Raw genomic sequence first — 55,861 nt, 5'->3', positions numbered from 1 at the left:
ACTGCCCATGAATATACATTTTTCGCTTGTACCAATCGTTTCCCTGATCGCCGGCATCCTGATCCTGGTCACGCCTAAACTCTTGAACTATATCGTGGCTTTTTATCTGATAGCTATCGGCCTGATCGGTTTGTTCGGCGCCGGTCATTTCCGTATTCACTAAGACAACGCCGGTTTAATCCCAGCGCGCCGTACCATACCAGGCTACGGCAAAGTCGACAAAAGCCCTTACCTTCGGCGACAGATGTCGGTTTTGCGGATAGATGGCGTACAGGTCGCGCGGCTTCAATTCGAAATCCGGCAGCACCCGCAGCAGATCGCCGCGCCGCAAATCTTCATGCACGATGAAGGAACTGGTGGTGGCGATACCCAGTCCGGCCAGCGCCGCCGAGCGCAAGGCAATGCCGGTGTTGGCTTGCAGGTTGCCGCGCACGGTCACCGGATGTTCGCTGCCGTCGGCGGCGTAGAACTCGTATTCGCTGGGTTTCTGCGCCAGTGTGTAAGTCAGGCAGTTATGCCGCGCCAGATCGGCCGGCTGTTGCGGTGTGCCGTGTCGTTGCAGATACGCCGGCGCAGCGACCAGGAATATTTCGCAGGTCGCCAGCCGCTTGGCGATCAGGGTCGAATCTTGCAGGCCGCGGGTCAGGCGCAAGGCGACGTCGAAGCCTTCTTCGATAATATCGACCAAGCGGTCGTTGCAGACCAGGTCGATTTTCAGCTGCGGGTTGGCGCTGATGAATTGCGGCAGCCACTGCGCCAGTTCCAGCGTGCCGAAGGCCATCGGGGCGTTGATGCGCAAGGTGCCGGCAGGCTTGGACTGATGGGCTGATACCGCCTGGCTGGCATCGTCTATCTGATCCAGTATATGGCGGCTACGCTCATAGTATTCCTGGCCAGCCTCGGTCAAGGCAAAGCGGCGCGTAGTGCGGTTCAGCAGCTGCGCGCCCAGCTCCAGTTCCAGCTGCCGCACCTGGCGCGAAACGATGGTGTGCGACTGGTTGAGTTCGGCGGCGGCAGCGGTGAAGCTGCCGTTTTCCACCACGCGCCGGAAAGCGCGCATCGCTGCCAGTTGATCCATGCGCCATGCTCCAGGATAAATAAAAGCACAACGCTATCAGAATCGATCAATGGCCGCTATTTAATCCACATTCAATCTATTTTCAGCTTGCCGCTGATGATTGCGTTGCTGGCTTCGCGCAGCTTTTGCAACAGCGGACGCTGGTGCAGGATATCGCATTCCGAGTAGGCGGCGTCCAGGCCAAGCGCGGTCAGCGCTACCGCGCCTTCCTTCAGGCCGAAATCGAAACGCGGCGCCGTCGAGCCGTTGGCCAGCAAGCCGACCGCCAGGATAATGGCGCTATCCGCATGTACTTCGACGTTGTCGAGCACCTTGCCCGGCGCCTGTATGCACTGGTTGACGCCGCTGCCGATGGCTTTGGCGCGGTTTTGCGGCGTGAGCGCCTTGAATACGCCCGGATTGCTGCCCGCGGCGGCAGCCCAGATCACATCCACGCCATCACCCAGCATGGTCTTGGTCAACGCTTCGGCGCGCGGCGGATCGTTGAAGGGTTGCGCGCCTTCCACCCACAGCGGCTCATGTATGGAAATTGCCGCTTTGGCGGCGCGTGCGCCATTGCTGAAGGCCTCGCTGTTCTTCTGGCGCAAGGCGGTGTTGCTGGCGCCGATCAGGCCGATCTTGCCGCTGGTGGAGGCCAGCGCGGCCTGCATGCCAGCCAGGTAGCTGGCTTCGGATTCGCGGAAAGTGATGCAGGTGACATTGCTGGCGGCATTGTCGATGCAATGTTCGAGGATCACAAAACGGGTTTGCGGCGCCTGGCGCGCCACGCTGTCCAGCAAGTCCTTGAATTCGACCCCCATCACCACCACGATCCTGGCGCCTTGCTTGACCGCGTTGTCCAGCTGCTGCAGGCGGCCGGCGCGGGTGGCCTGGCTTTCCAGGGTGCTGGCTTGCATCTTGTACAGCTTGGCGGCGTTATTGACGCCGCTTGTGCCTTGCTGCAGCAGCACGTCGTCATTGTTGGGCACCGGCCGCACGTAGATGATCTTGGGCAGGTCGGCGGCGCCGGCGGTGCTTGCCAGTCCGAGCAGCAGTGTTAGCGGCAGCAGCAGGCGCAGCATCGTGCCGGATATATCGGGGCGTGCACCGGCAGACAGCGTACGGGGGGCTAGTGTCATCATTGTCTCTTCCTCTTTATAAGGCGCCGGATCTGATGCCGGCACGCATTTGTTCCCACATATTGCTGGTAAAGCAGACGCGCCCCATTTGGCGCAGGATATACAAGGTATTGCCGCCAACTGATGTGCGGCAGCGTGGCGCCAGGCCGGCTGAGCGTGGCGGCAGCAGGCACCTACACCATATTTAACTTTTTATTCAGGCGGCAGCGTGATACCGTTATCAAATTGAATAGTGCATGCCTCGTGTTGCACGCAGCAGTCAGTTACGTCTATCTCACCTGGTTCGGAAATATGTGTCAGTTACTTGGAATGAATTGCAATGTGCCAACCGACATTGTGTTCAGCTTTACCGGCTTCGCCACACGCGGCGGCCAGACCGGCCATCATAGCGACGGCTGGGGCATTGCCTTTTTCGAGGGTAGCGGCGTGCGCCATTTTGTCGACTACCAGGCGGCGATCGCCTCGCCGGTAGCCGAGCTGATCCGGCGTTGCCCGATCAAGTCGAAGAATGTCATCGCGCATATCCGCAAGGCCACCCAGGGCCAGGTAGCGCTGCAAAACTGCCATCCGTTCGTGCGCGAGCTGTGGGGCCGTTACTGGGTATTCGCCCATAACGGCGACCTGAAGGAATTCGCGCCGCGCCTCAGCGGATCGTACCGGCCGGTCGGCAATACCGACAGCGAACTGGCGTTCTGCTACATGTTGCAGCAATTGCGCCAGCGCTTTGGCGATGCGCCGCCGTCGCAGGTCGAACTGACCCTGGCGCTGCGCGAACTGACCAGCGAAATCGCCGCCCATGGCACCTTCAACATGATGCTGTCGGACGGTTCAGCCTTGTTCACCCATTGCTCGACTAATCTGTATTACATCGTGCGGCAGTTTCCGTTTGCCGAAGCGCATCTGTCGGACGAGGATGTCAGCGTCGATTTCTCGCAGGTGACGACGCCGCAGGACCGGGTGGCGGTGATTGTCACCGAGCCGCTCACCACCAATGAAGTGTGGACCAAATTTGGCGAGGGCGAGCTGATCGTGTTCGTCGACGGCCAGCCGGTTTAAGGCCGTCGACACAGCCGGCAAGGATCAGGCGTAGTCGATCGTCAGCGGTGCGTGGTCCGAAAAGCGCTCGTCTTTGTAGATCGCCACGGCATGCGCGTTAGCCGCGATGCCCGGGGTGGAGATGTGGTAATCGATGCGCCATCCTACGTTCTTGGCCCAGGCCTGGCCGCGATTGCTCCACCAGGTGTATTGCTCTTCGCGCTGGTCGACCTTGCGGAAGACGTCGACCAGGCCGACTTCGTCGAACAGATGGGTAAGCCAGGCGCGTTCTTCCGGCAGGAAGCCGGAATTTTTCTTGTTGCCCTTCCAGTTTTTCAGGTCGCGCTCCTGGTGCGCGATATTCCAGTCGCCGCAGATCACCACCTCGCGGCCGCTGGCCTTGAGTTCCTGCAGATGCGGCAGGAACGCTTCCATGAAGCGGAACTTGGCGATCTGCCGCTCTTCGCTGGACGAACCGGACGGGCAATACAGTGAAATCACCGTCAGGTCGCCGAAATCGCATTCCACATAGCGCCCTTCGGCATCGAATTCTTCATTGCCGAAGCCGATCCGCACTGCGTTCGGCTTGCGTTTGCTGTACAGGCCGACGCCCGAATAGCCCTTCTTCTCGGCGTAATGGAAATGCCCGACGTAACCCTCCGGCGCCAGGAATTCCGGCGTCATGTCGGCGGCTTGGGCCTTCAATTCCTGGACACAGATGAAATCGGCAGATTGCTTGGTCAGCCACTCGAAGAAGCCTTTTCTGGCTGCGGAGCGGATACCGTTGAGATTTGCGGAAATAATTCTTGGCATGTTTATTGTTGGTAAAAAAGTAAGGTGGAATGATGCCGGATTGGGTTCTAAGCATAACCGAAGCGAAGCCCGGGTGTGCAGACGGCCCCATACGAAAAATAACGCCTTGGCAGGCACGTTGCTTGCAGTTAGCGGTGTGGAGCGGATGAACTCCATTTAAAATGACGGTCTGGTGTCGCTTTTGGTTTGTAAACAGCGACAAAATTTGTCAGCCTCAACCGTCTGGAGTGCATTTTGAACAATTTACGTCAACAATTTATTGAATTTGCGGTGAAGGCCGGGGTGCTGAAGTTCGGCGAGTTTGTCACCAAGGCAGGACGCACCTCGCCGTATTTTTTCAATGCGGGCATGTTTAACGAGGGTGCTGCCCTGGGCCAGCTGGCGCAATTTTATGCGCGCACCCTGATCGATTCGGGTTTGCAGTTTGACATGCTGTTCGGGCCCGCTTACAAGGGCATCACGCTGGCATCGGCGACCGCGGTGGCGCTGGCGGCGCAAGGGCGCAATGTGCAGTTTGCCTACAACCGCAAGGAAGCCAAGGATCACGGCGAGGGCGGCAACATCGTCGGCGGTCCCTTAAAAGGCCGGGTTCTGATTATCGACGACGTGATTTCCGCCGGGACGTCGGTGCGCGAGTCGGTCGAGATGATCCGCGCCGCCGGCGCCACGCCTTGCGCGGTGGTGATCGCGCTGGACCGGATGGAGCGTTCCGGCAAGGACGATGCCTTGTCCGCCAACTCGGCGGTAGAAGAAGTGACGCAAGCGTACGGCATGCCGGTGATTTCGATCGGCAACCTGAACGACTTGCTGGAATATATTTCCGGCGCTGGCGCCGATGCTGAACTGAACCGCTACCAGGCTGCGGTGGCGGCTTACCGGGAGCGCTACGGCGTAGCATGATCGCGCGGCTTGTGCTACACAGCCGTTGCTTTGCGTTTTGCGCTCGATAGCGTGGTGTGTGTCGACATATGTCGTGGATGATGGGAATGAAGCGGATTGCACTAACTCTTAAGCAGGCCTTTTTTTTCGGCGCAGCAGGCTTGCTGCCATTGCTGGCGCACGGCCAGATTTATACCTGCAAGGATGGCGCCGGGCGCACCGTCAGCGGCGACCATCCGATGCCGGAATGCGCTGACCGCAAGATCGTCGAGTTATCCAAGGCCGGAGTGCTCAAGCGTGAAATCCCGGCGCCGCTGACTGTCGAACAAAAGCGCCAGCAAGAGATCCTGGATGAAAAACGCCGGGCCGAGGCAGCAGCGGACGAGCAGCGGCGCCAGCAGGATCGCGCCTTGCTGGCGCGCTATCGCAGCGAGGCCGATATCGAATCTTCGCGCCGCTACTATCTGTCGCTGTCGCAGGATCTGATCAAGCGCGACCAGATAGGCATCGACGATGCCCAGAACCAGCTGAAAGCGGCCAATACCGAAGCCGAGTTCTACAAGCACAAGAAAAGCTTGCCGATGAACTTGCGCAACAAGATAGAAGAAGCCAACCGCGACATCGCTTATAACCAGAAAAACATGGCGGATCATCAAGCCGAACTGAGCCGCATCAACGGCAAGTTCGACGAAACTCTCAAGCACTACCGGGAACTGGCCAGCGTGGCGGCAGAGGCGCCCGCGGCGCGTTAGGACCGGCGGGGATACAAAGCAATACGGCTGGCAGAGCGCCAGCCGTTTTTTTGCCTGCAGCTTTTACGCTGTCAGTTTCTGTTTCAGCAGCTCGGTCAGCTGCGCCGGATTGGCTTTTCCCTTGGTGGCTTTCATGGCCTGGCCGATCAGGGCGTTGAAGGCCTTTTCCTTACCGGCACGGAATTCTTCGACGGATTTGGCGTTGGCGGCCAGCACTTCATCGATGATTTTTTCCAGCGCGCCGCTGTCGGAAATCTGCTTCAGGCCCTTGCTTTCGATGATCTCGTCAGCCAGGTTTTCTTGTGCCGCTTTGGCATCCCACATCGCCGCAAACACTTCCTTGGCAATTTTGGTGGAGATGGTGGCGTCGGCAATGCGCTGCAGCAGCACAGCCAGCTGGGCAGCACTGACAGGCGCTTGCGCGATGTCGACATTTTCCCGGTTTAGTGCCGAGGACAGGTCGCCCATCAGCCAGTTGGCGGCAGGTTTGGCCTGTTCCTTGCCAGCCTTGATCGTGACTGCTTCAAAGTAGCGGGCCATGGCTTTCGATTGTGTCAGCACCGCGGCATCGTATTCCGACAGGCCGAACTCGCGCACGAAACGTTCGCGCATGGCGTCCGGCAGTTCCGGCATGGTGGCGCGCACGCGCTCCACCCATTCCGCGGCGATCACCAGCGGCGGCAAATCCGGATCCGGGAAATAGCGGTAATCCTGCGAATCTTCCTTGCTGCGCATCGAGCGCGTTTCTTTCTTGTCGGGGTCGTACAGGCGGGTTTCCTGGACCACCTTGCCGCCGTCTTCGATCACTTCGATCTGGCGCCGTACTTCGTAGTTGATGGCCTCTTCCAGGAAGCGGAAAGAGTTAAGGTTCTTGATCTCGCTGCGGGTGCCGTAAGCAGCCTGGCCGAGCGGGCGCACCGAAACGTTGGCGTCGCAACGGAAGGAGCCTTCCTGCATGTTGCCGTCGCAAATTCCCAGCCACATCACCAACGAGTGCAATGCCTTGGCATAGGCCACCGCTTCGGCGGCGCTGCGCATGTCCGGTTCGGTGACGATTTCCAGTAATGGCGTACCGGCGCGGTTGAGGTCGATGCCGCTCATGCCTTGATAATCTTCATGCAGCGATTTGCCGGCGTCTTCTTCCAGATGGGCACGTGTCAGCTGCACGGTGCGCAGCTCGCTCTTGCCGTCTTTTTCCAGCATGAAGGAAACCTTGCCGCCCTGGACCACCGGGATTTCAAACTGGCTGATCTGGTAGCCCTTGGGCAGGTCGGGGTAGAAGTAATTTTTGCGGGCGAAGATCGACTGCGGAGCGATCTTCGCATTCACCGCCAGGCCGAACTGGATCGCGCGTTCCACCGCGCCGCGGTTCAGCACCGGCAGTACGCCGGGTAACGCCAGGTCGACCGGACTGGCCTGGGTGTTGGCTTCAGCGCCGAACTGGGTCGAGGCGCCGCTGAATATTTTTGACTTGGTCGAGAGTTGCGTATGCGTTTCCAGACCGATAACGACTTCCCACTGCATAATTATTTCCTCATTTAATTCAGTTGAGGACAGAGTCGCACGGAGAGTGTAATTCGCCGCGCTACGGCGGCTCATAAACTCTACCCGAGCGGCTCTGTCCCGCAATTAGCCTGGATAACTACACTCGCCGGTTTTCAGATTTACCGACAGTTCCGTAAAATTTCCTCTTGAGCCGCACAGCGCCGGGCAGCTCGGTATCACGTGCAATTTGTCGCCATCGCGCTGCAGCCGGATGCTGCAATTCATGCCGTGATTATAAAAATCGTAGCCGCGCTGATGACGAGCGGCGACTGGATCTTTCAAAGTGATGCGCCAATTGCTTTTATCGCCATCGTGTTCAACTTCGGCTTGCGGATCGTCGCTGGTGTCGACGCTGCATTCAAAGCCGTGGGTCGGCCGGTACAGCGCCGATTCCCAGCGCAACGCTTCGATGCGCTCGCCATCCAGCCTGAACTCGCCGGTGTCGCCGTAAATCACTTTTTCACCATCTTCATTGCGCGTCAGGTTGCAGCCGAACTTGGTCTGCAATTGCTGCGCCTGGCTGAGCGGCGCCAGCAGCGCCGCAGTCAGGATAAATAGCAGCAGGCTGCCATGGCGACTGACATTTTTCCGTAAAATCGATGGCATGGCGCGGCTCGCTTTTTCAGCCAGGCGTACGCTGGTGCCAGTCGGTGACGCGCTGGAACTGGTGCGCGACGTTGAGCAGCTTGGCTTCATCGTAGTAGTTGCCGATGATCTGCAGGCCGACCGGGCGCCGCGCATTTTTCTCGCCCTGGCCGAAGCCGCACGGTATCGACATGCCAGGTAATCCCGCCAGGCTGGTCGACAGCGTGTAGATGTCTGCCAGGTAGTTGGCGACCGGATCGTTGGCCTTGGCGCCCAGGTCCCAGGCCACGGTCGGCGATACCGGTCCCATGATGACGTCGCACTGACGGTTCGGGCCGCTCAGCGCATTCTGGAAATCCTCGGCGATCAGGCGGCGGATCTTTTGCGCCTGCAGGTAGTAAGCGTCGTAGTAGCCGTGCGACAGCACATAGGCGCCGACCAGGATGCGGCGCTTCACTTCTTCGCCGAAACCTTCCGCGCGCGACTTCTTGTACATGTCGGCCAGATCCTTGTAATCGGCGGCGCGGTGGCCGTAGCGGACGCCGTCGAAGCGGCTCAGGTTGGACGATGCTTCGGCCGGTGCGATCACGTAATAGACTGGGATCGAGAGTTCGGTTTTCGGCAGCGAAATGTCGACCAGGGTGGCGCCCAGCTTTTCGTATTCGGCCAGCGCCGCGCGCACCGCCTGCTCGACATCCGGCGCCAGGCCGCTGCTGAAATATTCGCGCGGGATGCCGATGCGCAAGCCTTTCAGATCTTTCTCAAGATCGCGGCTGAAATCTTCCTTGGGCCGTTCCAGGCTGGTCGAATCGCGCGGATCGAAACCGGTCATGGCGTTCAGCAGCAGGGCGCAGTCTTCCGCGGTTTGAGCAATCGGGCCGGCCTGGTCCAGCGACGAGGCGAAGGCAATCATGCCGAAGCGCGACACGCTGCCATAGGTAGGCTTGATGCCGGTCACACCGCACAGCGATGCCGGCTGGCGGATCGAGCCGCCGGTGTCGGTGGCGGTGGCGGCTGGCGTCAGGCGTGCTGCTACTGCAGCGGCGGAACCGCCGGAGGAGCCGCCCGGAATCGCTGTCTTGTCCCAGGGATTCTTGACCGCGCCGAAATACGAGTTTTCGTTGGAGGAACCCATGGCGAATTCATCGCAGTTCAGCTTGCCGAGGTTGACCATGCCGGCGTTGTTGAAATGCTCCACCACGGTAGCGTCGAACGGGCTGGTGTAGTTTTCCAGCATCTTCGAACCGGCCGTCGCGCGCCAGCCGCGCGTCACGAAAATATCCTTGTGCGCGATCGGCACGCCGGTCAGCGGCGTGCCGCCGTTTTGCGCCAGGCGCTGGTCGGCGGCGCGCGCCTGTTGCAGCGTCAGTTCCTGGTCGACATGCAGGAAAGCATTCAGGTCGCTTTGCTGGATCCTGGCCAGGTACAGTTTTGCCAGTTCCTCGGCGGAAATTTTCTTTTCGTGCAGCAGCACCGACAATTGCTTGAGTGTTTTGGTATGCATAAATATTTCTAACTGTTAACTTTGCGGGACAGCCCGTCAGGCCGAGGGCGGCAAGCCGAGCTTGCCGCAAGCAGGCGCGTAGAGGTTTATTCGATGACTTTGGGCACCAGATACAGGCCGTCTTCGGTGGCCGGGGCCATCTTTTGATACTCCTCGCGCCGGTTCGGCTCGGTCACCTCATCGTCGCGCAAGCGTAGCGATAGATCCTGGCGGATCGCCGCAATCGGATGGCTCAGCGGCTCGATGCCGGTGGTGTCCACCGCGCGCATCTGCTCCACCAGCGAAAAAATACCGTTCAGTTTGTCCAGCGTGGAGGCGGCCTGGTCTTCGGTGAGTTCGAGGCGTGCCAAATTGGCAATGCGCTTAACGTCGGAAAGGGCTAATGACATGATTTTCGATCGCGCTTCGGGGCGCGGCTGCTAGTGTGGTTAAAAAATAAACGGTTTGCTTGCGAAAAACTTCTCGGATTTTTGTAAAAAGCAAGCATTTTGAGCGCTATACGCCCTAAGTTGAGTCAAATTATAAGGTAGAATGTTGCGTCCATGCGGCAGGTAATAGATCTTTACCATGCGCCGGATACTAGACACCCCCCTAAAAAACGTTTGAGCGCATCATTGTTGCGCATTGGAACAATTCATGTTTGGATTTTTACGCAGTTACTTTTCGAACGACCTGGCGATTGACCTGGGTACCGCGAATACGCTGATTTATGTGCGCGATCAAGGTATTGTCCTGGACGAGCCGTCGGTTGTTGCGATTCGGCAGCAAGGTGGCCCTAACGGCAAGAAGACAATTCAGGCGGTCGGCCGCGAAGCAAAACAGATGCTGGGCAAGGTTCCCGGCAACATCGAGGCGATTCGCCCGATGAAAGACGGCGTGATTGCCGACTTCACCGTCACCGAGCAGATGCTCAAGCAATTCATCCGCATGGTGCACGACACCAAGCTGTTCAAGCCGTCGCCGCGCATCATCATCTGCGTGCCTTGCGGCTCGACCCAGGTGGAACGTCGCGCGATTCGCGAATCCGCGCTGGGCGCCGGCGCCTCCCAGGTGTTCCTGATCGAAGAACCGATGGCCGCTGCCATCGGCGCCGGCCTGCCAGTCTCGGACGCTACCGGTTCGATGGTGGTCGACATCGGCGGCGGCACCACTGAAGTCGGCATCATTTCGCTGGGCGGCATGGTCTACAAGGGTTCGGTACGGGTCGGCGGCGACAAGTTCGACGAAGCTATCGTCAATTACATCCGCCGCAACTACGGCATGCTGATCGGCGAACAGACCGCGGAAGCGATCAAGAAGGAAATCGGTTCCGCCTTCCCGGGTTCGGAAGTGCGTGAAATGGAAGTCAAGGGACGCAACCTGTCGGAAGGCATTCCGCGCTCGTTTACCATCTCCAGCAACGAAATCCTGGAAGCCCTGACCGATCCGCTCAACAACATCGTTTCGGCCGTCAAGAACGCGCTGGAACAGACCCCGCCGGAACTCGGCGCCGACATCGCCGAAAAGGGCATGATGCTGACTGGCGGCGGCGCCCTGCTGCGCGATCTGGATCGCCTGCTGATGGAAGAAACCGGCTTGCCGGTGATTGTGGCCGAAGACCCGCTGACCTGCGTGGTGCGCGGTTCGGGCATGGCGCTGGAACGGATGGACAAGCTGGGCTCGATCTTTTCTTACGAGTAATCCAGGCTGATGCGACGCTTGCCCAACCTCTTCAGCTTGATCATGAGGGTGGGTAACGGCAACCGGGTCGGTGCACCAGTGCATACGACCCGTTGTCACATCTACGGTATCAGCATGAACCAGCTGCTGCCGACAGTCACCGACAAAACAGAATCTGTCCATTACTGATGGAATACAGTCCACCACCCCTATTCAAGCAAGGCGCTTCGGCCCGCGCCAAGGCGGTGATATGCACGCTGATGGCGCTGGCGCTGCTGATTGCCGATTCGAAAGTACACGCTCTGCTGCTGCTGCGGCAGGCGGTAGGCACCGCGCTCTATCCCTTGCAGATGGTGGCCCTGGTGCCGCGCGACGCCAGCAATCGCGTGATCGATTATTTTTCTTCACTGTCGACGGTGGAAAAAGAAAACCAGGCATTGCGCAGCAAACAGGGTGAGCGCGCGCAGCAGTTGCAGCAGGCGCAGCAGCTGGCGGCGGAAAATGCGCAGCTGCGCAAACTGCTTGGCGCGCAGCAGCGCTTGCCGGTGAAGTCGGTCATGAGTGAAATCCTGTACGACGCCCGCGACCAGTTCGCCCGCAAAGTCATCATGGACCGTGGTTCGCAGCACGGCGTCGCTACCGGCCAGCCGGTGATCGACGATGCCGGCATCGTCGGCCAGGTCACGCGCGTCTTCCCATTCACTTCCGAAGTCACGCTGCTGACCGACAAGGACCAGGCGATTCCGGTGCAGGTGCTGCGCAACGGCTTGCGCAGCGTCGCCTATGGCCGCGGCCAGTCCGGTTACCTGGACCTGCGTTTCATGTCGTCCAACGCCGATATCCAGAAGGGCGATCTGCTGGTGACCTCCGGCATCGACGGCGTCTATCCGGCCGGCCTGTCAGTCGCCAAGGTGATACAGGTTGAAACCAAGTCGGCCGACGCCTTTGCGCATATCGTGTGCGAACCGGTGGCGGGCATTGACCGTCATACGCAATTGCTGATCTTGCTGGTCGATCCGAATCCGATCGTGCGTCCGGACGATGAAGCCGCCGTTCCCAACAGCAAAGCCGATATCCTCAGCAAGCGCCGCCTGACCGAGAGCACCCGCGACAAGACCAGGGACGCTGCGAAAGATGCCGGCAAGGAAAGTAATCCGGAAGCGGCCCGTAAAAATCCGCAAGGAGCTGGCGTCCGATGATGCGTCCACATTACATTCTATTGCCGGCCAATCCGCTGTTCATTGCGATGACCTTGCTGCTGGCCTTCCTGCTCAACTTGCTGCCCTGGGGCCAATGGCCTGGCGTGCCCGATTTCGTCGCGCTGGCGCTGGTGTTCTGGAGCATTCATCAGCCGCGCAAGATCGGCATCGGCATCGCCTTTTGCATGGGCTTGCTGATGGACGTGCATGAGGCCACGCTGCTCGGCCAGAATGCGCTGGCGTATACCTTGCTGTCCTATTTCGCGATCATGATCCATCGCCGGGTGCTGTGGTTCTCGGTCGGCGTCCAGGCCTTGCACGTGCTGCCCCTGATGCTGTTGACGCAGGTGATACAGCTGGTGATCCGCACGCTTGTCAGCGGCAAGTTTCCCGGCTGGCTGTATTTTTCCGAGAGCTTTGTCAGCATGGCCTTGTGGCCGATGGTGGTGTGGCTGCTGCTGGCCCCGCAGCGGCGCGCAGTCGATCGCGATGATAATCGCCCAATCTAATTTTGCTGCTGCGGCCGCTGCGGCCAATGCGGATTTGTTGCTGACCCGGCGCCGACATATCAATGACTGAATTTAAAAACACCGAACGCGAACTGCGGAATTTCCGCTTGCGGATTTCTGCAGCCATCGCGTTTGTACTGCTCTGCTTTGGCTTGCTGAGCGCGCGTTTTGTCTGGCTGCAGGTGGTGCGCCACGACGCCTACGCCGCCCAGGCTGAAGACAATCGTATTTCGCTGGTGCCGGTGGTGCCTAACCGCGGCCTGATCATGGACCGCAACGGCGTCATCCTGGCCCGCAATTATTCCGCCTACACGCTGGAAATCACCCGTTCGAAAATCAGGGGCGACCTCGATCCCGTGATCGATGAACTGGCGCAAGTGGTCAGCATCACTCCGAAAGACCGGCGCCGCTTCAAGAAATTGCTGGAAGACTCCAAGAGCTTCGCCAGCCTGCCGATCCGCACCCGCCTGAGCGATGAGGAGGTGGCGCGCTTCACCGCCCAGCGTTATCGCTTTCCCGGCATCGATGTGCAGGCGCGCCTGTTCCGCCAGTACCCGCTGGGCGAAGTGGCGGCGCACGTGATCGGCTATATCGGCCGCATCAACCAGAAGGATGCCGACCGCATCGACGACAGCGACGACGCCGCCAACTACAAGGGCACCAGCTACATTGGCAAGGATGGCCTGGAAAAGAGCTATGAAAAGCAATTGCACGGCACTACTGGCTACGAAGAAATCGAAATCGCCGCCAGCGGCCGGGCGGTGCGCAGCATGTCGCACGTGTCGGCGACGCCGGGCGATAACCTGATCCTGTCGATCGACATCGAATTGCAGAAGGTGGTGGAAGAAGCTTTCGGCAACCGCCGCGGCGCGCTGGTGGCGATCGAGCCTTCCACCGGTGACGTGCTGGCGTATGTGTCGCAGCCTTCATTCGATCCCAATCTGTTCGTGGAAGGCATCGACCAGCAAAGCTGGGACGAATTGAACAACTCGCCCGACCATCCGCTGATCAACCGGCCGATGAGCGGCAGCTACGCCCCCGGCTCCACCTACAAGCCCTTCATGGCGCTGGCGGCGCTGGAACTGGGCAAGCGCACGCCTGCATTTGCGATCAACGACGTCGGCTACTTCATGCTGGGCGGCCACCAGTTCCGCGACGACAAGGTCGGCGGCCATGGCCGGGTCGACATGTACAAGTCGATCGTGGTGTCTTGCGATACCTATTACTACATGCTGGCCAACGATCTTGGACCCGACACCATCCATGATTTCATGAAGCCGTTCGGCTTCGGCCAGCTGACCGGCATCGATCTCGAACATGAGCAGCGCGGCCTGCTGCCGTCGACCGACTGGAAGCGAAAGTATTACAAACGTGTGGCGGCGCAGAAGTGGGTAGGCGGCGATACTATTTCGCTCGGCATCGGCCAGGGCTTCAATTCCTTTACGCCTTTGCAGATGGCGCACGCGGTGGCGACCCTGGTCAACGACGGCATCGTGATGAAGCCGCATCTGGTCAAAATCCTCGAAGACGGCGTGACGCGCCAGCACACCCAGACGGTGCCGAAGGAAAGCTACCGGATTCCGCTGAAGCAGGAAAACGTCGACTTCATCAAGAAGGCCATGGTCGGCGTTACGCGTGAAGGCACGGGCGCCAAGGTGTTTGCCGGCGCCGGTTATGATTCGGGCGGCAAGACCGGAACCGCGCAGGTGGTCAGCATCAAGCAGGGTGAGAAATTCGACGCCAAGAAGCTGACCTCGCGCCAGCTCGACCATGCCTGGTACACCGCCTTTGCCCCAGCCGACAAGCCGCGTATCGCGTTGGCCGTAATTGTCGAAAACGGCGGCTTCGGCGCGGCGGCGGCGGCGCCGATTGCGCGCAAGGCCCTGGATTTCTATTTGCTGCGCAAGCGGCCTGGCGATAACGATAAGATAGCCGCGCCGGTTACCTCGCCGGCCGCAGCGGACGAGGATCTGGGGCCGGCGCCAACCGACGTGAAACCAACCGACGGTTCTGACGACAGCTACAAGCCGGGTGAAGCAACCCCGGGAAATCGGGAGTAACAGATGGGCACCGAATTGAAAGCAGCAATATGAGCCTTGGCGACAAGCATGCGTGGCTGCGCAGCATCAAATCCCATGTCGTGGTGTTCGATGCGGCGCTGTCGCTGATCATTTTCCTGATCCTGGCGGTCGGTATCGTTACGCTGTATTCGGCCGGCATCGATTTTCCCGGCCGGGTGGAAGACCAGCTGCGCAACATCTTGGTGGCGTTCGTCATCATGTGGGTTGCCGCCAATGTGCCGCCGCAGACCCTGATGCGCTTCGCGGTACCGATCTATACGATAGGGGTGGCCCTGCTGATCGCGGTAGCCTTGTTCGGCATCGTCAAGAAGGGCTCGCGCCGCTGGATCAATTTCGGCGTCGTCATCCAGCCGTCAGAAATCATGAAGATCGCCATGCCGCTGATGCTGGCCTGGTATTTCCAGAAACGCGAAGGCATGATCACCTGGCGCGATTACCTGGTGGCGGCGCTGTTGCTGGTGTTGCCGGTCGGCCTCATCATCCGCCAGCCGGACTTGGGCACCGGCACCCTGGTGCTGGCGGCGGGCTTTTATGTGATCTTCCTGGCCGGCCTGTCCTGGCGCGTGCTGATCGGCCTGGCGGTGGCGGTCGGCGCCAGCTTGCCGGTGCTGTGGTCGGTATTGCACGATTACCAGCGGCAGCGCGTGATGATGCTGATCGATCCCACCTCGGATCCGCTCGGCAAAGGCTTCCACATCATCCAGTCGACTATCGCAGTCGGCTCCGGCGGCATCTTTGGCAAGGGCTGGCTGAAAGGCACGCAGGCGCATCTGGAATTCATTCCGGAACGCACCACCGACTTCATCTTTGCGGTATTTTCCGAGGAATTCGGCCTGCTCGGCAACGGCGTCCTGCTGTTCCTGTACATGCTGCTGATCGGCCGCGGCATGATGATCGCGGTCAACGCGCCGACCATGTTCACGCGCCTGCTGGCAGGCTCCATCACACTGATTTTCTTTACTTATGCGTTTGTTAACATGGGCATGGTCAGCGGCATTTTGCCAGTGGTTGGCGTACCTTTGCCGTTCATGAGCTATGGCGGCACGGCGCTGGTTACCCTGGGCCTGGGGGCCGGTATCCTGATGAGCATTCAGCGTCATCGAAAACTGATACAGACATAGCATGGTTGAACTTGTATGCTTGGAGCCAGGTCCATTACTGCTGTGCAATGGCCATCGAAATCTTAGGGAGAGTGCATGCTAGGCAAGCAGGGCAGAGAACACAGGGTGAGCGCTAACTACCGCGTAATCGCTTATTCCAGCGTACTGCTGGCGGCGCTGATCCTGGCCGGCTGCGGCAGCGCGCCGAAAGCGCCTTCGTCCTCGGCATCGCCTGCCAAGACGAGCGCAGGCGTTCGTGGCGGGCCGGCGCTGCCTGCTGCAGGCTCCGGCCGCGGCGGCTACTACAAGGACGACGGCCCGGGCGATGTCACGCCTGAGGGGCTGCTGGACGTGCCGGATGCGGTGCCCACGATCGAGCCGTATTCGCGCACCGGCAACAAGCCGTATGTCGTGTTTGGCAAGACCTATACGCCGCTGACCGACGACCAGCCGTTCAAGCAACGCGGCACCGGCAGCTGGTACGGCAAGAAATTCCATAATCAAAAGACATCGTCGGGCGAACTGTACGATATGTACAAGATGACGGCGGCGCATCCGACCCTGCCGATTCCTTCCTATGCCCGGGTGACCAATCTGAAAACCGGCGCCCAGGTGATCGTGCGGGTCAACGATCGCGGACCATTTCATTCCAGCCGCATCATCGATCTGTCCTACACTGCGGCGCTGAAGCTGGGCTATCTCGGCAGCGGTAGCGGCCAGCTGGAAGTGGAGCGCTTGCTGCCGGCAGATATCATCGCGCTCAACAAGCAGCGGCAGAACGGTACGCCGGCGGCGCCGGTTCAGCCTGAACCGCGCAGGGACGCCACGGCATCAGCCAACGTGGTTACCGAATCGGTGGATATGCCGGTTTTGACGGCGCAGCCGTTGCTGCTTGATCCGCCCTCAGCGCAAAGCGACGGCAACAATACGCTGGCCAGCGGGTTCTACCTGCAGTTTGGCGCTTATGCACAGCAAGCCAATGCGGACAGCGCCCGCAGCCGCCTGATGCAGGAATTGTCCGGCCTGGTCGACTCCCTCAACAGCGTTGCGGTCAACGGCCTGTACCGCCTGTATGCCGGGCCATATTCCAGCCGTTCCGATGCCGACAGCATCTTGCAGCAGATCCGCCAGCGCGCCAGCGTCAATCCGATTGTGGTGCAGCGCTAGGTTGTTGCCTGTGGCGCGCCATCATTCCTTGATTTTGTGAACGTCGCGATAAGCCAGTATGGCGAGTAGCTGCTGTTCCTTGTCGTCGTCAAAGCCGCACGTCCCAGTCCACTCCCTGGGGTTTTCATAAGTACCGAATAGCATGTCCCACCAGGTGATGTCGCCGTAGTTGTTCTTGTGACGGCCATGCTGGTGGTGAATCCTGTGCATTTCCGGACGTTGGAAAACCAGTCCTACCCAGCGCGGCGTCTTGATGTTGGTGTGATAGAAAAATTCCCCAATAGCGGTGCAGAAGGTATAGATTGCCCCGGCTTCCAGAGACAAGCCGAGCAGCGAGTAGACCAGCAGGCTGCCGATGACCGAGTTGACGATCATTTCCACGGGGTGTTTGTAAAACGAGGTGATCACCTCAAGCCGCTGCGGGCTATGGTGTATCTGATGAAATCCGCGCCACAGGAAATCATGTTCATGGCGCCAGCGATGCCACCAGTAGAAGATGAAAGTGGCAATGAAATAGGCGATGAAGCCACCGGCCGCAGGCGAAACAAAATGAGACAGATGAAATATCGAGCTCGCAACCAGCCATTTCTCCCAAGTCATCCCTGCCAGCAAAACCACGGCTAGCTGGACTGCATTGACAAGCAGTACTCGCAAAGGCCATGTTCTCACTTCAGGCAGGCGCCATCCCGGGGCCATGCGCTCACATACAAAACAAGCGACAAAAATAATCAAGATAATGCTGATCATGAAAACGGTCTCCTGACTGGGTTATAGATTGAGCTGTCGCTGGAGATGGAATCGGGTGATTCCCGGGTACGCTGGCGCAGTCGCAAGACCAGTACGCCTGCGGCGGCGGTTGCCAGCAAATGCTTCAATGTGTGGCCGCTGATTACGCCGAGAAGATCAAACAGCTGGTGATCGTTTATTTCAACAATCTTTGCCGCGAGATATAGCAGCAGGGCGATGTCAAAGGCCAGGCGATCGCTGGCAGGGGCACGGTAAATCCACTGCCAGAGCGGAATCAGGATAAGCGGCAAGCCCTGCAGCAGAAGATAAGGCCGCAGATCGCCGGCGCCGTGGCGATCGCTTACCCACCACCAGGCGATGCTGAACAACGCGCAGATTGCATACAGAGCCATCCCTGCCTTGCCGTTGTGGCTGCCGACGGTCTCGGCCCTGACGCCGGCCAGCAAGCCGGCGCAAGCCAGGGCGATCGGCAGCCGGTCCCATACCAGCCGCGCATTATCCGGCGCCAGGTGATAGAAAGCGGAACCCAGCGCAGTCAGCAACAAGCCGATCAGAAACAGGTGATAGCCGAGCCAGCCGGCATCCAGAGCGGCATGCCGGCGTAGCGGCCATAAGTTGAGCAGGCCCCAGATGGCGACTATTGCGAAACCGAGATTGGAGAACACATCGGCGGCATGCGGTACTCCGATGAACACGGATTGATCGGCAAATTCGTTGTAATGCGCTAGCTGGACAATCGGACCGTGCAGCAAAAACAGGCCGGTAATTGTCAATGTGGTCAGCGTGGGCAGGTAGACAAGCAAGCGTCTCAAAATAGATCTCTCTGATTGCGATGTGCTCGCAGATTGCCGCAGTATTGGATTTAATGGTACTTTTGTGGGATAAGTATCAAATCTCATACAGGAAAGTATCGAATTTCGATGCTCCACATCATGACAGAAGCCAGGCAACTCATTGCCACCCTCAAGCTGCAATTGAAGCTGCAAGGCAAAACCTATCGCGATGTCGCGCTGGAACTGGGCTTGTCGGAAGCGAGCGTGAAGCGCATGTTTGCTTCGGGGCGATTCGCTGTCGAGCGCCTGGTGCAACTGAGTAATATGCTCGGTTTTACGCTGGCGGAACTGGCGCAGACTGCCAGTGCCGGCGAACTGAGATTGCGGGTGCTGAGCGCCGCGCAGGAACAGGAGCTGGTATCGGATCCCAAGTTACTGCTGGTCGCCGCCTGTGCGCTGAACCATTGGACGCTGCAAGACATCCTGGCGACTTATCGGCTGAGCGAAGCGGAATGCCTGCAATCACTGCTGCGGCTGGACCGGCTGCGTTTGATTACTTTGTTGCCAGGCAACCGGATCCGGCTCAACGTGGCGCGAGATTTCGACTGGATTCCGCAGGGGCCGATCCGCGGATATTTTTTGCAGCAAGGCCTGGTCGATTTTCTGGATAGCGGATTCAGCCAGGCAGATGAGTCGCTGACGTTTTCCAATGGCATGCTGACAGAAGCTGCGATCGTCAAAATGCAGGCCGAACTGCGTCAGGTCCGCCTGAAATTCGCTGAGCTCCACGAGGAAAGTCTGGCTTCGCCCTTAGCCAAGCGGCGCGGCAGCGGCATGCTGCTGGCGATGCGGGAATGGGAGCCGGCCGGTTTCACCAAGTTACGGCGTGGGACAAAATGACTGTGCCAGGTAAGCTATTTTCCATGCAAAAGAGCGGTTTTTAAACGACATAAACAGCCAAAACACAGGTTGTAGATTGTCTACATTTTTTCGTTTTGTAATCGAATGGTCATAAAACTTTCATACGCCTGACATATTAGACCGCAATACTTCGGCCATTCAAAAGCGTAATGGCGGTAACAATCATGGTCGAAATCAAAGGTTTGTCAAAGACGTTCCGCGGCGGCTTCCGGGCTCTGGACAATGTCAGCCTGCGTTTTGCGCAAGGCGAAATGGTGGCCTTGATCGGCGCGTCAGGTTCGGGGAAATCAACGCTTTTGCGTCATATTTCCGGATTGATGGCGGCAGATAATAGCGGCGGCACGATTTCCATCGATGGCCAGCCGGTCCAGAAGGACGGCTTGGTCGATCGCAATATCCGTGCAGTGCGCGCTAATGTCGGTTTCGTTTTCCAGCAATTCAATCTGGTCGGCCGCTTGCCGGTTTTGACCAATGTCCTGACCGGCGGCCTGTCGCGCATGCCGCTCTGGCGCAGCTGCTTCAAATTGTTTACCGCGGAAGAAAAGGCACTCGGACTGGAAGCGCTAGCGCGGGTCGGCATCTCCGACCATGCCTACAAGCGCGCTTCGGCGCTCTCCGGCGGCCAGCAGCAGCGGGCGGCGATTGCCCGCACCATCGTACAGAAGGCGCGCGTGGTGCTGGCCGATGAACCGATTGCTTCACTGGATCCGGAGTCGGCGCGGCGGGTGATGCAAACATTGGCCGACGTTAACCAGCGCGACAAGAGCACGGTCATCGTCTCCCTGCACCAGGTCGATGTGGCGCTGCGTTTTTGCCCGCGTACGGTGGCGTTGCACAAAGGCCGGGTGGTATACGACGGCCCGTCCAGCGCCTTGACCGAAGCCATGCTGCGCGAATTGTACGGCAGCGAGGCGGAAGACATCCTGGGTGGCTCCAACAACCTGACCCGGCCGGCCGCCGCAGCACCGACGCCGTTCGACAGCATTCCGGCAATGGCGGTCGCGGCCTGAACCCAAGCGCAATTTTCACTTACCAGCTTATCCAATCACATCCATCCTAATCAGGAGTTTCACATCATGTTTGCAAAATTATTTTCCGGCGTCGCAATGAGCATGGCGATGCTGGCGGCGACCGCTGCGCATGCCGACGACGCCAAGGTGCTGAACTTCGGCATCATCTCCACTGAATCGTCGCAAAACCTGAAGCAGGACTGGCAGCCGGTATTGGACGAAATGAGCAAGCGCATCGGCATCAAGGTGAATGGCTTCTTTGCCTCCGACTACGCCGGCATCATCGAAGGCATGCGTTTCGGTAAAGTGCAGATGGGCTGGTTCGGCAACAAGTCGGCCATGGAAGCGGTCGACCGCGCCAGCGGCGAAGTGTTCGCCCATGTCGTCAATCCGGACGGCACATCGGGTTACTACAGCCTGGTCGGCGTGCAGAAGGACAGCCCGTACAAGAGCATCGAAGACGTCCTGAAGAATTCCAAGAGCCTGACTTTCGGCATCGGCGATCCGAATTCGACTTCCGGTTTCCTGCTGCCGAACTACTATATCTTTGCCAAGAACAATGTCGATCCGAAGACGGCATTCAAGGCCATCCGTACGTCCAATCACGAAGCCAACATCCTGGCTGTCGCCAACAAGCAGCTTGATTCCGCCGTGTTCGCATCCGACACCATGGACCGCGTTGAAGAGCGTCAGCCTGCCGTCGCCAAGGAAGTGCGCGTCGTCTGGAAGTCGCCCCTGATCGCTGCCGATCCGCTGGTATGGCGCAAGGATCTGCCGGCCGACACCAAGGCCAAGATCAAGGATTTCTTCATCAACTACGGCAAGACCGGTCCTAACGCGGCGCAGGAAAAAGCCCAGCTGGCCAAGCTGCAATACAGCGGCTTTGCCGAATCCAGCAACGTGCAGCTGAATCCTATCCGCCAGCTGGAATTGTTCAAGCAAAAAGGCAAGCTGGAAGCCGACGAGAACCTGAGCGCCGACGAAAAGAAAACCAAGCTTGACGACATCAACCGCAAATTGTCCGACCTGGCCAAATCCTAAGCAATGACTAGTTTCGTACCCTTGAAAATGCAAACCACGTTTCCGGTCCCGCCCAAGCAGTCGATCGGCCGGACGCTGTTCTGGGGCGTGCTGCTGGCAATCCTGATCGCTTCATGGAAGGGCGCCGACATGCGCCCGCTGGAACTGCTGCGCGACGGCGGCAACATGGGCACCTACGCCGCCAGCTTTTTCCCGCCAGACTTTCACGAGTGGCGCACTTATCTGCAAGAGCTGCTGGTGACGATACAGATTGCGGTTTGGGGTACGGCGCTGGCGGTGGTCTGTGCAGTCCCGTGCGGCTTGCTGGCATCCTCGAATATCGCGCCAGCCTGGGTCAACCAGCCGGTGCGCCGTTTGATGGATGCGGCACGTGCGATCAATGAAATGGTGTTTGCCATGCTGTTCGTGGTGGCTGTTGGCCTGGGGCCGTTTGCCGGCGTGCTGGCGCTGTTTGTCGCCACTACCGGGACGCTATCGAAACTGTTTTCGGAGGCAGTGGAAGCCATCGATCCGCAACCGGTCGAAGGTATCCGTGCCACCGGCGCCAACGCCCTGGAAGAAATCGTCTACGGTGTGCTGCCGCAAGTAATGCCGCTCTGGATTTCTTATGTGCTGTATCGCTTCGAAGCCAACGTGCGCTCGGCGACGGTAGTCGGCATGGTCGGCGCCGGCGGCATCGGCGTCATCCTGTGGGAAGTGATCCGCAGCTTTGAATACTCCCAGACATGTGCAGTGCTGATCATGATCGTGGTTGCAGTCAGCATGATCGACCTGGTGTCGTCGCGCATGCGGAAACTGTTTATCTAAATAATCGCTGGCTTTTCTCTCGATGACGGGGCGCCTGATTGCAGGTGCCCCGTCATTTTTCCATCTGCGGAATTTTCGGTATAGTCTCTATCCATTCGCATAACCTCGCCACGGAGCTAAGACGCATGACTGCCGATCATTCCCCGCCGCAGGTGACGGTACGCCAGGCCACGGCCGACGATGCCGCAACCCTGGTAGCCCTGCTGGCCGAGATGGACGATACGCCTGCTCGCGCAGCTACCCTGGATGCGGATGGAGCACGCAAGATCATGGCGGCGATGGCGACCTACCCTTATTTCAGGGCCTATCTGGTATTTTCCGACGGCATCGCAGTCGGTACCTTCAGCATGCTGGTGTTTTGCAGCTTGACGCACGAAGGCACCCGGCAGGCGGTGCTGGATGCCGTGGTGATCAGCCGCGCCAGCCGCGGGCAGGGCATCGGCAACGTGATGCTGGATCATGCGGTGCGGATTGCCGGCGAGGCGGGCTGCTACAAGATTGCGCTGTCGTCCAACCTGAAGCGGATGGATGCGCACCGCTTCTATGAAAATTTTGGTTTTACCCAGCATGGAATCAGCCTGGCGGTGCCGGTACCCAAGTCCAGCGGATGATTGCGGCAAAGATGGCTGAATCGCTCTGACGGTCTTCAGAAATTCCCTGCTCGGGCGCATAATATGCGGACAGCCATAGGAGAGATGACCTTGCCAACTTCAGAAAATCCGCAACCGACCAACGATTTCCTCACTGCGGCCTCCGCCGACGGCGCGCAGGTAAAAGTAAGCTTGCATGGCGCCCATATTTGTTCCTGGTGCACGCCGGATGGCGTCGAGCGGCTGTTCATGAGCCCGCTCAATTCCTGGCGCAGCGACAGCGCCATTCGCGGCGGCATACCGGTGGTTTTCCCGCAGTTCTCCAACGAAGGGCCGCTATCCAAGCATGGCTTTGCGCGCGTCAGTTTATGGACGTTGCTGGAGACTTCCCGGCAGATCGATGGCAGCGGCCTGATCCGCTTGGGTCTCAGCGATTCCGAGGAAACCCGGAGCATATTTCCGCATGCTTTTTCACTGGAGTTGCGCATTGAATTTTCCAGCCAGGAGCTCAATACAGAACTGGTGGTGAGCAATACCGGGGAGCAGCCTTTCGACTTTACCTGCGCCTTGCATACCTACCTGAGCACGCAACTTGCAGACGCCGCGGTATACGGACTCGTAGGCCATCAATACAGGGATTCAGTGGATGGCCGCCGCATCAAGCAGGCGGATGTGGAAGTCCTGCATATCAGGGAAGAGATCGACCGGGTTTATTTTGCGGTCGATAAGCCAATCACCTTGAGCGATCATCAGCATAGTGTGATCGCTAGCCAGACCGGGTTTGTCGATACGGTGGTGTGGAATCCCTGGGAAACCGGCTGTGCAAAGATGGCCGACCTGATGTTGGATTCCTACCAGCATTTTGTTTGTATTGAAGCTGCCACGATTCAACATCCCATTAGCTTGGCGCCGAATGCCACCTGGCGTGGCTCCCAAAACCTGGAATGCCTGCGGGTCGCTGTCTAGTCGAACTTGCCGCCCTGCATCGGAAAAGCCTTCAAGAATTCCGCCACCGGCAGCCGCTTGCCGCCCGGCTTCTGCAATTCAATAATCCGCAAAGCACCGCTGCCGCAAGCCACCACCACGCCATCCTGCGGATCGGCGCTGATGATGGTTCCAGGCGCGTACCCGCCGTCGGCCGCGCTCACCTGTGCTTGCCACAACTTCAAGACGACGCCAGTGAATGATGCGTGGGCGGCAGGGAAGGGATTGAAAGCGCGTATCTTGCGTTCCAGCACCTCTGCCGACAGCGTGAAGTCCAGCGCCGCTTCTTCCTTGCTGATCTTGGCGGCGTAGGTCACGCCTTCCTCTGGCTGCGGGGCTGCCGGCAATGCATTCTGTTCCAGGCGGCTCAGCGCTTCTACGATCATCTCGCCGCCCAGCTTTGCCATTTTGTCATGCAGGCTGCCGGTGGTGTCGGCGGCGCTGATCGCTAGTTTTTCAATGAGCAGCATGGCGCCGGTATCCAGGCCCTGGTCCATTTGCATGATGGTGATGCCGGTCTCGCTGTCGCCAGCTTCGATCGCGCGGTGGATGGGCGCCGCGCCGCGCCAGCGCGGCAGCAGCGAGCCGTGGATGTTGAGGCAGCCGCGCGGCGGGATATCGAGGACGCTGAGCGGCAGGATCAGGCCGTAGGCGGCCACCACCATGACGTCGTGCGGCGTTGCCCGCAGCAGTTGGTGCGCCTCGCTGGCGATCTCGGGGTACTTGCCATCCAGCCGCAGCGATACCGGCTGCGCTACCGGGATCTGGTGATCGAGCGCAAACTGCTTGACCGGCGACGCATGCAGTTGCATGCCGCGGCCGGCCGGGCGGTCCGGCTGGGTCAGCGCCAGGACAATCTGATGGCCGGCGTCGTGCAAGGCCTTGAGCGCCACGGCGGCGAATTCGGGAGTACCGGCGAAGATGATTTTCATTGTGAGCGATAAGACGGAAGGGTGGCCAAAATGACTACGGGACAAACTGCAAGAGCCGTTGACAGGGCGCTTCTTGCAGTTTGTCCCGCAACATGGAAAAGATGGTTATCTAGTACCGTATTGCTTGTCGCGTTTCTGCTCGCGCTCTTCCTTGAGCATCTTGGCCTTGATACGGTTGCGCTTCAGCGGTGACAGATATTCAACGAACACCTTGCCTTGCAAATGATCCATCTCGTGCTGGATGCAGACCGCCAGCAAGCCATCGGCGTCGACTTCAAACGGCTGGCCGTCCGCGTCCAGGGCGCGTACTTTCACGCGCGCAGGGCGTTCGACGCCATCGTAGACGCCCGGCACCGACAGGCAGCCTTCGTCGTAAATCTGTTTTTCTTCGCTGGCCCAGAGAATCTGTGGATTGATGAAAACCCGCAGGTCGCTGCCGGTATCGGAAGTATCGATCACCACCAGTTGCTCGTGGACGTCGACTTGCGACGCGGCCAAGCCGACGCCGGGCGCTTCGTACATGGTTTCAGCCATGTCGGCGATCAATTTTTTTAACCGACTGTCAAAAACTGTCACTGGCTTGGCAATTTTATGCAGGCGGGCGTCGGGATAACGCAGGATATTTAATAAGGACATGCTTGAATGCGTAACAATTAGGCGGTTTGGAAAGGGTTTTCTCTTGCTAGTTCAATCGATTATGGGCAAAATTTGATTCACTATGGCAAGTTTTTTGCTTTATTTTGCTTTACCAAGATCAAATGCCGTGGCGACGAACCAGTCAGGAGCCGAAAAGGCTCCAGGGTACAGGCGCCAATTTAACGCAGTATTCACCGGAAACAATATGAAAAAGTTTAGCACAGCTGCACTCCTTCTTGCTTTATGCACCGGATTTGGCATTTCCAGCATGGCCCACGCCCAGGCAGTCAAGACCATGCGCTGCGAGTTCTTGCCGAATGCTCCGGACCAGCACGTGGTGGTGCGTGGCGACACGCTGTGGGGAATTTCCGGGCATTTTTTACAACACCCATGGTGCTGGCCGCAGGTGTGGGGCCTGAACCAGGATCAGATCCGCAATCCGCACTGGATCTATCCAGGCCAGATCGTGTATTTCGACCGCGTCAACGGCCGTCTGCGTCTGGGCAATAGCACTAGCGGCGAGCCTGGCGTGGTCAAGCTGTCGCCGCAGACGCGGGTGCAAGGCATCGGGCGCGACGCGATCACCACCATTTCCACCGATGCAATCGGACCTTTCCTGTCGCAGCCGCTGATCATCGAAGGCGACGACTTGAGAACCGCGCCGCATATCGTGGCAGTGCAGGAAGGCCATCTGAACCTGGGCAAGGGCGATAAAGCCTATGTGCGCGGCGACCTGGCTGACGCGGCTGCATTCCAGGTTTTCCGTCCCGGTAATCCGCTCAAGGATCCGGTCACCGGCAAGGTCATCGCCAATGAAGCGCTGTACCTGGGCACTTTGAAACTGGAACGCCGCGGCAGCACGCCGGAGGAGGCGGCTACTTTCAGCGTGGTCGACACCAAGGAAGAAATGCAAGTCGGCGACCGCATCATCCCGCGCCCGGTCGAGCCGATCCTGAATTATGTGCCGCATGCGCCAGCCGGCAATGTCGACGCCCGCATCGTTTCTATCTACGGCGGCGTAGCCACGGCAGCGCAGAACCAGATCGCCACCATCAATCAGGGCAAGGCTGACAATATCGACGTCGGCACGGTACTGCAGCTGTCGCGCCTGGGACGCACCATCAAGGATCCTGCCGATCACAACAAGAAGGTCAAGCTGCCGGACGAACAATACGGTACCCTGTTCATCTTCCGCGTGTTCAACCATATTTCGTATGGCCTGATCATGGAAGTCCAGAATACGGTCGATATCGGAGACACCGCCAGATCGCCACAATGATGTAAAGGTCCTTGCTGTTAACAAAGATAATTTTCAAGACGATGGTGGTGGTGCTGGTCTGAGCCGCCATCGGGGCGCAACCGATGCCGATGAGCTGGCAGCCTGGTTGCGTCTCGAGCAGACTGCCGGAGTCGGCGCCGAAACTGCGCGCCGCCTGCTGGCGGCTTTCGGCCTGCCGGCCAACATCTTTTCCACTTCTTTCTCTGCCCTGCACAAGATCGTGCCCGAGCGTATCGCCTATGCCTTGCTGGCGGCGCCGTCGGACGCCACCCTGGCGCTGATCGAGCGCACCCTGGAGTGGCTGCAGCAACCCGCCAATCAGTTGTTTACCCTGGCGGATGCAGGCTACCCGCAAGCCTTGCTGGACATTGCCGATCCGCCTCTGATGCTGTATGTGAAGGGGCGGGCCGAATTGCTGGCGCGGCCGGCGCTGGCGGTGGTCGGCAGCCGCAATGCGACGGTGCAGGGCATCGCCAACGCTGACCGTTTTGCCGAAATCCTCAGCCAGCGCGGCCTGACTATCATCTCCGGCCTGGCCTTGGGCGTGGATGCTGCTGCCCACCAGGGCGCATTGCGTGGCGCTGCGGGCAATGCGGAGGCCGGCAGCACCATTGCCGTGATCGGCACCGGCGCCGACATCGTTTATCCGGCGCGCAATCGCGGGCTGGCGCATCAGATCGCCGAAGCGGGCTGCATTGTCAGCGAGTACCCTCTGGGCATGCCTGGCATCGCGGCAAATTTCCCGCGCCGCAACCGCATCGTCTCGGGTCTGGCGCGTGGCGTGCTGGTGGTGGAGGCGGCGGCTCAATCGGGTTCGCTGATCACTGCGCGGATGGCCGGCGAGCAGGGGAGGGATGTGTTTGCCATTCCCGGCTCCATCCATTCGCCGCTGTCGAAAGGTTGCCATCAGTTGATCAAGCAGGGCGCCAAGCTGGTGGAATCGGCGCAAGATATCCTGGAAGAGTTGCGCAGTTTCCACAGTCCGGTGAAAGTGCCGGCCAGCGTTGCCGCTGGCGAGGCGCTGGTTGCCATCGAGGATACTGTTGTCTCAACTGACGACGAGTTGCTGCGGCAACTCGGCTATGATCCGGTCAGTTTCGATGTGCTGGCGGCGCGCTGCGATAGCGATGCGGCCAGCTTGAACGGCCGCTTGCTTGAACTGGAGCTGGCCGGCCTGATCGAAGTTCTGCCCGGCGGCCTTTATCGCCGCCTCGACTGATATTGCTGCACCGTATTTAAAGACTAATTCGCGATTTCGCGCAGCTTTGCGCAAATCCTGCGATACTGATATACGTATACTGACGCTCGAAGCTGCAACATTGCTGTAAGGCATTTCACTGTTACGTTGCACTTTACTTGTCATACCCTTACCTTAGCGATACAGTAGAACCATGTTTGAAGTCCTTGTTTACCTGTATGAAACTTATTATCGGCCCGATGCCTGCCCTGAACCGGAGGCCTTGGTCAAGAAGCTGTCGGCGATCGGCTTTGAAGAAGACGAAATCGCCAAAGCCCTAGGCTGGCTGACGGATCTGGCGGAAGCCAACCACGAATTCGCCGATAAGTATCCGCAGCAAACCTCTTTTTCATTTGGCATCCGCATTTACGCTCAGCAGGAAATCGACGTGCTGGGCATAGCCGCGATCGGCTTCATCCAGTTCCTGGAGTCGGCCAAGATGCTCAATCCGGTGCAGCGCGAGATCGTGATCGAGCGCGCATTGACCGTCAGCGAGACCCCAGTCCCGCTCGACAAACTCAAGGTGATCGTGCTGATGGTGCTATGGAGTCAGGGCAAGGAGCCGGACGGCTTGATGTTCGACGAGTTGTTTCTTGACGAAGACGACGATCCCGAACCGCGCCTCTTGCATTAGCCGCGCTCAGCGCCATCTGTCCTATGACGGCAGACCCGCGCACATGCGGCCGCGCTTGCAGCTTTTCCAGCAACCCGCTTATCATTGGCCGCAATATTTGCCCGCCACCGTGCGTGTTTGATGTTAGCCGTGGAGTCGGCAGCGAAATCGTCTGGTGTATTATGAGAGAATTTCTCTCTGGCAACCAAAATTCCGAATTGCCGCGATGGCTAAAAAACAAGCCATGGCGTGCATAAGCAAAAAAATGCGCTGAAATATAGCGCGCTACTTTCGAGACAACACTATGAGCAAGACCCTCATCATTGCCGAGAAACCTTCTGTCGCGAACGATATCGCGAAGACGCTCGGCGGCTTCACCAAGCACGATGAGTACTTTGAATCCGACGAATACGTCCTGTCATCGGCCGTCGGCCACTTGCTGGAAATCGCGGTTCCTGAAGAATACGACGTCAAGCGCGGCAAGTGGACCTTCACCCATCTGCCGATGATTCCGCCGCACTTTGCGCTCAATCCGATCGCGAAGACCGAGTCGCGCCTGAAGGTGCTCAACAAGCTGATCAAGCGCAAGGATGTCACCGCCCTGATCAACGCCTGTGACGCCGGGCGTGAAGGCGAGCTGATTTTCCGCCTGATCGCGCAATATACGAAAGCCAAGCAGCCGGTCAAGCGCCTGTGGCTGCAATCGATGACGCCGGGCGCGATCCGCGACGGCTTCACCCACCTGCGCGAAGACAAGGATATGCTGCCGCTGGCCGACGCTGCCCGCTGTCGCAGCGAAGCGGACTGGCTGATCGGCATCAACGGCACGCGTGCAATGACCGCCTTCAATTCGAAAGAAGGCGGTTTCTATTTGACCACTGTCGGCCGGGTGCAGACGCCGACGCTGTCGATCGTGGTCGAGCGCGAAGAGAAGATCAAGAAGTTCGTGCCGCGCGATTTCTGGGAAGTGCGCGCCGACTTTGTTTGCGCCGCGGGTATCTACGAAGGCCGCTGGCTCGACACCGCCCACAAGAAGGATGAAACCGATCCGGAAAAGCGCGCCGAACGCCTGTGGAGCAAGGCTGCCGCCGAATCCATCGTCGCTGCCTGCCGCGGCAAGCTGGGCAACGTCAAGGAAGAATCGAAGCCGACCACCTCGATGGCGCCGGCGCTGTTCGACCTGACCAGCCTGCAGCGCGAAGCCAACTCGCGCTTCGGCTTTTCGGCCAAGAACACGCTCGGCCTGGCGCAAGCGCTGTACGAAAAACACAAGGTGCTGACTTATCCGCGTACCGATTCGCGCCACCTGCCGGAAGATTACCTGAGCACCGTCAAGCAGGCACTGGAAACGGTCTCCGAAAATAATAACTACCAGCAGTTCGCCGCGCAGATCCTGAACAAGGGCTGGGTCAAGCCGAACAAGCGCATCTTCGACAACACCAAGATCAGCGATCACTTTGCGATCATCCCGACCACGCAGGCGCCGAAGAATCTGTCGGAACCGGAACAGAAACTGTACGACCTGGTGACGCGCCGCTTCATGGCGGTGTTTTTCCCGGCCGCCGAATTCCAGGTCACCACCCGTTATACCGAAGTGTCCGGCCATCAGTTCAAGACTGAAGGCAAGGTCATGACCAATCCGGGCTGGCTGGCGATCTACGGCAAGGAAGCCGCGGATGAAAAGGATCCGGAGAACAGCGGTACACTGGTGGCGGTGGCCAAGGACGAGAAGGTCAAGACCGATAAAATCACTGCCAACGGCCTGGTCACCAAGCCGCCCGCGCGCTACACGGAAGCGACCTTGCTGTCGGCCATGGAAGGCGCCGGCAAGCTGCTGGACGACGGCGACCTGCGCGAAGCGATGGCCGGCAAGGGCCTGGGCACGCCGGCGACGCGCGCTGCCATCATCGAAGGTTTGCTGAACGAGAAATATCTGCTGCGCGAAGGCCGGGAAATGATGCCGACCGCCAAGGCGTTCCAGCTGATGACTTTGCTGCACGGCCTCGGCGTGGACGAGCTGACCGAGCCGGAACTGACCGGCGAATGGGAGCACAAGCTGTCGCAGATCGAACGCGGCACCATCAGCCGCGAAGAGTTCATGCGCGAAATCGCGCAGCTGACCCAGATCATCGTCAAGCGCGCCAAGGAATACGATAACGATACGATCCCTGGCGACTACGCCACCTTGCTGGCGCCATGCCCGAACTGCGGCAGCGTGGTCAAGGAAAACTATCGTCGCTTCGCCTGCACCAAGTGCGAATTCTCGATGAGCAAGACGCCGGGCAGCCGCCAGTTTGAAATTCCGGAAGTGGAAGAACTGCTGACTAACCGCACCATTGGTCCGCTGCAGGGTTTCCGTTCCAAGATGGGCCGGCCGTTTGCCGCCATCCTGAAAATCAGCCGCGACGAAGAAATCAAGAACTTCAAGCTGGAATTCGATTTCGGCCAGAATGACGGCGAAGGCGAAGATGGCGAAGGCGTTGATTTCACCGGCCAGACTGCCCTCGGCCCGTGCCCGAAATGCGCCAGCGGCGTGTACGAAATGGGGCTGGCCTACGTCTGCGAAAAAGCCGTAGCCAAACCGAAGGCTTGCGATTTCCGCAGCGGCCGCATTATTCTCCAGCAGGAAATCCTGCCGGAGCAAATGGTCAAGCTGCTCAACGATGGCAAGACCGATCTGCTGCCAGGTTTCATTTCTCAGCGCACCCGCCGTCCGTTCAAGGCTTTCCTGGTCAAGGGCAAGGACGGCAAGGTAAGCTTCGAGTTTGAAGAACGCAAAGCCAAGGCCCCGGCCAAAGGCAAGGCCAAGGCAGCAGCGGTGGAAAGCGAAGACGACGCGGCTGAAGTCAAGACGGTAGCGAAGAAGCCGGCAGCCAAGAAGCCTGCGGCTAAAAAGGCGGCTCCCAAAAGAGTCGTCGCTAAACGCAAGGCAGCCTAAGCGCTGAGATGCACCAGCAAAGCCGCTCCCTGAGCGTAATGCCGTTCAGTTAAGACTGAACGGCATTTTTATTTGCGGAACTCGTAGGGTGGGCACTCCGTGCCCACGCGGATGGGCCGGGGGGCGTAGTCGGGGCACGAATGTCAGGGACACGAATATCCATGATACTGCGTGGGCACGGAGTGCCCACCCACCCTACGCCATGTCGTTCTGCCCTAACTGAACAGCATTAGCTCCCTGAGCGGCTTTTTATTGCTCCGATCAGCATGATTTTGGAGTGTCCCGGCGATTGCGCCGTGCCACTGCCTGTCGGGCTTTCGGCTACACTTGGCGTTCGCCTTCGTTAACCGGATATCGTCATGTCTCTGGATCATCCTGCTGTCGCCCGTGCCCTGGTGCGTGAAATGGGCGCTTCGCGCATCCGCGAAGTTGCCAATGTCGGCATCGGCCGCGACGACGTGCTGCCGTTCTGGTTCGGCGAGCCGGACCAGGTGACGCCTGGCTTCATCCGCGATGCCGCCAAGGCGGCGCTGGACGACGGCGATACCTTCTATACCCATAACTACGGCATCCCGCCTTTGCGCGAAGCGATCGCCAAGTACCTCTCCAAACTGCACCAGCCGATAGACGCCAGCCGGATCGCGGTCACGTCTTCCGGTGTTTCCGCCTTGATGGTGCTGGCGCAGCTGATCATCAGTCCCGGCGACCGCGTGGTGGCGGTAACGCCGCTGTGGCCCAACGTCAGCGAAATCCCGAAAATCCTCGGCGCCGAAGTGGTGCGGGTGGCCCTGCAGTTCGGCCAGACCTGGGAACTCGACCTGCAACAACTGCTGGACGCGCTGACGCCTGGCACGCGCGCCGTACTGCTGAATTCGCCCAACAACCCGACCGGTTGGGTGATGCCGCGTGAGCAGCAGGAAGCCGTGCTGGCGCATTGCCGCCGGCATGGCATCTGGATCGTGGCCGACGATGTGTACGAGCGGCTGGTATACAGCGAACAGCCCGAAGCGCATCCCTGCGCGCCTTCCTTCCTGGATATCGCCGACGCCGACGATCGCGTGATTTCCTCCAACAGCTTTTCCAAGTCCTGGCTGATGACCGGCTGGCGGCTCGGCTGGCTGGTGGCGCCGCCGGCGCTGATGCCGGATCTCGGCAAGCTGATCGAGTACAACACCTCTTGCGCGCCCGGCTTTGTGCAGCGCGCGGGCATCGTCGCCATCGAGCGCGGCGATGAAATCATCGGCCACACCGTGGCGCGCTACCGGCAGGCGCGCGACTTCCTCTATGAACGCCTGAATGCCTTGCCGGGCATTACCGCGCCGCGGCCAAAGGGTGCGATGTATCTATTCTTCCGCGTCGACGGCGTCAGCGACAGTCTGGCGCTGTGCAAGCAGCTGGTGCGCGATGCCGGCCTCGGGCTGGCGCCGGGCAATGCCTTTGGCGCCGAAGGCGAGGGTTACGTGCGCTGGTGTTTCGCCAGTTCGCTGGAACGCCTCGACGATGGCGCGCAACGCCTGCAGCGCTTTCTCTCTGCCTGATCAAACTCGGTGCGTGTCGTGCAAAGGCGCTGAGGACAATGCTGTCGAGCGGCACATCCTGAGACGGCGTTCAGTTAACTTTTTTGCAATTTAGCCTTTGAATCATTCTCTTGATAGTCAAACAAGAAGCGCGCGAAGCTAATTTTTTGACCTTTTTTTTTGCGGATTCTGGTGCTATCATCAAAACGCGCAAACGTTTGCGCGCATCTGACGATGGCATGCCGATCCGAACGGATATGCCGTATGACATGACTAATTGGTAAAAAATTTAATAACGACTTCAGGAGACTTTTGATGAATACCCGTATCCGCCTCAAGCTGATTGCCGCCACCATTCTCGTTTGCGCCCTGCCTTCCTTGCCCGCGATGGCGCAGACTGCCGCCAAGCCGAAGGTTGCGCTGGTGATGAAGTCGCTGGCCAATGAATTTTTCCTCACCATGGAAAACGGCGCCAAGGAACACCAGAAGGCGCATGCCGCGCAATACGACCTGATCGCCAACGGCATCAAGGACGAAACCGATACCTCGAACCAGATCAAGATCGTCGAACAGATGATCGTTTCCAAGGTCAACGGCCTGGTGATCGCTCCGGCCGACTCCAAGGCGCTGGTGCCAGTCATCAAGAAGGCGATCGACGCCGGCATCATCGTGGTGAACATCGACAACAAGCTGGATGACGCCGCGCTCAAGGAAAAAGGCATCTCCGTGCCGTTCGTCGGTCCGGATAACCGCCTGGGCGCCAAGCTGGTCGGCGACTTCCTGGCCAAGCAGATCAAGTCCGGCGACAAGGTCGCCATCATCGAAGGCGTTTCGACTACTTTCAATGCGCAGCAGCGCACCCTGGGCTTCCAGGACGCCATGAAGACTGTCGGCGCCAACGTGGTTGCAGTGCAATCCGGTCAATGGGAAATGGATCCGGGCAACAAGGTTGCCGCAGCGATCCTGAACGCGCATCCTGACGTCAAGGCGCTGCTGGCTGGCAATGACAACATGGCTCTCGGCGCAGTTGCGGCAGTCAAGGCCGCCGGCAAGACCGGTAAAGTGCTGGTGGTCGGCTACGACAACATCAACGCCATCAAGCCGATGCTGAAAGACGGCCGCGTGCTGGCCACAGCCGACCAGTTTGCTTCGCAGCAGGCAGTGTTCGGGATCGAAACCGTCTTGAAGGCGATCACCGACAAGAAAGCCCAGAGCACCTTGGGCGGCACGGTTGAAACCAAAGTCTCGCTGGTGACCAAAGACAGCAAGTAATCGAGCCGTAACTAAGTAATCTCATTGCGGTACACGGTTGAGTAACCGCCGCGCCTGTGGCGCGGCGGCATGCCTTGTCCGCAACAGCTATGCCATTGGTGGAGGACAGCATGTCCAACGAATTCATCGCGGCGCGCCAAGTGCCCACCGCAACTTCTTCAACTTCTGCAGCACCCGCAATTCCTGTTCTGTTGCACTTGACCGGCATCGGCAAGACTTATGTCGAACCGGTATTGAGCGACGTCTCGATCAGCATCAGCCCCGGCCAGATCCTGGCCCTGACCGGCGAGAACGGCGCCGGTAAAAGCACACTCTCGAAAATCGTCTGTGGCCTGGTGCAAGCCACCACCGGCAGCATGCTGCTGGACGGCAAGAACTATCAGCCGGCGTCGCGCAAGGAAGCCGAGCAGCTCGGCATCCGCATGGTGATGCAGGAATTGAATCTGATTCCCACCCTCAGCATCGCCGAAAACCTGTTCCTGAACCAGTTGCCGCATCGCTTCGGCTGGATCGACAAGGCCAGGCTGGCAGAGGCTACCCGCCTGCAGATGGCGGCGGTCGGCCTGACCGATCTCGATCCCTGGACGCCGGTCGGCGAGCTGGGCGTAGGCCATCAGCAGATGGTTGAGATCGCGCGCAACCTGATCGGCAGCTGCCGTTTGCTGGTGCTGGACGAACCGACCGCGATGCTGACCAGCCGCGAAGTCGAACTGCTGTTCAAGCAGATCGCGCGCTTGCAGTCGGAAGGCGTGGCGATCATCTATATTTCGCACCGGCTGGAAGAATTGAAGCGGGTCGCCGATCGCATCGCCGTGCTGCGCGACGGTCAGCTGGTATGCGACGATCCGATCGCCGGCTACAGCACCGACGCGCTGGTGCAGCTGATGGTCGGCCGCACCGCCGAAGCCGAGCTCGATCTCGGCCATCGCACTATAGGCGGGCCTTTGCTGCGCGTGCGCGATCTGGGCCGCGGCAGCGTAGTGGCGCCGACTTCCTTCGACCTGCGTGCCGGTGAAATCCTGGGCGTCGCCGGCTTGATCGGCTCCGGCCGCACCGAATTGCTGCGCCTGATTTTCGGCGCCGACCGCGCCGATCATGGCCAGGTATTCATCGGCGACCAAGCCGAGGCTGCCAGGATTTCGTCGCCGAAAGACGCGGTCGCGGCCGGCATCGCCATGATCACCGAAGACCGCAAGAGCCAGGGTTTGCTGCTGCCGCAATCGATAGGCTTGAATACTACGCTGTCGAAACTGGCGTCCGTGAGCCGCTTCGGGGTGCTCGACAAACCGGCCGAAAGCGCGGTTGCCGACGACTATATCAAGCGCCTGCGGATTCGTTCGCGCGACGGCAACCAGGCGACCGGCGAGCTGTCCGGCGGCAATCAGCAGAAGGTAGTGATTGCGCGCTGGCTGTACCGCGATTGTCCGATCATGCTGTTCGACGAGCCTACCCGCGGCATTGATATCGGCGCCAAGTTCGACATCTACAAACTGCTGGCGGAATTGTCGCGGCAGGGCAAAGGCTTGCTGATCGTTTCCAGCGACCTGCGCGAACTGATGCTGATCTGCGACCGCATCGCCGTGATGAGCGCCGGCAAGCTGGTCGATACCTTCGAGCGCGGCGCCTGGAGCCAGGAAACGATCCTGGCGTCGGCCTTCAGCGGCTATATGAACAACGGCGATGACAACGGCGCTGCCGCGGCAGACCTATCCACCGCGCAAGCTGCCTGAAGCACGCCGCTGCGCTGCAATCAACATACTGAAAATCATGACAACATCTTCCCGCCCGTCTTCTCGTTTGCCTTCTCGCTGGTCCTCACGCCTTTCTTCTTTTAACGGCAGCATTTCCGGCCTGAAGAATTATCTGGGGCTGATCGGCGCCCTGCTGGCCATGTGCGCACTGTTCTCGGTGTTAAGCGAGAATTTCCTGACCGCCGCCACTTTCACCACGCTGTCCAACGACATCCCGACGCTGGTCGTGATGGCGGTCGGCATGACCTTCGTGCTGATCATCGGCGGCATCGACCTCTCGGTCGGCTCGGTGATGGCGCTGGCGGCCTCGGTGCTGTCGATGGCAATGGTGCGCTGGGGCTGGCCTTTGTTTACGGCTGGGATACTGGCCATGCTGGTGGCCAGCCTGTGCGGCATGGTGACCGGGCTGATTTCGGTCGGCTGGCGGATTCCCTCGTTCATCGTCTCGTTGGGCGTGCTGGAAATGGCGCGCGGCCTGGCTTACCAGGTCACCAACTCGCGTACCGAGTACATCGGCAGCGCAGTGGATGGCATCAGCTCGCCTATCCTGTTCGGCATGTCGCCGGCCTTCATCTCGGCCATCCTGATCGTCATCGTCGGCCACCTGGTGCTGACCAAGACGGTGCTGGGACGCCATTGGATCGGTATCGGCACCAATGAAGAAGCGGTGCGCCTGGCCGGCATCAACCCGCGTCCGCCCAAGGTGCTGGTATTTGCCTTGATGGGCTTGCTGGCCGGCGTCGGCGCGCTGTTCCAGGTGTCGCGCCTGGAAGCCGCAGATCCGAATGGCGGCGTCGGCATGGAACTGCAGGTGATCGCGGCCGTGGTGATCGGCGGCACCAGCCTGATGGGAGGCCGCGGTTCGGTGATCAGCACTTTCATCGGCGTCCTTATCATCTCGGTGCTGGAAGCCGGCCTGGCGCAAGTCGGCGTCAGCGAACCGATGAAGCGCATCATCACTGGCCTGGTCATCGTCGCTGCCGTGGTGCTGGATACCTATCGCCGCCGCGGCGAGCGTTCTACACACTAATTTGCAACCAAGCTACAGCCCCGTTTCCGGCATTGAGAATTATTTATGGCAACCATCAAGGATGTAGCGCGCAAGGCGGGAGTGTCGTACACCACGGTGTCGCACGTCCTCAACCAGACGCGGCCGGTCAGCCACGACGCCAGCGCGCGCGTACTGGCAGCCGCCGAGGCTCTGGCCTATGTGCCGAGCGCGCTGGCGCGTTCGCTGCGCAGCAAGACCACCGGCAGTATCGGCCTGATTATCCCGAACAACACCAATCCGTATTTTTCGGAAGTGGCGCGCGGGATCGAAGACAGTTGCTACGCCGCCGGCTATAGCGTCATCCTGTGCAATTCCGACGACGACCCGGCCAAGCAGCGCGATTACCTGAACGTGCTGCTGACCAAGCGCTGCGACGGCCTGATCGTGGCCACCTTGGCGCAGACCGATGGCGAGCTGCTGCGCAAGATGAAGGTGCCGACCGTGCTGCTGGACCGGGCGCCCAAGAACATGGGCATTGACCTCGTGACGGTCGATAACGCCGCCGGCGGCGCCTTGGCGGCAGAGCATCTGCTGAGCCTGGGACGGCGTCGCATCGCCTGCATCGGCGGTCCGGCCGACATCGACATTTCGCGCGAGCGTATTGCCGGTTTGCGGCAGACCCTGCTCGGCGCCGGCGTCACGCTGCCGGACGATATGCTGGTGTATGCCGACTTCACCAGCGCCGGCGGCTATCTGGCGGCGCGCAGCCTGCTGGCGTCGCAGGTGCCGGACGCGATTTTCTGCTGTAATGACCTGATGGCGATCGGCGCCCTGCGTGCCGCCGCGGAACGCGGCATTGCGGTGCCGCATGCGCTGGCGGTGGTAGGTTTCGACGATATCGACCTGGCGCAGTTTGTCCATCCAACCCTGACCAGCGTCGCCCAGAACACGCGCCGGCTCGGCCAGCTCACAGCGCAATGTCTGCTGGACCGGATCGCCACCCCGGACCGGCCTTTGCAGCGGCAGACCATCGCGCCGGAATTGCACGTGCGCGGTTCGACCGTGCCGGCTTGAATTGATCAAGATTCTGCGGTAATTTTTTGCAAACCTTATTTCGAAGACACACATGATCGTCATCATCGGCAGTATCAATATGGACCTGGTGTTGCGCGTGCCGCGCATGCCGCACCCTGGCGAGACCTTGTCCGGCGGCCAGTTCCGCACCATCCCCGGCGGCAAGGGCGCGAATCAGGCGGTGGCTTGTGCGCGCCTCAGCGCCGACAGCGTCAAGGTGGCGATGATCGCTTGCCTGGGCGACGACGCCTTCGGCGCGGAGCTGCGCGCGGCCTTGCGCAGCGACGGCATTGACGACAGCCATGTCAGTACGGTCAGCGGCACGGCATCCGGCGTGGCATCGATTCTGGTCGATGCCGGCGGCCAGAACAGCATCGTGCTGGCCGCCGGCGCCAATGACGCCCTCAGCCCGGCGCATATCGACGCCGCTCGCAACTTGATCGAACAGGCGCGTATTATCGTCTTGCAGCTGGAGACGCCGCTGGCGACCATTCGTCACGCCATCAGGTTGGCGCATGAACTGGGCAAGACCGTGGTGCTGAATCCGGCGCCGGCCCAGGTGTTGCCGGCCGATTTGCTGGCGCAGGTGGAGTACCTGATTCCCAATGAAATTGAAGCCGCCATGCTGGCCGGCCTGCCGGAAGCCAGCCTCGACAACGACGCCGCCATCGACGCCGCAGTCGCCAAATTGCGCGCCAATGGCAGCGCCAACGTGCTGGTGACGCTCGGTTCGAAGGGCGTCTATGCGGCGCTGTCGTCCGGCTCCGAGCATTTCGCTGCGCAGCCGGTCAAGGCGATTGATACTACCGCCGCCGGCGACACCTTCATCGGCGGCTTTGTCGCGGCGCTGGCGGCAGGCCGCAGCGAAGCCGATGCAATCGCCTTCGGCCAACGCGCGGCTGCCTTGAGCGTGACGCGCATAGGCGCCCAGACTTCGATTCCTTACCGTCACGAGCTGGAGGCCTGAGATGAAAAAGAGCCCGTTGCTGAATATCGCCCTGTCGCAACTGATTGCCTCGCTCGGTCATGGCGACAGCATCGTCATCGGCGATGCCGGCCTGCCGGTGCCGCCCGGTGTGCCGCTGATCGACCTGGCGCTGACCCGCGGCGTGCCCGGTTTCATGACGACCTTGCAAACGGTGTTGACGGAAATGCAGGTCGAGCATCATGTGCTGGCCGACGAACTGCCCTTGCATAGTCCGCAGCTGGCGCAACAGATCGACGCCCTCGGCATCGCCGACAAGCGGACGTTGTCGCATGCCGATTTCAAGCGCATGACGCACAGCGCGAAGGCAGTGATCCGCACCGGCGAGTTCACGCCGTACGCCAACATCATCCTGGTAGCCGGTGTGGTTTTTTGATAATTTTTTATGGCGAGGCTGACAAGATGCCGGCGGCAGGTACAATAAAGGCATGAATATCTCATTGCCCGAACTGGAACAAGCCATCAATTACTGGCGCCTGCAACGGCCTGCGATAGGGGAAGAATGCGCTTTATCTCCGGAGGTCAACGCCCTCGCTAACGTCTACGCCTTGATGATCATCAATCACAGCAGTAGCGTCGCGCTGGCCTCCATGGACAGCGTCGCGCAGCAACTGATCGCAGCGTGGCGCCAGCATATGCTTGATCTCAGCAGCGCTGCCAGATCAGTGGGCTAGATGACGCGCCTGCCGTTTGGGCGCAGCCAGGCTGTCTGCTTCTTTCTTTGCCACCAATTGCTGTACATCTGCCTGCTTGGCCGGCTTGCCCGCGTAGTCCGTGCTGAGCACGGCATTCGCTTCTCTTTCCGTCATTCCCTGCAAGCGCAGCCATTGCCCGACCAGTCCCGCCAGCCGGTCCAGCGCGATGCGGTGGGTGGCGTCGGTTTTCCCGTACAGCCAGTCGGAAAACGCCATGAAGCTGGCAAACGGCGTCTCGCCCAGCAAGATCGGCAAGGTATGCGCAAAGCGCCCCGAGTTGGCGACCAGGTCCCAGTAGCGCGAAAAGCGCTGCAGGCGCTGCATGGTAGGGAAGTCGATTTTGTTGGTGGCAAGGATGGTGTAGGGCGGGTGCGGATCGAAGATCAGGCCGAACGGCTCGGTGTGGCGAATGATCGGCGTGCCGCGCAGGCGTTTGAGGATTCCAAACTGGATTTCGTGCGGCTGCAGCGCCACCAGGCGGTCGAAGCCGCGGGCGAAGCTTTCCACATCTTCTCCGGGTAAGCCAGCGATCAGGTCGACGTGCAGATGGGCTTGCGATTCTTGTATCAGCCAGCGGATGTTTTCCGCGGCCTTTTCGTTGTTTTGCTTGCGGCTGACCAGCGCCTGCACTTCCGGATTGAAACTCTGGATACCGATTTCAAATTGCAGCGCGCCTGGCGGGAATTTAGCGATCGATTCCTTCAAGGCGTCCGGCAGATGATCCGGCACCAGCTCGAAATGAGCAAATACCGGATCGTCGGGGTTGGCGGCCAGCTTGTCGAGGAAGAACTGCAGGATCTTGAGACTGGTCTTGACGTTCAGGTTGAAGGTGCGGTCGACGAACTTGAACAGCCGCGCGCCGCGCGCATGCAGCGCTTCCATCTCCGCCAGGAAATCATCCAGTGCAAACGGCCAGGCGGTCTTGTCCAGCGCCGACAGACAGAATTCGCATTTGAACGGACAGCCGCGCGAGGCTTCCACGTACAGCGTGCGATGAGCAATGTCATGGTCGCTGTACAGGCTGTAGGGCAGGACGATATCGGCCATCGGCGGCTGCACGCCGACATGGACTTTCATCAGCGGCTTGGGGCCGTACAGGATCTGCCGGCACAGCTGCGGCAAGGTGACGTCGCCCCAGCCGGTCACCAGGTAATCGGCCAGCTGCACGATCTGCTGTTCGGCCGATTCGTAGGACACCTCCGGGCCGCCCAGCACGATCACCATGTCTGGCGCGACCCGTTTCAGCATCGCCACCACCTTGGTGGTTTCCTCGATATTCCAAATGTACACGCCGAAGCCGACGATGGTCGTGCCTTCGCTAGCCTTGTGCGCCAGCAGTTTCTCGACGATATCGGTGGTCTTGGCGCCGATCACGAACTCATGCAGCTGCGTGGCATCGCGCAGGTCGCCCATATTGGCCTGCAGGTAGCGCAGGCCGAGAGAGGCGTGGGAGTAGCGGGCGTTGAGCGTGGACAGCAGGATGGTCATGTGTGGCTAGCGGAAAGATGGAGGGCAGAAAGCAGCGGAATGCGCCATTTTACGCCTGTGCGCCTGCCTGCCCTGGAAGCTTTTAGGTGGATTGCCAAATTGACAAATTCACCTGCGATTGTGAATATTGCAACAAGCAACTGCAAAGTGCATCGATTTCACATGCATGTTGCAACTAATATTCAGTTGCATTTTCAAGGATCAGGTAGGATAATCCAATGACCAGAGCAGAAAAACTACGTAGCCGGGCCGAATCGATTCCTGCCGATTTCACGTGGCAAGAGCTGGTCACTTTGCTCAACGCCTATGGATTTAGCGAGTTTTCTGACAAAGGCGGGTCATACCGCAGTTTTAAAACCGCAGCCGGCCTGAAGATTTTTATGCACAAGCCGCACCCCGGAAATATCGTGAAGAAATATCTGCTGCGAAAGGTAATCGGCCAACTGAGAGAGTGCGGCTCGATGAGCGCCAACGAGGAATGACATGAGCGATAAAATACTGAGTCATGAAAATTATTCGGGATCGATCGAGGTCAGCCTGGAAGACGGCTGCCTGCACGGCGAGATCCTGTTCATCAACGACCTGGTCAGCTATGAATCCGAGACCGTCGGCGGCCTGCAGGCCGCATTTGAGGCGGCTGTGGATAATTATCTGGATAAGTGCAGGCGCGAAGGACTGGAACCGGACAAGCCTTGCAGCGGCACCTTCAATGTGCGCCTTACGCCGGAGCTGCATCGGCATGCCAGCGTGGCGGCAGCGAGGAAAGGGCAATCCTTGAACGATTTCGTCAAAGACTGCGTCAGCAAAGGCGTTTCGGATGGGGGAAAAGGCCCCGGATCAGACCGCCGGCCCAGTCATCTGCGGCCGGTAGTCGTCAAGCCGCATCGCGGCGGATAAGACTAGTCAGGCGCTTGCGCCTCTTCCTCAGCGCTTGCCCAAGGCGCGGCTCACCAGCAGCACTGGAATCAAGCCCACCACAACAATTGTCAGGGCCGGCAACGCTGCCTCTCCCAGCCGCTCGTCGCGCGCCAGGTTGTGGGCGATTACCGCCAGCGTGTCGGTATTGAACGGCCGCAGTAACAGCGTCGCCGGTAATTCCTTCACAACATCGACAAACACCATCAGGAAGGCGGTCGCCATCGAACGCCACAGCAAAGGCGCGTGCAAGATGCGGGCAATGCGCCAGCCGCTGCTGCCGAGCGTACGCGCAGCTTCGTCCAGCGTCGCCGGGATGCGGGCATAGCCGGCCTCTATCGATTGCACGGCGACGGCGCTGAAGCGCACCAGGTATGCATACAGGATGCCGAATGAAGTCGCGGTCAGCAGGATTCCAATCTTGGTTTGCGGAGCGAGAATTTGCAGCCACGCCAGCGGCAGCAGGATGCCGATCGCGATCACAGAACCGGGTACGGCGTAGCCCATGCCCGCCATACGCGCGACCAGGCGCAACAGCCACAACCTGAACGGCGGCAGGTTGCGTGCCCGCTGCACGTAGCTGAGCGCGAGCGCCAGCGCTACCGCCAGCAGTGCAGCGATGCAGCCGAAGCGGAAACTGTTCCAGGCCCAGCCGGCATAGCGCAACAGGTCGAAGCCAGCGTTCAGATAGGGATCGCTTTCCTGGTGTAGGAATTCGCGCCACATCAGGCGCAGCAGGATCAATACAGGCAAGATGAAACCAAACAGTATCGGCAGGCCGCAGACCAGCCATGCCAGCAAGCGCTGGCCGCCGCGCAAAGGCGTCAGCCTGGTTTCCGATGCGTCGCCGCGCTGCCCACGCACGCTGGAAAAGCGCAGCCGCTGCTGGCCCTTGCGTTCCACCCACAGCAGCAGCGCCACGATCGCCAACAGCACTGAAGCCAGTTGTGCCGCGGCGATGCGGTCATCCATCACCAGCCAGGCTTTGTAGATGCCGGTGGTGAAGGTGGTCAGGCCGAAATAGGCGCCGACGCCATAGTCGGCCAGGGTTTCCATCAAGGCCAGCGCGGCGCCTGCCATCAGCGCCGGCCGCGCCAGCGGCAGCGCCACGCGTCGGATGCGCGCGGCCAGCGGCGTGCCCAGCAAACGCGCGGCTTCCATCAGATGGACGTCGCGTTGGTTCAAGGCATTGCGCGCCAGCAGGTAGGTGTAGGGGTAGAGCGTAAAAATGAACAGGAAAATCGCACCTGGCAGGCTGCGGATTTCCGGCAGCCGCAAGCCGGGGATGAGTTCCCGCAAACTGCTTTGCAGCAGGCCGCTGTATTGCAGGAAATCGGTGTAGGCATAGGCCGACACATAAGCCGGCATCGCCATCGGTAGCAATAGCGCCCACTGGGAAAAGCGGCGGCCACGAAATTCGAACAGGCTGACCGTGACCGCGGTGGCGGCGCCGACGATGACGACGCCGATGGTGACCGCGATCGCCAGCCAGGCGGAGGTGGCCAGGTAGCCCGGCAACACAGTCTGCATTTGCTGCGACAGGGTATCGATCGCGCGGGCATCCAGTTGCAGCCAGGCGCCGGCAATGCCGAGGATGGGAAGGGTGATCAGCAGCGCGATGAAAGCGATGAGCGGCATGTCTTTTTCATGAGAATGAGGGGGAGCAAAATGGAGTGCGTTAAACTAGCGGATTCATGACCACCTTTCGACTTGAGCCGCCGCCGCGGGTTCATCTCGAGCAAGCGAATTGTAACCAGCTTCCGATGTTTCTTACTCTTGATCAAATCTGTGTCAGCTATCCGGGCGCGCCGGCGCCTGCGGTGGATGGCGTCTCGCTGCAGCTCGCGGCCGGCCAGCTCGGTGTGCTGATAGGGCCGTCTGGCAGCGGCAAAACTTCCTTGCTGCGGGCCGTCGCCGGTCTTGAACAAGCCCAGGGCGGGCAGATCGCGCTGGATCAGGCCTTGCTGGATGGTCCTGGTGTCAGGGTAGCCGCCGAGCAGCGCCGCATCGGCATGGTGTTCCAGGACTTTGCCCTGTTCCCGCACTTGAGCATCGGCGCCAACATCGGTTTCGGCCTGCACCAGGCATCGCGTCAGCAGCGCCAGCGGCGGGTTGCTGAAATGCTGGCGCTGGTCGGGCTGGCAGGCGCGCAGGAAAAATATCCGCATCAATTGTCCGGCGGCCAGCAGCAGCGGGTGGCGCTGGCGCGGGCCCTGGCGCCGGAACCGCGTTTGCTGCTGCTCGATGAGCCGTTCTCCAGCCTGGACGTTGAATTGCGCGAGCGCCTGGCGCATGACGTGCGCGCGATCCTGAAGCAGGCGCACATCACGGCGTTGATGGTGACCCACGATCAGCTGGAAGCATTTGCCATCGGCGATGTGGTGGGCGTGATGCAGGCCGGCCGTCTGCAGCAATGGGCTGCGCCTTACGATCTGTATCATCGCCCGGCAACCCGCTTTGTCGCCGACTTTATCGGCCACGGCGTCATGCTGCCGGGCCAACTGCTTGAGCGCGACGGGCTGCCGGTAGTGGCGACAGCGCTCGGCGAGCTGCGCGAGGTCAGTGCCGCGGCCCTGCAGCAAATCCGGCTGCACGGGCGCGGGCAGCAAGGTTTCGATGTATTGTTGCGCTCTGATGATATCGTGCATGATGACGCTTCCCCGTTCAAGGCGCGGATTGTGCGCAAGTCGTTCCGCGGTGCGGAGTTCCTGTACACGTTGCAACTGGCGGGCGGCCAGGAGGTGCTGGCGCTGGTGCCGTCCCATCACGATCATGCCGTTGACGAGTGGATCGGCATCCGCCTGGATGTCAGCCACGTGGTGACGTTTTCTTTATAAACCGATTGTTTTTAGGTAATGCATCATGGCGAAGTACATCGTGGTTGGCTTGGAGTTCGGGGTGGTGCTGCTGGTCGGACTGGCAATCTACATGATCAGGAAGAAGTAGCTTTCTGATCGCCCCGAATAGGAAAAAGGCTGACGCACCGTGCGTCAGCCTTTTTTTACGTCCGGCTATACAGGCTTATTTGTAGCCGGCGCGGTCCAGCAGCAGCTGCACTTTTTGCTGGTTGCGGCCGACCGCCGAGACGTCTATCACCTCGGCCTTGAACGGGCCCAGGGCGTCCAGCGCCGGATTGCCGCTCTTGACGCTTTTGACTGCCGGCATTTCGTTATTGCCTTCGGCGAAATAGCGTTGCGCATCGTCGCTAGCCAAGTACTCCAGGAACTGGATCGCGGCGGCGCGATGCGGCGCATGCTTGGCGACGCCGGCGCCGGCGATGTTGACGTGGGTGCCGGTGGTTTTCTGGTTAGGCCAGATCACCGCGACTTTTTTCATCACTTCGATATCTTCCGGCTTGGTCGATTTCATCAGGCGGGCAACGTAGTAGGAATTCGAAATTGCTACGCCGCATTCGCCCGAAGCCACGGCCTTGATCTGGTCGGTATCGCCGCCCACCGGCGAGCGCGCCTGGTTGGCGACATAACCCTTGAGCAACGCTTCGGTCTTGGCTTCGCCATGATGTTCCAGCAGCGAGCCGAACAGCGACACGTTGTAAGGATGCGAACCGGAGCGGGTGCATAGCTTGCCCTTGTTCTTCGGATCGGCCAGCGCTTCGTAGGTCTCGACGTCTTGCGGCTGGATATTCTGCTTGTTGTAGACGATCACGCGGGCGCGTGTCGAAAAGCCGAACCAGTCGGAACCTTTGCCATCATCCTTGCCGCGCAGGTTGGCCGGGATGCGTTGTTCCAGAATCGCCGATTTCACAGGCTGGAACAGGCCGTCGCTTTCCGCCCGCCACAGACGCGCCGCGTCGACCAGCAAGATGACGTCGGCGGGGCTGGCCGCGCCTTCGCTTTTCAGGCGCGCGATGGTGCCGGCGTCGTCGCCGTCGACGCGGTTGATCTTGATGCCGGTGGCTTTGGTGAAGTTGCCGTACAGCGCTTCGTCAGTCTGATAGTGGCGCGCCGAATACAGGTTCAGCACTTGTTCCTGTGCGGAGGCGGCAACGCTGCTGCTGGCCAGGACGGCGCTGGCGATGATAGAACGCAAAAGCATGAAAACTCCTCTTTTGGTGATTGAAGTGATGATTTTGTTGCCTGTAACAAATGGTTACATTTGAGCAGAAAGCACTATATCACAAATGAGAATCGTTACTATTTATGATCATTTCGTGACATACAGGCGCTCGCCGTTGCCGCTCGCCGCGATGGGGTAATATGTTTACTCTTTCATACGCAATGATCGGCTTCCGATGAGCAATAAGACCACTTCCAAGTCACAAATACGCACCAGCAGCAAAGCCGATTCGACCACGCCGCGAGTGGCGCTGGTGTTGCAGGGAGGCGGTGCGCTGGGGGCTTATCAGGCCGGCGTCTATCATGCGATGCACGAGAATGGCCTGACGCCGGACTGGGTGGTGGGCACCTCGATCGGCGCCATCAATGCCGCCATCATTGCCGGCAACGAGCGCGATCTGCGGCTGTCGCGCCTGAAGGAATTCTGGGAGCAGGTCGGCCATGGCGATCTGACCGATCTGAGCAAGGTGCCGGACGCCATGCGCCAGTTCAACACCTGGTGGACCACCACCGATGTCACCACCCGCGGCGTGCCGGGCTTTTTCTCGCCGCGCACCATGAATCCTTTCATGATGGGCATGCCGGTGCAACCGGAGCAAGCCAGTTTTTACGACACCACGCCCCTCGCCGAAACGCTGGCGCGGCTGGTCGATTTCAAGCACCTGAACAGTCCAGAAGGCATGCGTCTGACCGTCAGCGCAATGCGGGTGGCTTGCGGCAGCCTGGTCAATTTCGACACGCAGGAAAGGACCATCGGCGTCGAGCACATCATGGCCAGCGGCGCCTTGCCGCCCGGCTTCGCACCGGTGCGCATCGACGGCGACCTGTATTGGGACGGCGGCCTGTATTCGAATACGCCGCTGGAAGTGGTGCTGGACGATGAATCCAAGACCGATGTCGATGGCAACACTCTGTGCGTGATGGTGGATTTGTGGAATGCCGATGGCCCGGAACCAACCACCCTGGATCAGATTACCAATCGCCAGAAAGACGTAACCTTCGCTTCGCGCTCGGAACGCCACATCGAAAATTACCTGCGCATGTATCAATTGCGGCGCGCCGCCCAGGCGCTGTATGACAAGCTGCCGCCGGCCATGCGCAAGAAATCCGACCTCAAGGAATTTGAAGGCTTGTCGGATAACAGCACCATCCATATCGTGCGCTTGCGCTACAGTGGGCATGACTGGAACATGCCATCCAAGGACATCAATTTTTCACGCGGCTCGATCGAGTGGCGCTGGGAACAAGGATACGCCGACGCCATGCAGGCCGCCGAGCGGGTCAAGGCCAACGGCGACACCTTCGGCAGTTCCGATGCCGGCCTGGTGGTGCATGAACTGGTCATGCCGCCATTGAGCTGACGGCGTGAGCCCGCCGATGCTGCGCCGCCTGCCGCCCCTGGTATTGTCGCTGCTGGCATGCCTGGTGCAGCCGGCGCACGCGCAGCTTGCCAGTCCGGGCCTGGATAGCCAGCAATGCCAGCTGGTCAAACAACACGTGCTGCAGCCCGGCGCGCCGGTTGACTGTGCGCAACTGCAGGTAGTGCGCTTTGCCTACGTCGACTTTGACAAGGTGCGTCACGAGGATGGCGAAATCATGGTCATGGCGGCCGTAGCGCCGCAGGTAAAGGCCGTCTTCGACGAACTGCTCAAGCGCGGTTTCCCGCTTGCGCAGGCGCGCCTGATGGAGCATTATCAAGGCAACGACGACGCATCGATGGCGGACAATAATACCTCCGCCTTCAACGACAGGCCGATCACCGGCGGCAAGGCGATTTCCTTGCATGCCTACGGTTTGGCGATCGATATCAATCCTTTGCAAAATCCGTACGTGCGGCGCGATGCGCAAGGCCGGCAGATTTTCAGCCCACCGGCCGGCCAGGGTTTCGGCCAGCGCGTGGCCAGCCGCGCCGGCAGCAGCGAGCAAGTGGTGGAGCTATTCGCCCAGCATGGCTTTCTGATCTGGGGTGGAGACTGGAAAAAGCCGATCGACTACCAGCATTTCCAGGTCAGCCGCGGCATGGCTGAGCGATTGGCAAAACTGCCGCTGCCGCAAGCGCGCCAGTTGTTTGAAAGCTCTGCCGTGGCATACCGCGCCTGCCGTAGCGGCCATGGCAACAAGCCGAGTGACAGGAAAACCTGTGCCGCCGCCGCTGGATGAACGCCGCACTGTTAGCTTTGGCAGGAGGCAGCTGCATATGTTGATTGTATAATATGCAATGTTGCCGTATTCATAGCAATTGATGATTTGTTCACCTAGGAGAAGGCCATGTTTTCGTTTCACGAACAGTTTGCCGCAGCAACCAAAGCCCATTTCGAAGCTCAGTTGGCATTGCTCAATACACTGACCACAAAAACCTTCGAAGGCGTGGAAAAAGTTATCGAACTCAATCTGAGCGCCGCCAAGGCATCGCTGGAAGAATCGAGTGGCGCTGCCAAGCAGCTGATGAGCGCCAAGGATCCTCAGGAATTCCTGACGATCTCGGCTGCCCAGGCCAAGCCTGGCGCCGAAAAGGCTGCAGCTTACGGCCGTCACCTGGCCGGCATCGCTTCCGGCACCCAGGCTGAATTGACCCGTGCGGCCGAGGCGCAAGTGGCGGAAACCAGCCGCAAGATCAATGCCTTGATCGAAGAAGTCAGCAAGAATGCGCCTGCCGGTTCGGAAAATGCCATCGCCATTCTGAAATCGGTGATCAGCAACGCCAATGCCGGTTACGAACAGCTGACCAAGAACGCCAAGCAGGCGGTTGAAACGCTGGAAGCCAACTTGAATACGGCCACCACGCAATTGACCAAGGCAGCGACGCCGCGCGCGAAGAAATAAGCCGCCACGCTGGTTCAGCAAACATGAAGGCCGCATTTGCGGCCTTCTTTCATATTGGCAGGTCGCGGTCCCACTCGGGCACCTCGCCAAACTGCTGCGCCAGGAAATCGACAAAGGTACGCACCTTTGCGGACAGATGCTGGCGACTCGGGTAGACCGCATGGATCGCCAGCTCATCGCCCTGATAGTCGGTCAGCAGCGGCAGCAGGCGGCCGTCGCGGATGGCATCGCCGATGATGAAGGTTGGCTGGCGGATGATGCCCATGCCGGACAGGGCTGCGGCCAGCAGCAGATCGCCGTTGTTGCAATGCAGGCCGCCATGGATGCGTACCGTATGGCTTTTGCCGTCGCGCCGGAAACGCCATTCGTTATCCGGCTGGGTATAGGCGTAAGTCAGGCATTTGTGGCGCGCCAGATCGTCCGGGTGCTGCGGCACGCCATGCCGGGCCAGATAGGCCGGCGAAGCGCAGGTCAGCACGCGCGCCGCCACCAGCCGGCGCATGACCAGGCTGGAATTCTGCAGCTTGCCGATACGGATCGCCAGATCGAAGCCTTCCTCCACCAGATCCACCACCCGGTCCGACAAGGTCACATCCAGTTCGACATTGGGATAGCGCTCGGCATACAGCGGCAGCACCCGGCCCAGGTGATGCACGGAAAACGACAAGGGCGCGTTGATGCGCAATATGCCACTGGGATTGGCCGCGTGCATGCCGGCTGCGAGCGTCGCCTGCTCCAGGTCAGCGAGTACTTGCTTGCAGCGATCGAGATAGGCGCTGCCGGTGTCGGTCAGGCTGATGCGGCGGGTGCTGCGGTTCAACAGGCGCGCGCCGAGGTATTCCTCAAGATCGGCGACATGCCGCGTCACCGAAGGATTCGACAGGTTCAGAACCCTGGCGGCGCCGGACAAACTGCCGGTTTCCGTGACTTTGACAAACACTTTCATGGCTTCGAACAGGTTCATCGCTGGATCCTATTATTCCGGAATTCGGAAATGATATTTTAATGAAAGCTCATTTTTCTTTTCATTGCAAGAATATATAGTGAAACACGATCCGGCAGCTACCTTCGGCTGCTTTGGTTGTTAACCATTTTTCGAAAGCAAGCCATGAATACGAGTAATCCCGGCGTCTATGCCGCCACCCTGCTCAGACTGACCCTCGGCATTGCCTTGCTGGCGCACGCTTACCTCAAGGTCTTCGTCTTCACTTTGCCTGGCGCCGCCGGCTTTTTCGCCAGCCAGGGCTTCCCGGCCTGGTCGGTGTACCCTGTAGTCGCAGTGGAAGTGCTGACTGGCCTGGCGATGGTGCTCGGCTTGCAGGCGCGCATCGCCGCCATCATTTCCCTGCCGGTGCTGCTGGGCGCCTTGTCGGTACATGCGCCTAACGGCTGGGTGTTCACCAGCCCGAACGGCGGCTGGGAATATCCGGCATTCATGGTGGTGACTGCACTGTCCGTCGCATTGCTGGGCAACGGCGCATTTGCCATCGGTAATGCCAAAGCCGGTAAATAACTTGATTGGATGAGACCACCATGAGCAGCAACGCCACCCGCATGCCGGCGATTTTCTTCGGCCACGGCAGCCCGATGAATGCACTGGAAGATAACCGCTACACTGACGCCTGGGCCAGCCTGGGCGCGAGCGTGGCGCAACTGCAGCCGAAGGCGATCCTGTCGGTGTCGGCGCACTGGTACACGCGCGGCATAGGCGTCACCGCCATGGCCGCGCCAAAAACCATCCACGATTTCGGCGGTTTTCCGCAGGCATTGTTTGATGTGCGCTATCCGGCGCCGGGCGATCCGCAACTGGCGGCGCAAGTGCGCGATCTGCTGGCGCCGCTGGCGGTCGCCATGGACCAGTCCTGGGGTTTGGACCACGGCACCTGGTCGGTGCTGGTCAAGGCCTTTCCCAAGGCCGACATACCGGTGATACAGCTGAGCATCGACGCCACCCGGCCGGCGCAGTTCCATTTCGACCTGGGCCGCAAACTGGCCGTACTGCGCGAACAAGGCGTGCTGATCATCGGCAGCGGCGACGTGGTGCACAACCTGCGCCTGATGAACCGGCATCAGGATGCGCCGGCGCATGCCTGGGCCGAGCGCTTCAACGATCATATACGCGCCAGCCTGCTGAGCGGCGACATGCAAGCCCTGATCGATTACGCCGATCAGGGCCAGGACGCGCAATTGTCAGTGCCTACGCCTGAACACTATCTGCCGCTGTTGTATATCGCCGGCGCCAGACAGGATGACGAAGCCATATCGATTGCGGTCGACGGCATAGCCATCGGCGCCATCAGCATGCTGACCGCGGTGGTCGGCGCCGTCTGACGCGGCAACTCTGCCGACAGGATTATTCCTTGCCCTTCACCGGCTTGGGATAATCCTTCAGTACGTCGATAGGCTGGGCGTAGGCCGAGTCCCAGGTTTGCCGATGCAGGTCGGCGATCCGCTGCGCCATCTTTTCATTGCGCAGCACGACTTCTAGGTTGCGCGATAAATCCAGGTAGCCGCCGCTCCAGTTGCTGGTACCTATCCATGCCACCTGACCGTCGATTTCCATGGTCTTGCTATGGATCACGCGGGCGAACGGGATGAAGCCGGTGCTGGCTTGCGGCAGCGTGACAATGCGGATCTCCATGCCGGGCAGCAGGGCCAGGCTTTGCAGATAGGCGATCGCCGGCTTTTCGGTATTCCAGTTCGACACCATCAGCTTGACCTTGACGCCGCGCGCCAGCGCTGCGCGGATCGCATTGTCGATCACCGCGTAATAAGGGCGAGTGCGATTCGGGCCGTAGCTCAGCGGCGCGTAGTCCAGCAGCTGTATCCGCACTTCCGACTTGGCTGCCGCCAGCAGTTTCGGCAATTCAGTCTCAGAATCGCCCACGCCCGGCGGATTGAAGGCATTCGGACTGGCGACCAGGAATGTCGCCTGCCGGTCATTAGCAGTAACCACGGCCTGATTCAGCTTCGGCACTTCCTTGCCCTGCGCGATCAATTCCTGGGCATGCCAATCATGTTCGAAAATCTTTTGCAGCTGCGCCACCACCACGGGGTCGGTAATCCGCAATCCTGTTTCATGGATATGGGCAAACGAACGCCAGTCGAAGTTCTGGCTGCCGACATAGGCGGCGCTGCCATCGATCACCATATACTTGGCGTGGATGATGCCGTTGCCGGTCAGCTTGGAATAATCGAGATAACGGAATTCCAGGTTCGGGATTTTCTTCAGCCGTTCTATGGTTGGCATATCGGAGGCGAACTTGCCTTTTTCTTCCATCTGGAAGCGGATCTTGACGCCGCGCTCGCCGGCGGCGGCGAGCCGCGCGATCACCTGTTCGAAGGCGGCGCCGGCCTCGCTGGCGACATAAAACTGGCCGAGCACGATCTCGCGCTTGGCACCGTCGAACATCTCGCTCCAGACCTGCAGCGGTTCCCGCAAGTCGGGCGTCGCCAGCGTTGTTTCCACCGGCGCGGTATGCACCAGTTCGTAGCCTGGGATGCTGAACTCTGCCTGGGCGCTGCCGATATGTCCCAACAGGATGGCGAGCGGGATGATCAATTTACGCATGTGCTGCTTCCGAATAGATAGTTACGAGGATTAATGCAAACGCAGGATGCGGCCGTCCGCCTGCGCGCTGCCGGCAGGATGCCCATCGCGTTCGATGGCGATCAGATACTGGCTGAGCGCATCGAGATCGTTGATGCCGGTATCGATACGGCCGGTACCCTGGGTCAGCAGGCTGAAGCCGTCGCCACCCTGGGCGATAAAGCTGTTGACGCTGACCCGGTATTGTTTTTGCGGTTCCAGCGCCACGCCATCCAGCTTCACGCTGTTGCGCACAACGCGTTGTCCCAGCGGCTGCCTGGCGTCCCAGCGATAGCTGAAGCCGCGCGATACCTGCAGCATGATGCGTCCGCCGGGGCGATCCTCCTCCAGCCAGCTCTGCTGCTCCAGCAAGGCAAGGATCTGGCTGCCGCTCAGGTTTAGCAGCACCAGCGTATTGCCATATGGGGTAGTGGCGGCGACCTGGGCGTAGTTGCTGCCGCCGGCGCCGCTTTCCAGGTTTTCGCGGACGCTCTTATGGTTGATCAACGCAATCCGGGCGCCCAGCTTACGCGTCGCCGCCAGTTGCGAATCGGCGATGACATCGCCCAGCGGCGATTCGCCGGCTTCGTTGATCTGCTTGTCGATATGCGGCACGGCTATGCGGGCGATCGGCTGCGCCAGCACGGCATTGCTGCGTTCTTTTAGTTTTTGCAAGAAGTCGGCCAGCGCCGGATCGGCAGCGAAGCGCTGCGGATCCATCAAGACGTTGCGGGCGCTGATGGCGGTGATCTTCTGCGTCAGGTCGGCGGCGCCGGGAGCTATGGTCAGCGTGATCCGCGTCAGCATATGGCCGAAGGAGTCGCCCTGGGTCACGATGCGGCCATCTACCTGGCAGGTGTAGCCATTGTGCGTGTGGGCGCTGATGACCAGCCTGATCGCAGGATCGAGCCGTTTGACGATGTCGACGATCGGACCGCTCAGTTGCCGGCAATCTGTCTTGTTGAACGGTTCCGGGGTTTCTCCGCCTTGATGGATCAGCACCACGATGGCGCTGACGCCTTGCGCCTTGAGCTCCGGTACCCAACGGTTGATGGCGTCCGCCTCGTCGGTGAAATTGACGCTGGCGATACCGTCGGCGGCGACCATCTTTTCAGTTTCCCGCACCACACTGCCGATGAAGGCGATCTTGACGCCGTGTACCTGCTCGATGCGGTAGGGCGGCAGCAGCGCTTGGCCGCTGGCATTGTAGATGACGTTGGCGGCCAGGTAGGAAAATTTGGCGCCGCTGAAATTGGGTGCAAAATGGCAAGCCTTTTCGGGCCGGTTGGAATTGCAGCCGCCATGCTGATCGCGCAGCAGTTCCGCCGTGCCCTGGTCGAATTCATGATTGCCGACCGCGCTGACGCGCAGCTGCAGCTGATTGAGCGCGGCGATGGTCGGTTCGTCCGCCCAGATCGAAGAGAGCGCCGGACTGGCGCCGATCAGGTCGCCAGCGCCGACCAGCAGCAGTTGCGGATCTTCGGCGCGCCAGGCATTGAGCGCGCCGCCGATGGTGTCTATGCCGCCGACCTTGATTTTGCGCGGAACGGCGTCGCCGATGCCGGCAAAGCTTTTGGTTTCCGCTTCCAGATGACCGTGCAAGTCATTGATGGCGACCAGGTTGACCGTGACCGGCGCCAGCGGCCGCTGCATGCCGCTGCACGCTGTCAGGAAAAAAACCGCGGCGCACAGCGCCCCTTTGGTCCGGCTGAAAGATATTGCATACATGTGTTTCAACCAGTCCTTTACGATCAATACTTATCAGGCGATATGCAATTTTCCCGCATCCGCCGCAGTTGTCGCTGACCTGGCGCCCTTGCCGGCATCGCGGCCAACGCAGGCTCGCAGCATCAAGACCTTCAGGTGATCGTTGATGCGCTCGATACGCTCCTGGAACATGTTGAAGAAGAACATGCCGACCACTGCGATGCCGATACCCAGCGCCGTTGCGTACAAGGCGGTGCCGATGCCCTGCGATACCTGGCCCGGATCGGATACGCCGGAGACCGCCAGCGCCTTGAAAGTATCGATGATACCCAAAATCGTGCCAAGCAGCCCAAGCAGCGGCGCCGCTGTCACGATCGTATCCAGGATCCATAAGCGATGCTGTACCGCGCCGCGGTTGGCGATGTACACAGACTCGCTGAAATCTTCCAGATCCTTCTCGGTGGTCAGCTGATGTTTCTCGGCCAGGATGTCCGACACCAGGGTCAGCGGCAGGCTGCCGCGCGCGGTCAGTTCGACCGGCAACTCTTGCACATGCTGCACCGCATGCGTCATGGCCTTTTCCAGGCCGATAGCCTGGCGCAAGGTGTAGTTGAAAAACAGTCCGCGTTCGACAATCACGAAGATCGCCAGTGCGGCACAGGCGTACATCAGATAGAAAGCGAGCTCGTGGAATAATTGCATGTTCATGATGACCTCTTGGTTGTTGCAGCGGCGGACCAGAGCCCGCCGCCAGGGTTTGCTGCAACGGCTTTAAATACTGTTGATTAAAAATCCGCGACCAGCGTGACGCTGAAGGTGCGCGGAGGGCTGACATAGAACAATGGCGCCGATGCCGCGATATTGCCGACTGCCACTGCATTGGTGGTGAACTGGCTGCCGCTGCCGGAACTCAGGCTCAGGAACTGCTTGTCGAAGATATTGTTGACGTTGAAGCGGACGGTTGGTTTCTTCAGCCAGGCCGACGACGGGAAGGTATAGCCGGCGCCGGCGTTGAACACGGTGTAGCCGCCGATGCTGTCGTCGTTCACCAGCGTGGTGTAGCGCTTGCCGGTGTACTTGCCCTGGCCGAATACATACCAGTTGTCTTGCTGGTACTGCAAGCTCAGGCCGCTCAGCCAGTTCGGCGTATCGGGGAATTCCTTGCCGCCGGTAGGCAGCGCGGTAGTAGCCGAGAACGGCATGTCCTTGTCCATCTTGCTCTTGATATACGAGAGCGAGCCGTACAGGCTCAGGTTCTTGGTGAGCGAGTAGCCGGATTCCAGTTCGAATCCCTTGGAGGTGGAATCGCCGACGTTATAGTCGGTGTTGGTGTTGGTGAATGGATTGTAGGAAGTCGCGATGCGGTTCTTGAAATCGACATAGAACAGGGAGCCGGAAAACGTCCATTTGTCCGCCGCGTAACGATAGCCAAGATCGTAGTTCCAC

At 59.8% G+C, this 55,861-nt stretch carries 55 protein-coding genes (1 of these 55 cut by a window edge); 36 read left to right on the top strand and 19 right to left on the bottom strand.

Features of this window, described 5'->3' with window-relative positions:
• Window positions 1–7: 7 nt before the first annotated feature.
• Window positions 8–163, top strand: a complete 156-nt coding sequence (locus BCF11_RS08835; RefSeq protein WP_098494411.1) for a DUF3096 domain-containing protein — start codon at window positions 8–10, stop codon at window positions 161–163.
• 12 nt (window positions 164–175) lie between these two features.
• Here BCF11_RS08835 and BCF11_RS08830 read toward each other — a convergent pair whose 3' ends face one another.
• Window positions 176–1,078 (bottom strand): LysR family transcriptional regulator, encoded by a 903-nt coding sequence (locus BCF11_RS08830; RefSeq protein WP_098494410.1) that lies wholly within the window; start codon window positions 1,076–1,078, stop codon window positions 176–178.
• Between the two features lie 71 nt (window positions 1,079–1,149).
• A complete protein-coding gene (locus BCF11_RS08825; RefSeq protein ID WP_098494409.1) occupies window positions 1,150–2,199 on the bottom strand; it encodes a BMP family ABC transporter substrate-binding protein in 1,050 nt (349 codons plus the stop codon).
• A gap of 288 nt (window positions 2,200–2,487) precedes the next feature.
• Between BCF11_RS08825 and BCF11_RS08820 the strand changes: the two genes are divergently transcribed.
• Window positions 2,488–3,252, top strand: coding sequence for a class II glutamine amidotransferase (locus tag BCF11_RS08820; RefSeq protein ID WP_098497394.1), 765 nt, complete (start codon window positions 2,488–2,490; stop codon window positions 3,250–3,252).
• Window positions 3,253–3,276: 24 nt separating this feature from the next.
• On the opposite strand, the gene BCF11_RS08815 is transcribed toward BCF11_RS08820, so the two are convergent.
• Window positions 3,277–4,044: an exodeoxyribonuclease III gene (locus BCF11_RS08815; protein WP_098494408.1), complete on the bottom strand. Its 768-nt coding sequence runs from the start codon at window positions 4,042–4,044 to the stop codon at window positions 3,277–3,279.
• A 234-nt stretch (window positions 4,045–4,278) separates the two neighbouring features.
• On the opposite strand from BCF11_RS08815, the gene pyrE reads away from it, so the two are divergent.
• Window positions 4,279–4,944, top strand: a complete 666-nt coding sequence (gene pyrE, locus BCF11_RS08810; protein WP_061945005.1) for an orotate phosphoribosyltransferase — start codon at window positions 4,279–4,281, stop codon at window positions 4,942–4,944.
• 86 nt (window positions 4,945–5,030) lie between these two features.
• The gene (locus tag BCF11_RS08805; RefSeq protein WP_158229166.1) at window positions 5,031–5,675 is read left to right on the top strand and encodes a DUF4124 domain-containing protein; all 645 of its coding nucleotides are present in this window, start codon (window positions 5,031–5,033) and stop codon (window positions 5,673–5,675) included.
• Window positions 5,676–5,738: 63 nt separating this feature from the next.
• Here the strand turns inward: BCF11_RS08805 and gatB are convergent, their stop codons facing one another.
• The 4 genes from gatB to gatC all read right to left on the bottom strand — a co-directional run bounded on the left by gatB (window position 5,739) and on the right by gatC (window position 9,698).
• Window positions 5,739–7,199, bottom strand: a complete 1,461-nt coding sequence (gene gatB, locus BCF11_RS08800; RefSeq protein ID WP_098494406.1) for an Asp-tRNA(Asn)/Glu-tRNA(Gln) amidotransferase subunit GatB — start codon at window positions 7,197–7,199, stop codon at window positions 5,739–5,741.
• Window positions 7,200–7,304: 105 nt separating this feature from the next.
• Window positions 7,305–7,826: a hypothetical protein gene (locus BCF11_RS08795; RefSeq protein ID WP_098494405.1), complete on the bottom strand. Its 522-nt coding sequence runs from the start codon at window positions 7,824–7,826 to the stop codon at window positions 7,305–7,307.
• A gap of 16 nt (window positions 7,827–7,842) precedes the next feature.
• Entirely contained in the window at window positions 7,843–9,309 is a 1,467-nt protein-coding gene (gene gatA, locus BCF11_RS08790) for an Asp-tRNA(Asn)/Glu-tRNA(Gln) amidotransferase subunit GatA (RefSeq protein ID WP_098494404.1), read from the bottom strand.
• 86 nt (window positions 9,310–9,395) lie between these two features.
• Complete coding sequence (gatC, locus tag BCF11_RS08785; RefSeq protein WP_098494403.1) at window positions 9,396–9,698, bottom strand: Asp-tRNA(Asn)/Glu-tRNA(Gln) amidotransferase subunit GatC; 303 nt, start codon at window positions 9,696–9,698, stop codon at window positions 9,396–9,398.
• Between the two features lie 247 nt (window positions 9,699–9,945).
• Here gatC and BCF11_RS08780 point away from each other — a divergent pair, with 247 nt between their 5' ends.
• The 6 genes from BCF11_RS08780 (at window position 9,946) to BCF11_RS08755 (ending at window position 17,024) form a co-directional block, all read left to right on the top strand.
• The gene (locus tag BCF11_RS08780; RefSeq protein WP_041742639.1) at window positions 9,946–10,989 is read left to right on the top strand and encodes a rod shape-determining protein; all 1,044 of its coding nucleotides are present in this window, start codon (window positions 9,946–9,948) and stop codon (window positions 10,987–10,989) included.
• A gap of 167 nt (window positions 10,990–11,156) precedes the next feature.
• Complete coding sequence (gene mreC, locus BCF11_RS08775; protein ID WP_098494402.1) at window positions 11,157–12,167, top strand: rod shape-determining protein MreC; 1,011 nt, start codon at window positions 11,157–11,159, stop codon at window positions 12,165–12,167.
• Window positions 12,164–12,676 carry a rod shape-determining protein MreD gene (gene mreD, locus BCF11_RS08770; protein WP_098494401.1) on the top strand — a complete coding sequence of 171 codons (513 nt, stop codon included), beginning with the start codon at window positions 12,164–12,166 and terminating at the stop codon, window positions 12,674–12,676. Before mreC ends, mreD begins: the two co-directional genes overlap by 4 nt.
• A 62-nt stretch (window positions 12,677–12,738) precedes the next feature.
• Window positions 12,739–14,736, top strand: a complete 1,998-nt coding sequence (gene mrdA / locus BCF11_RS08765; protein ID WP_098494400.1) for a penicillin-binding protein 2 — start codon at window positions 12,739–12,741, stop codon at window positions 14,734–14,736.
• A 29-nt stretch (window positions 14,737–14,765) separates the two neighbouring features.
• Window positions 14,766–15,878, top strand: coding sequence for a rod shape-determining protein RodA (rodA, locus tag BCF11_RS08760; protein ID WP_098494399.1), 1,113 nt, complete (start codon window positions 14,766–14,768; stop codon window positions 15,876–15,878).
• A gap of 75 nt (window positions 15,879–15,953) precedes the next feature.
• The gene (locus tag BCF11_RS08755) at window positions 15,954–17,024 is read left to right on the top strand and encodes a septal ring lytic transglycosylase RlpA family protein (protein WP_098494398.1); all 1,071 of its coding nucleotides are present in this window, start codon (window positions 15,954–15,956) and stop codon (window positions 17,022–17,024) included.
• Between the two features lie 21 nt (window positions 17,025–17,045).
• On the opposite strand, the gene BCF11_RS08750 is transcribed toward BCF11_RS08755, so the two are convergent.
• Both BCF11_RS08750 and BCF11_RS08745 read right to left on the bottom strand, forming a co-directional pair.
• Window positions 17,046–17,771 (bottom strand): sterol desaturase family protein, encoded by a 726-nt coding sequence (locus tag BCF11_RS08750; protein ID WP_098494397.1) that lies wholly within the window; start codon window positions 17,769–17,771, stop codon window positions 17,046–17,048.
• The gene (locus tag BCF11_RS08745; protein ID WP_143751278.1) at window positions 17,768–18,583 is read right to left on the bottom strand and encodes a hypothetical protein; all 816 of its coding nucleotides are present in this window, start codon (window positions 18,581–18,583) and stop codon (window positions 17,768–17,770) included. Before BCF11_RS08745 ends, BCF11_RS08750 begins: the two co-directional genes overlap by 4 nt.
• 120 nt (window positions 18,584–18,703) lie before the next feature.
• Between BCF11_RS08745 and BCF11_RS08740 the strand changes: the two genes are divergently transcribed.
• From BCF11_RS08740 to BCF11_RS08715, 6 genes are all read left to right on the top strand, one after another.
• Complete coding sequence (locus tag BCF11_RS08740; RefSeq protein ID WP_098497393.1) at window positions 18,704–19,444, top strand: transcriptional regulator; 741 nt, start codon at window positions 18,704–18,706, stop codon at window positions 19,442–19,444.
• Window positions 19,445–19,629: 185 nt separating this feature from the next.
• A complete protein-coding gene (gene phnC / locus BCF11_RS08735) occupies window positions 19,630–20,475 on the top strand; it encodes a phosphonate ABC transporter ATP-binding protein (protein ID WP_233212424.1) in 846 nt (281 codons plus the stop codon).
• Between the two features lie 66 nt (window positions 20,476–20,541).
• Window positions 20,542–21,516, top strand: a complete 975-nt coding sequence (gene phnD / locus BCF11_RS08730; RefSeq protein WP_098494394.1) for a phosphonate ABC transporter substrate-binding protein — start codon at window positions 20,542–20,544, stop codon at window positions 21,514–21,516.
• A 27-nt stretch (window positions 21,517–21,543) separates the two neighbouring features.
• Complete coding sequence (gene phnE / locus BCF11_RS08725; protein WP_369827845.1) at window positions 21,544–22,323, top strand: phosphonate ABC transporter, permease protein PhnE; 780 nt, start codon at window positions 21,544–21,546, stop codon at window positions 22,321–22,323.
• Between the two features lie 125 nt (window positions 22,324–22,448).
• Window positions 22,449–22,934: a GNAT family N-acetyltransferase gene (locus BCF11_RS08720; RefSeq protein ID WP_098494392.1), complete on the top strand. Its 486-nt coding sequence runs from the start codon at window positions 22,449–22,451 to the stop codon at window positions 22,932–22,934.
• A gap of 90 nt (window positions 22,935–23,024) precedes the next feature.
• Window positions 23,025–23,879 carry a D-hexose-6-phosphate mutarotase gene (locus tag BCF11_RS08715; RefSeq protein WP_158229165.1) on the top strand — a complete coding sequence of 285 codons (855 nt, stop codon included), beginning with the start codon at window positions 23,025–23,027 and terminating at the stop codon, window positions 23,877–23,879.
• On the opposite strand, the gene fmt is transcribed toward BCF11_RS08715, so the two are convergent.
• The gene (gene fmt / locus BCF11_RS08710; RefSeq protein ID WP_098494390.1) at window positions 23,876–24,829 is read right to left on the bottom strand and encodes a methionyl-tRNA formyltransferase; all 954 of its coding nucleotides are present in this window, start codon (window positions 24,827–24,829) and stop codon (window positions 23,876–23,878) included. The two genes, BCF11_RS08715 and fmt, sit on opposite strands and share 4 nt — an antisense overlap.
• Window positions 24,830–24,934: 105 nt before the next feature.
• Complete coding sequence (gene def / locus BCF11_RS08705) at window positions 24,935–25,465, bottom strand: peptide deformylase (protein WP_098494389.1); 531 nt, start codon at window positions 25,463–25,465, stop codon at window positions 24,935–24,937.
• A 205-nt stretch (window positions 25,466–25,670) separates the two neighbouring features.
• Here def and BCF11_RS08700 point away from each other — a divergent pair, with 205 nt between their 5' ends.
• The 12 genes from BCF11_RS08700 (at window position 25,671) to BCF11_RS08645 (ending at window position 39,796) form a co-directional block, all read left to right on the top strand.
• Complete coding sequence (locus BCF11_RS08700; protein WP_098494388.1) at window positions 25,671–26,744, top strand: LysM peptidoglycan-binding domain-containing protein; 1,074 nt, start codon at window positions 25,671–25,673, stop codon at window positions 26,742–26,744.
• Window positions 26,745–26,802: 58 nt separating this feature from the next.
• Window positions 26,803–27,963 (top strand): DNA-processing protein DprA, encoded by a 1,161-nt coding sequence (gene dprA, locus BCF11_RS08695; RefSeq protein ID WP_098494387.1) that lies wholly within the window; start codon window positions 26,803–26,805, stop codon window positions 27,961–27,963.
• A gap of 172 nt (window positions 27,964–28,135) precedes the next feature.
• Window positions 28,136–28,615 (top strand): DUF494 family protein, encoded by a 480-nt coding sequence (locus BCF11_RS08690; RefSeq protein WP_098494386.1) that lies wholly within the window; start codon window positions 28,136–28,138, stop codon window positions 28,613–28,615.
• A gap of 283 nt (window positions 28,616–28,898) precedes the next feature.
• Window positions 28,899–31,532 (top strand): DNA topoisomerase III, encoded by a 2,634-nt coding sequence (locus tag BCF11_RS08685; RefSeq protein WP_098494385.1) that lies wholly within the window; start codon window positions 28,899–28,901, stop codon window positions 31,530–31,532.
• A gap of 359 nt (window positions 31,533–31,891) precedes the next feature.
• A complete protein-coding gene (locus tag BCF11_RS08680; RefSeq protein WP_098494384.1) occupies window positions 31,892–33,070 on the top strand; it encodes a pyridoxal phosphate-dependent aminotransferase in 1,179 nt (392 codons plus the stop codon).
• Window positions 33,071–33,364: 294 nt separating this feature from the next.
• Complete coding sequence (locus tag BCF11_RS08675; RefSeq protein ID WP_098494383.1) at window positions 33,365–34,321, top strand: sugar ABC transporter substrate-binding protein; 957 nt, start codon at window positions 33,365–33,367, stop codon at window positions 34,319–34,321.
• 110 nt (window positions 34,322–34,431) lie between these two features.
• Window positions 34,432–36,051: a sugar ABC transporter ATP-binding protein gene (locus tag BCF11_RS08670; protein WP_098497392.1), complete on the top strand. Its 1,620-nt coding sequence runs from the start codon at window positions 34,432–34,434 to the stop codon at window positions 36,049–36,051.
• 37 nt (window positions 36,052–36,088) lie between these two features.
• Window positions 36,089–37,102: an ABC transporter permease gene (locus BCF11_RS08665; protein WP_199110797.1), complete on the top strand. Its 1,014-nt coding sequence runs from the start codon at window positions 36,089–36,091 to the stop codon at window positions 37,100–37,102.
• 45 nt (window positions 37,103–37,147) lie between these two features.
• Window positions 37,148–38,137, top strand: a complete 990-nt coding sequence (locus tag BCF11_RS08660) for a LacI family DNA-binding transcriptional regulator (RefSeq protein WP_098494382.1) — start codon at window positions 37,148–37,150, stop codon at window positions 38,135–38,137.
• Window positions 38,138–38,189: 52 nt separating this feature from the next.
• Window positions 38,190–39,104 carry a ribokinase gene (rbsK, locus tag BCF11_RS08655; protein WP_098494381.1) on the top strand — a complete coding sequence of 305 codons (915 nt, stop codon included), beginning with the start codon at window positions 38,190–38,192 and terminating at the stop codon, window positions 39,102–39,104.
• A 1-nt stretch (window position 39,105) separates the two neighbouring features.
• Complete coding sequence (rbsD, locus tag BCF11_RS08650) at window positions 39,106–39,498, top strand: D-ribose pyranase (protein WP_098494380.1); 393 nt, start codon at window positions 39,106–39,108, stop codon at window positions 39,496–39,498.
• Window positions 39,499–39,550: 52 nt separating this feature from the next.
• Window positions 39,551–39,796 carry a DUF3717 domain-containing protein gene (locus tag BCF11_RS08645; RefSeq protein ID WP_098494379.1) on the top strand — a complete coding sequence of 82 codons (246 nt, stop codon included), beginning with the start codon at window positions 39,551–39,553 and terminating at the stop codon, window positions 39,794–39,796.
• Here BCF11_RS08645 and BCF11_RS08640 read toward each other — a convergent pair.
• Window positions 39,785–41,305: a B12-binding domain-containing radical SAM protein gene (locus tag BCF11_RS08640; RefSeq protein WP_098494378.1), complete on the bottom strand. Its 1,521-nt coding sequence runs from the start codon at window positions 41,303–41,305 to the stop codon at window positions 39,785–39,787. The two genes, BCF11_RS08645 and BCF11_RS08640, sit on opposite strands and share 12 nt — an antisense overlap.
• A 218-nt stretch (window positions 41,306–41,523) precedes the next feature.
• On the opposite strand from BCF11_RS08640, the gene BCF11_RS08635 reads away from it, so the two are divergent.
• Together BCF11_RS08635 and BCF11_RS08630 are read left to right on the top strand one after the other, a co-directional pair.
• Entirely contained in the window at window positions 41,524–41,787 is a 264-nt protein-coding gene (locus BCF11_RS08635) for a type II toxin-antitoxin system HicA family toxin (protein WP_098494377.1), read from the top strand.
• 1 nt (window position 41,788) lies between these two features.
• On the top strand, window positions 41,789–42,202 hold the full coding sequence (locus BCF11_RS08630; protein ID WP_098494376.1) for a type II toxin-antitoxin system HicB family antitoxin: 414 nt from the start codon (window positions 41,789–41,791) through the stop codon (window positions 42,200–42,202).
• Between the two features lie 27 nt (window positions 42,203–42,229).
• On the opposite strand, the gene BCF11_RS08625 is transcribed toward BCF11_RS08630, so the two are convergent.
• Entirely contained in the window at window positions 42,230–43,858 is a 1,629-nt protein-coding gene (locus BCF11_RS08625; RefSeq protein ID WP_098494375.1) for an iron ABC transporter permease, read from the bottom strand.
• A gap of 125 nt (window positions 43,859–43,983) precedes the next feature.
• Here BCF11_RS08625 and BCF11_RS08620 point away from each other — a divergent pair, with 125 nt between their 5' ends.
• Window positions 43,984–45,057, top strand: coding sequence for an ABC transporter ATP-binding protein (locus BCF11_RS08620; protein ID WP_098494374.1), 1,074 nt, complete (start codon window positions 43,984–43,986; stop codon window positions 45,055–45,057).
• 184 nt (window positions 45,058–45,241) lie between these two features.
• Here the strand turns inward: BCF11_RS08620 and BCF11_RS08615 are convergent, their stop codons facing one another.
• A complete protein-coding gene (locus tag BCF11_RS08615; RefSeq protein ID WP_098494373.1) occupies window positions 45,242–46,276 on the bottom strand; it encodes a Fe(3+) ABC transporter substrate-binding protein in 1,035 nt (344 codons plus the stop codon).
• 196 nt (window positions 46,277–46,472) lie between these two features.
• Between BCF11_RS08615 and BCF11_RS08610 the strand changes: the two genes are divergently transcribed.
• From BCF11_RS08610 to phaP, 3 genes are all read left to right on the top strand, one after another.
• Window positions 46,473–47,657, top strand: a complete 1,185-nt coding sequence (locus tag BCF11_RS08610) for a patatin-like phospholipase family protein (protein ID WP_098494372.1) — start codon at window positions 46,473–46,475, stop codon at window positions 47,655–47,657.
• Between the two features lie 4 nt (window positions 47,658–47,661).
• Window positions 47,662–48,456 (top strand): M15 family metallopeptidase, encoded by a 795-nt coding sequence (locus tag BCF11_RS08605; RefSeq protein WP_233212423.1) that lies wholly within the window; start codon window positions 47,662–47,664, stop codon window positions 48,454–48,456.
• Between the two features lie 108 nt (window positions 48,457–48,564).
• A complete protein-coding gene (phaP, locus tag BCF11_RS08600) occupies window positions 48,565–49,119 on the top strand; it encodes a TIGR01841 family phasin (protein WP_098494370.1) in 555 nt (184 codons plus the stop codon).
• A 49-nt stretch (window positions 49,120–49,168) separates the two neighbouring features.
• Here phaP and BCF11_RS08595 read toward each other — a convergent pair whose 3' ends face one another.
• The gene (locus tag BCF11_RS08595) at window positions 49,169–50,083 is read right to left on the bottom strand and encodes a LysR family transcriptional regulator (protein ID WP_098494369.1); all 915 of its coding nucleotides are present in this window, start codon (window positions 50,081–50,083) and stop codon (window positions 49,169–49,171) included.
• A 144-nt stretch (window positions 50,084–50,227) separates the two neighbouring features.
• Here BCF11_RS08595 and BCF11_RS08590 point away from each other — a divergent pair, with 144 nt between their 5' ends.
• Together BCF11_RS08590 and ygiD are read left to right on the top strand one after the other, a co-directional pair.
• Complete coding sequence (locus BCF11_RS08590) at window positions 50,228–50,632, top strand: DoxX family protein (RefSeq protein WP_098494368.1); 405 nt, start codon at window positions 50,228–50,230, stop codon at window positions 50,630–50,632.
• Between the two features lie 20 nt (window positions 50,633–50,652).
• A complete protein-coding gene (ygiD, locus tag BCF11_RS08585; protein ID WP_233212422.1) occupies window positions 50,653–51,450 on the top strand; it encodes a 4,5-DOPA dioxygenase extradiol in 798 nt (265 codons plus the stop codon).
• 22 nt (window positions 51,451–51,472) lie between these two features.
• On the opposite strand, the gene BCF11_RS08580 is transcribed toward ygiD, so the two are convergent.
• From BCF11_RS08580 to BCF11_RS08565, 4 genes are all read right to left on the bottom strand, one after another.
• The gene (locus BCF11_RS08580) at window positions 51,473–52,690 is read right to left on the bottom strand and encodes a phospholipase D-like domain-containing protein (RefSeq protein WP_098494367.1); all 1,218 of its coding nucleotides are present in this window, start codon (window positions 52,688–52,690) and stop codon (window positions 51,473–51,475) included.
• A gap of 30 nt (window positions 52,691–52,720) precedes the next feature.
• Window positions 52,721–54,436: a bifunctional UDP-sugar hydrolase/5'-nucleotidase gene (locus tag BCF11_RS08575; protein ID WP_098494366.1), complete on the bottom strand. Its 1,716-nt coding sequence runs from the start codon at window positions 54,434–54,436 to the stop codon at window positions 52,721–52,723.
• Between the two features lie 33 nt (window positions 54,437–54,469).
• Entirely contained in the window at window positions 54,470–55,123 is a 654-nt protein-coding gene (locus tag BCF11_RS08570; RefSeq protein WP_098494365.1) for a MotA/TolQ/ExbB proton channel family protein, read from the bottom strand.
• Between the two features lie 77 nt (window positions 55,124–55,200).
• On the bottom strand, window positions 55,201–55,861 hold the final stretch of the coding sequence (locus tag BCF11_RS08565) for a TonB-dependent receptor (RefSeq protein WP_098494364.1). It continues 1,733 nt past the right edge of the window; only the last 661 of its 2,394 coding nucleotides appear in the window; the start codon falls outside the window, past its right edge — the gene reads right to left on this strand; its stop codon occupies window positions 55,201–55,203.

The organism is Collimonas sp. PA-H2 (assembly GCF_002564105.1).
Taxonomy (GTDB): domain Bacteria; phylum Pseudomonadota; class Gammaproteobacteria; order Burkholderiales; family Burkholderiaceae_D; genus Collimonas.
The sequence above is the reverse complement of the archived record's forward strand: the minus strand, read 5'-3'. Positions and strand labels throughout refer to the sequence as shown.

Excerpts from the sequence above, each read along its gene's own strand:
- BCF11_RS08835 (WP_098494411.1), top strand. The coding sequence starts at position 8 with ATGAATATACATTTTTCGCTTGTACCAATCGTTTCCCTGATCGCCGGC.
- BCF11_RS08830 (WP_098494410.1), bottom strand. The coding sequence starts at position 1,078 with ATGGATCAACTGGCAGCGATGCGCGCTTTCCGGCGCGTGGTGGAAAAC.
- BCF11_RS08825 (WP_098494409.1), bottom strand. The coding sequence starts at position 2,199 with ATGATGACACTAGCCCCCCGTACGCTGTCTGCCGGTGCACGCCCCGAT.
- BCF11_RS08820 (WP_098497394.1), top strand. The coding sequence starts at position 2,488 with ATGTGTCAGTTACTTGGAATGAATTGCAATGTGCCAACCGACATTGTG.
- BCF11_RS08815 (WP_098494408.1), bottom strand. The coding sequence starts at position 4,044 with ATGCCAAGAATTATTTCCGCAAATCTCAACGGTATCCGCTCCGCAGCC.
- BCF11_RS08805 (WP_158229166.1), top strand. The coding sequence starts at position 5,031 with ATGAAGCGGATTGCACTAACTCTTAAGCAGGCCTTTTTTTTCGGCGCA.
- gatB (WP_098494406.1), bottom strand. The coding sequence starts at position 7,199 with ATGCAGTGGGAAGTCGTTATCGGTCTGGAAACGCATACGCAACTCTCG.
- BCF11_RS08795 (WP_098494405.1), bottom strand. The coding sequence starts at position 7,826 with ATGCCATCGATTTTACGGAAAAATGTCAGTCGCCATGGCAGCCTGCTG.
- gatA (WP_098494404.1), bottom strand. The coding sequence starts at position 9,309 with ATGCATACCAAAACACTCAAGCAATTGTCGGTGCTGCTGCACGAAAAG.
- gatC (WP_098494403.1), bottom strand. The coding sequence starts at position 9,698 with ATGTCATTAGCCCTTTCCGACGTTAAGCGCATTGCCAATTTGGCACGC.
- BCF11_RS08780 (WP_041742639.1), top strand. The coding sequence starts at position 9,946 with ATGTTTGGATTTTTACGCAGTTACTTTTCGAACGACCTGGCGATTGAC.
- mreC (WP_098494402.1), top strand. The coding sequence starts at position 11,157 with ATGGAATACAGTCCACCACCCCTATTCAAGCAAGGCGCTTCGGCCCGC.
- mreD (WP_098494401.1), top strand. The coding sequence starts at position 12,164 with ATGATGCGTCCACATTACATTCTATTGCCGGCCAATCCGCTGTTCATT.
- mrdA (WP_098494400.1), top strand. The coding sequence starts at position 12,739 with ATGACTGAATTTAAAAACACCGAACGCGAACTGCGGAATTTCCGCTTG.
- rodA (WP_098494399.1), top strand. The coding sequence starts at position 14,766 with ATGAGCCTTGGCGACAAGCATGCGTGGCTGCGCAGCATCAAATCCCAT.
- BCF11_RS08755 (WP_098494398.1), top strand. The coding sequence starts at position 15,954 with ATGCTAGGCAAGCAGGGCAGAGAACACAGGGTGAGCGCTAACTACCGC.
- BCF11_RS08750 (WP_098494397.1), bottom strand. The coding sequence starts at position 17,771 with ATGATCAGCATTATCTTGATTATTTTTGTCGCTTGTTTTGTATGTGAG.
- BCF11_RS08740 (WP_098497393.1), top strand. The coding sequence starts at position 18,704 with ATGACAGAAGCCAGGCAACTCATTGCCACCCTCAAGCTGCAATTGAAG.
- phnC (WP_233212424.1), top strand. The coding sequence starts at position 19,630 with ATGGTCGAAATCAAAGGTTTGTCAAAGACGTTCCGCGGCGGCTTCCGG.
- phnD (WP_098494394.1), top strand. The coding sequence starts at position 20,542 with ATGTTTGCAAAATTATTTTCCGGCGTCGCAATGAGCATGGCGATGCTG.
- phnE (WP_369827845.1), top strand. The coding sequence starts at position 21,544 with ATGCAAACCACGTTTCCGGTCCCGCCCAAGCAGTCGATCGGCCGGACG.
- BCF11_RS08720 (WP_098494392.1), top strand. The coding sequence starts at position 22,449 with ATGACTGCCGATCATTCCCCGCCGCAGGTGACGGTACGCCAGGCCACG.
- fmt (WP_098494390.1), bottom strand. The coding sequence starts at position 24,829 with ATGAAAATCATCTTCGCCGGTACTCCCGAATTCGCCGCCGTGGCGCTC.
- def (WP_098494389.1), bottom strand. The coding sequence starts at position 25,465 with ATGTCCTTATTAAATATCCTGCGTTATCCCGACGCCCGCCTGCATAAA.
- BCF11_RS08700 (WP_098494388.1), top strand. The coding sequence starts at position 25,671 with ATGAAAAAGTTTAGCACAGCTGCACTCCTTCTTGCTTTATGCACCGGA.
- BCF11_RS08690 (WP_098494386.1), top strand. The coding sequence starts at position 28,136 with ATGTTTGAAGTCCTTGTTTACCTGTATGAAACTTATTATCGGCCCGAT.
- BCF11_RS08685 (WP_098494385.1), top strand. The coding sequence starts at position 28,899 with ATGAGCAAGACCCTCATCATTGCCGAGAAACCTTCTGTCGCGAACGAT.
- BCF11_RS08680 (WP_098494384.1), top strand. The coding sequence starts at position 31,892 with ATGTCTCTGGATCATCCTGCTGTCGCCCGTGCCCTGGTGCGTGAAATG.
- BCF11_RS08675 (WP_098494383.1), top strand. The coding sequence starts at position 33,365 with ATGAATACCCGTATCCGCCTCAAGCTGATTGCCGCCACCATTCTCGTT.
- BCF11_RS08670 (WP_098497392.1), top strand. The coding sequence starts at position 34,432 with ATGTCCAACGAATTCATCGCGGCGCGCCAAGTGCCCACCGCAACTTCT.
- BCF11_RS08665 (WP_199110797.1), top strand. The coding sequence starts at position 36,089 with ATGACAACATCTTCCCGCCCGTCTTCTCGTTTGCCTTCTCGCTGGTCC.
- BCF11_RS08660 (WP_098494382.1), top strand. The coding sequence starts at position 37,148 with ATGGCAACCATCAAGGATGTAGCGCGCAAGGCGGGAGTGTCGTACACC.
- rbsK (WP_098494381.1), top strand. The coding sequence starts at position 38,190 with ATGATCGTCATCATCGGCAGTATCAATATGGACCTGGTGTTGCGCGTG.
- rbsD (WP_098494380.1), top strand. The coding sequence starts at position 39,106 with ATGAAAAAGAGCCCGTTGCTGAATATCGCCCTGTCGCAACTGATTGCC.
- BCF11_RS08645 (WP_098494379.1), top strand. The coding sequence starts at position 39,551 with ATGAATATCTCATTGCCCGAACTGGAACAAGCCATCAATTACTGGCGC.
- BCF11_RS08640 (WP_098494378.1), bottom strand. The coding sequence starts at position 41,305 with ATGACCATCCTGCTGTCCACGCTCAACGCCCGCTACTCCCACGCCTCT.
- BCF11_RS08635 (WP_098494377.1), top strand. The coding sequence starts at position 41,524 with ATGACCAGAGCAGAAAAACTACGTAGCCGGGCCGAATCGATTCCTGCC.
- BCF11_RS08630 (WP_098494376.1), top strand. The coding sequence starts at position 41,789 with ATGAGCGATAAAATACTGAGTCATGAAAATTATTCGGGATCGATCGAG.
- BCF11_RS08625 (WP_098494375.1), bottom strand. The coding sequence starts at position 43,858 with ATGCCGCTCATCGCTTTCATCGCGCTGCTGATCACCCTTCCCATCCTC.
- BCF11_RS08620 (WP_098494374.1), top strand. The coding sequence starts at position 43,984 with ATGTTTCTTACTCTTGATCAAATCTGTGTCAGCTATCCGGGCGCGCCG.
- BCF11_RS08615 (WP_098494373.1), bottom strand. The coding sequence starts at position 46,276 with ATGCTTTTGCGTTCTATCATCGCCAGCGCCGTCCTGGCCAGCAGCAGC.
- BCF11_RS08610 (WP_098494372.1), top strand. The coding sequence starts at position 46,473 with ATGAGCAATAAGACCACTTCCAAGTCACAAATACGCACCAGCAGCAAA.
- phaP (WP_098494370.1), top strand. The coding sequence starts at position 48,565 with ATGTTTTCGTTTCACGAACAGTTTGCCGCAGCAACCAAAGCCCATTTC.
- BCF11_RS08595 (WP_098494369.1), bottom strand. The coding sequence starts at position 50,083 with ATGAACCTGTTCGAAGCCATGAAAGTGTTTGTCAAAGTCACGGAAACC.
- BCF11_RS08590 (WP_098494368.1), top strand. The coding sequence starts at position 50,228 with ATGAATACGAGTAATCCCGGCGTCTATGCCGCCACCCTGCTCAGACTG.
- ygiD (WP_233212422.1), top strand. The coding sequence starts at position 50,653 with ATGAGCAGCAACGCCACCCGCATGCCGGCGATTTTCTTCGGCCACGGC.
- BCF11_RS08580 (WP_098494367.1), bottom strand. The coding sequence starts at position 52,690 with ATGCGTAAATTGATCATCCCGCTCGCCATCCTGTTGGGACATATCGGC.
- BCF11_RS08575 (WP_098494366.1), bottom strand. The coding sequence starts at position 54,436 with ATGTATGCAATATCTTTCAGCCGGACCAAAGGGGCGCTGTGCGCCGCG.
- BCF11_RS08570 (WP_098494365.1), bottom strand. The coding sequence starts at position 55,123 with ATGAACATGCAATTATTCCACGAGCTCGCTTTCTATCTGATGTACGCC.